Origin of the sequence: Paenibacillus sp. PsM32, assembly GCF_030433815.1 — a bacterium.
GTDB lineage: Bacteria > Bacillota > Bacilli > Paenibacillales > Paenibacillaceae > Saccharibacillus > Saccharibacillus kyungheensis.
In genome coordinates this window covers 230,686-288,356 of the sequence record NZ_JARUWY010000005.1, presented here as the reverse complement: position 1 = coordinate 288,356, position 57,671 = coordinate 230,686, and the positions used below count along the sequence as shown (strand labels likewise).

Sequence of the window (57,671 nt, the reverse complement as noted above, 5' to 3'; positions counted from 1 at the left end):
ATTAAAAATAATTTTGAGCGGATATCGACGTAGATGTTTCCATCCTTTGGGAAATCGCTGCTGAAAATAACGAAAATGATTACTGACCAGCCAGCCCATCCCTGCAAATACAACCCATGCTACTTCTTCCCACATCATGGACGTGGTAAAAGAATCTAAAATAGATAAAGCCGCAATATTCGTACCGACAAACATAATAATTGCTCGGCGTGATGAACCGATTCGTGCAGAGACTTCGATCAATACCCATGCAGATAATATAAACCACAGATACGGGGAAACAGTATCTACAAATGTCTCTACATTGTCTGTTAACGAACCTTCTTGCCAGCTATAAAAGCCGTAATGATCAAGCACATAATAGACTGTACCTAATACAGCAAATAATTTGATAATCAGTCGATATATGATTTTGAGCGGGATTAAAATATCAATAATCGCTACAACCGCCATTGTTGCCAATACCAATGGAGTCGTTTCTTGATACCAGACTCCATCTGCATAATTAATCCATTGCAGTGCAATAATAAAAACCCATACTAAAGATAATGAATAGTACCAAGAGCGACTTATACCATTCCACCATTTTTTCAAATCGCTCCACCTCCCAACGCAGCTGGCAATTGCTCTAATGAAGAAATAGGATAACAGGATACACCGCGTGCATGAGCAGACTGTGACCAGTTAATCACTGCTTCTTTATTTTTTTCTATAGAAGGATGAATTAAAAATTGAAGTGGTGTCATCTGACGAATACGAGCAAATTGAAAAATCTCCCACACTTTCTCATTCATCAAAGGCGTAATCAGAATAAATAGAGTTCCTGCTGGAAACATACGCGCATGATCTTCCAGTTGATCAAGCAAGCGACCTTTGCCATCTGCGACTACATCTACTAGATGCAGACGCATTCGCTGACGTTCTCCTATATGATCTGATGGCAAAAATACACCTTTGTTCTGTCCGGTCGTAAATAACCCCATTCCCATTCGTTCCCGCACCCCATAATCAAGCATAGATGCTGTTGTCGATACTGCTAATTCAAAAGCAGCATCCGATTCATAATGATCAGCTATTGCATCAAGCACTAAGACGGTTTTGGGTAACGATTCATGTTCAAATTCTTTGGATTTCCAGTTGCCTGTACGTGCAGTTGCTGACCAGTGAATACGAGAAATTCGATCTCCATATACATAATCACGTACCCCGTTGATCTGGTTCGTTTCCGGTCGTGACATTAATTGCGAAGTCTGTTGTCCGCCCAGTCTGGAATAACGTGATCCCATTTGCCAGTTCGGGATAAAAGCGATCCGTGGCAATACCAGAAATTCACCGGGCGCTGTGAACTGTCCTTTATTTTCAATCAATCCAAAAATATCTTCACTGATACATTCGGTACCATAAAAGCGATAACGTCCTCGCTCTAGCGGAGGAGTCTGAAATAACAACTCTCCTTTGCCTCGCATACTCGGAATCAGACTTTCTTCAAAAGACCATGATTCTCCATTATGACGCTTGAGCGTTTCGCGAATAATAACATATGGTAATGGTAAAAATCCCGGAATCGTCACATCCAGACGCACCTGTACCTGATCACCAGCAAGAATCATTTCTCCCTGATCTCCTGCTGTCGACAAATGACGCTGACCATGTGCGCGTCCGACTCCTCGAAAGCCACCACCAATTAAATATAGCGATAATAAAGAAACCATAACAAATAACATGACTGATGTTTTGCCACCTTGAAAAAGCACATAAAACAAACATCCAATCCATACCATAAACACCAACCATAATTTGGATGGTTGGCGTTTCCACTGCAAATTCAGACGCAAGTATGAAAATAAGGCTCTCATACTTATTGTCCCATAGATACAGGAGCATGAATCTGCTCCAAAATCTGCGATACAATTCGTTCAGAACTCATACGCTCCATACGAGCTTCTGGACGTGGAAGAATACGGTGTGGAATCACATAAGGTGCTAACTTTTTGACATCATCAGGCAGTACATAATCACGATTCTGTATAAAAGCATAGGCTTTGACAGCCATCATAAAGGACAACGTTGCCCGTGGACTCGCGCCAAGCAACACTGAGGCGTGTTCACGTGTATGACGGATAACACTGACCAGATAGTCGCTAACCGATTCATCTAAATGAACATTGCGAATCTCCTGCTGAATATCAGCGATATGCTGCATATCTGTTACCGGTTCTAAGCGATCTACAGGTTGTCCAGCAGCACCATGACGAAGTAAATTACGCTCTGTCTGCTCATCCGGATAACCTAGTGTAATCTTCATCATAAAGCGATCCAATTGAGCTTCAGGCAACATATACGTTCCTTCAAAATCAATCGGATTCTGTGTTGCACATAACATAAATGGATGTGGCAATGGATGAGTCTCTCCATCGACTGTTACACTGCGCTCTTCCATAACTTCTAATAAAGCAGATTGTGTTTTGGTCGTTGCCCGATTAATTTCATCGGCAAGCAAAATATTCGTCATCACCGGACCTGGACGGAAATAAAACTGCTCATCCCGGGGATGGAAAATAGAAACGCCTGTGATATCACTTGGTAAAATATCTGGATTACACTGAATACGGCGATATTGTCCACTCATTGATTTAGCGAGTGCTTTGATCATTTGCGTTTTACCTGTTCCTGGAACATCCTCAATCAGAACATGTCCTCCAGCAAGCAAAGCGGTAAGTAACAGCTCTATTTCAAATGATTTGCCTAATATACATGATTCTAGATTGGATCTTACAGCTGCAATAACTTGCATCGATTCTTTGCGTGCCGACATATATATAAAACCTCCTGCTTCTGGTTCATATTGTTATATTATGATGTAATGACTCTAACTTTGTGAAAAATGCGTATATAATTATATTGTACATGAACGATAAGTCAGAGTCACTTTAATGGCTGATTACAATTTGAAGTCAAGGCAAATAATTGGACATTTTTCGACATGAAGTTCATACTATAACAAAGAATAACACTGTTAAGGAGTGACCTACGTCAATGGATCAACAGACGCTTCAGATGTTCAAACAATTAACCGAATTCCCCGCAGTATCGGGTTTTGAAAGAGAACTTCGGCATTGGGTTAAAGAGAAAATGGAACCTTATACCGATGAATTTGTACAAGATCGATTAGGTAGTTTATTTGGTGTTATTCGCGGTAATGAAAATGGACCGAAAATGATGGTCGCAGGTCACTTTGATGAAGTTGGATTTATGACAACAGGAATCACCGAGCAAGGGCTGATTCGTTTTCAACCTTTAGGTGGATGGTTCAGTCAGGTGGTACTTGCTCAACGTCTGCATATTATTACCGATAACGGCCCTATTGTTGGAGTGGTCGGTTCTACTCCTACTCATTTACTAAGTCCTGAACAACGCAACAAACCGGTGGATATCAAATCGATGTATATTGATATCGGTGCAGACGATCGTGCCGAAGCTGAACAAATGGGATTGCGTCCCGGACTACAAATTGTACCGATTTGCGAATTTACACCTATGGCTAATCCCAAAAAAATCATGGCAAAAGCCTGGGATAATCGCTATGGAGTCGGTCTTGCTATCGAATTGTTGCAAGCGGTTCATGGTGAAAAGCTTGGCGGTACATTGTATTCAGGAGCGACAGTACAAGAAGAACTAGGGCTTCGTGGTGCACGTACAGCGGCTCAGTTGATTCAGCCGGATCTGTTCTTCGGACTGGATTGTAGTGCTGCTAATGATATGACAGGAGATCGTAATGCATTTGGTCATTTAGGCAAAGGTGCGTTATTACGCATTTATGATCCGACCATGTTTACGCATCGCGGAATGATTGAATATATTCAAGATACAGCAAGTACTCATCAGATTCCAGTACAGTATTTTATTTCTGCGGGTGGAACAGATGCGGGACAAGTGCATGTCAGTGGAACAGGTGTGCCTTCTAGTATTATCGGTATTTGTGGACGGTATATCCATACCTCATCTTCTATTATTCATACCGATGATTACGATGCTGCCAAAGAATTACTGATTAAGCTTGTTAAAAATATGGACGCTTCTACGTATCAAACTATGTTAGATCGCGCTTAATCTACTAGATTAGATGTAGTCATTCTTTCTATTCCTATCTTTTTATTTAATAGTATACGTCCCAAACCGATTATTAGATCTCTTTATAAGAGAAAAGTAATCGGTTTTTTTATCGCCTCATCTTCTATGTCTCTATGATTTTCTAACTAAATATATCATCCATATGCCGACTTTTTCTTGGTTTAATCTACATAACTCGTCATTTGTATTTATTAAAAATAAGACTGTATCCACCAACCGTTTAACCCTATCGGCACATGTAATTCAGTACAATACCCTTTATAATGATGAACAAACTAGACAGATAAAAGGAGAGAACTCATGACTGCAAAGACTGTGCTATACCAAAAATGGTCTAGACATCTGATGTTATTGACTGTATTTTTGATGCCTCTAGGTTCGTTTGTCTACTCTACACCTGCAATTGCAGAAGAAGCTTCTTCTACTTCTGCATCTAACAGCGTATCCACTCTATCTGATGTAACTACAGTTACTCAAAATGTATACGTTTCTCCTAAAGGAAGCGACTATTTGGGTTCAGGAACTGTACAAGCTCCTTATCGCACTCTTCCCAAAGTTCGCTCTGTGTTACGGGATACGTATAGTGAAAGACCTGCTGGTGGTACAACGATCTGGTTACGAGAAGGCGAATATGAACTATCTGCTACATTAGAACTGAATGAATTAGATTCAGGTACTGCTGAGCAACCGATCACGTATCGTAATTATCCTAATGAACAAGCGGTGATTACCACTGCCAAAACGATTGATCCTACTCTCTGGAAACCACTTAATGCGGAAGCAGCAGCTCGTGTTCATCCTGCTGTCTATGCTGATCAATTAGTAGAATTAGATGTCCAATCGTTAGGTCTTAAAAATACGTCGGGCTTTCCCGGAGGAACAACATTTACCAAAGAATGGGGTATTGTCGATCTGATTGTAGATGGGGTACGCGAACCGATCTCTCAATGGCCGAATCCTCAGCAAAAAATAGGCAAAAATCGTGCAGGTTGGGTCACAATGAATGGTTCTGCTGATCCGCAGTCATTTTATTATGGCGAAGGTGGACAACCGAAAGATGGCATTACAACTGACGAAGTGAATGCCGATCAGACTGATCGGACTGCACGCTGGCAACGTTCTATCGAACAAGGTCATGATCTGTATCTCAAAGGATTCTGGCGTACCGATTTTGACCCGGTAACTAGTAAAGTCGAAAGTATTGATACAACACGTCATATCGTTCGGTTGGTCGATATTCCAGAAGGCGGAATCGGTTCGAAATGGAGTAAAGAAGTTCCAGTATTTCCTTCTACTAATCCATCTCCCTCTGGGACAGTTGTTCCATTTACTGTGCCTGATCAATCTCCGGTAACGATTCATGATGATACGTATGTGACAAAAGATGTCTATGTAACTCAAAATGTCTATACCCAGCCAAGTGTTCCCGTCTCTCCTCTAACTGTCACTTCTGTTACGTATCAAGTGTATCGAGTCGGTACAGGTACAGAAGAATGGCAAGCACTGAATCTGTTAGATGAGATTGATATGCCTGGCGAATGGGCTTTGGATTTTAAAGATCAGAAAATCTACTATTATCCTGACGGAGATATTAATAAGCAAAATATTATTATTGCAGATCGTACCGGCCCTATTATCAAATTAACGAATGCTTCTTACCTTAACTTTATCGGTCTGACGATTGAAGGTGGATTGAATAATGGGATCGAAATGCAGAGCTCACATCATATTTCACTGGACAGCAATACCATTCGAAATGTAGGTGGCGGTGGTGTTCTTGATTATTACGGTCATCACAATATTATGCAAAATAATACTATTTATGAAACAGGAAGTTTTGGGATGAGTATCGGTTATGCAGGGAATCGTGACACTTTGACTCCAGCACAGTCTGTGATTACGAATAATCATATTCATAATACAGGCACCCTGATTGCTTTAGAAGGATTAATTATTACACAGTCGATAGGTATGACGATCAGTCACAATCTGATTCATGATGTGCCCAAGCATGGCATTCGATATGTGTATAACAATGATCTGTTATTTGAATATAATGAACTGCATCATATTTCACTGGAAGATGGTGATGCAGGTGCTTTCTATACCGCTCAAGATTGGACTTCCTATGGTAATGTATTGCGATATAACTATGTACATGACAGTCCACGTGCCAATGGCTTTTATGCTGATGATGGAGATAGCGGAGATACATTTACTAACAATATAGTCTCCGGCGTATCCAAAGCTTTTCTTTTTGGCGGAGGTCATCATAACCGCGCAACCGGAAATCTGATTGTCAATGCCACATCCGGTATTCAGATTGATGATCGCGGAATTGCTCGTAAATATACAGCAGATAGCTCTTATGCCGAACAATTAATGGCTAAAAATCCTGGAGCAGAACCCTGGAAAACGTATGGACGAGTTCTCGCAGATACGTATGGATATGACAGCAATCTATGGCAAAATATACTGAATTCCAAGTGGCATCCCGAATATCCGAACGGTACACATTTCAAAGATAATGCAGTTGTTCAGTCAGGCGCTCTCGTTATTCCCAAAAAAGGAGCAGTCATTATTCAAAATAATCCAAGAATTAGCAGTATACAATCAGCTAAGCTAAATCCTAATACGACAACTGGAGTCTATACAGAAAACCCAACTATTCTTGCGATCTTTCCAAATATCAATCAAATTTATCCTCAAATAGGACTGCAAAAAGAAAATACTACTTCTACCTCTTCTTAATTGATATATCTTATTCACGTTCAAACAATATCATTTCAATCTAAATAGCCAAAAGCTTCAGACGCTGATCTGAAACTTTTGGCTATTTTCTTATATAGGAGCTATAGTCATCGGGGCTAATGCTTGCTGACTGAATAGGAAGGACATACTAATATACTTTGATTTTATATCGCATTTGATACCTTTAAGAATGAGACATTAAGGCGGTTATCAGTTGTTGAGACATATACTATACTGAGGGTGGCTAAAGAAACACTAACACTTTCATTTTACTCTTCTATATCTCTTCTACTTCTTCCCATTCCTTATTCTACTATTCATTCTATTTGTTCAAGTGATTTTCACTTCATTACATTTTACTTTTCTTGATCTTCTTTCTAATACGTGTATAACGAAATGATTGATCAAGAATTCATTCCAAACTATAAATGACCTAATAACCCTACTCGATCATAATAAAACAGCTACCGTTAGCCATGTTAGAGTACATCTATTTGTTTATCACCTATTGATAACAATAGCATCAAGGATATTTAGGAGGAAAATATAATGACAACAACTACGAAATGGGTAGCATGGATATTATCTCTCAGTCTTATCATTACTCTTCTACCAACAGGGCAGACCAGTTATGCTGCAACAACTCCTATGCTTAGTAGCGGAAGTACAGTTGCAACTAACGTGAACGTATATGTCGATCCGACTGGAAATGATGTTACAGGTACAGGCACCAAATTAGCACCTTTCAAAACACTGTTCAAAGCTAGATCAACAATACGTGCATATAAAGGCAATTTACCTGCTGGCGGTGTTACCGTTTGGGTGAAAGGTGGAACGTACAATTTAGCAACAACGTTCGATCTCAATGCTCAAGATTCCGGCACACCTGACAAGCCAGTCATTTATCGCACCTATCCTGGAGAAACGGTTACGTTAACGACAGGCAAAGGAATTGATCCAACATCATGGCAACCGCTAAGCGCAGATGCAGCAGCACGTGTGAATCCTGCGGTTCAACCAAGTAAACTACGCGAGCTCGATGTAGCTTCGCTCAATATACAGAATATTGCTGGTTTTTCAGGCGGCACAACATTTACAGAGCAATGGGGTATTGTTGATCTGATCGTGGATGGTATTAGACAACCGATCTCTCAATGGCCTAACGAAGATCAAAGTATTGCAGCAAATCGTGCAGGTTGGGTGACAATGAACGGTTCCGCAGATTCCAAATCTTTTTATTACGGTGAAGGCGGTACACCAGAAAATGGAATCTCAGATGATGAGGTTAACGCAGATGGTACTAATCGTATCCAACGCTGGAAAGCTTCAATGGCTAAAGGGCATGACCTTTATCTTAAAGGATTTTGGAGAACAGCTTGGAGCCCTGTCACTAGTAAAGTAGGCGCTATTTATCCAGATGATAATATTATCTCTCTATACGATATTCCAAGTGGCGGTATGGGCGATAAATTTAGCAAAACAGTCGTACCCAATACGTTAAAAAGTTCAACTGTAAGTATGGATGTCTATCGACCTAATTTAATGGCTTCTTCTGTACAAGCAGATGTGTATGCACCGGTCGTGTCTACTCCGAGTACTCCGATGTTCAATGTAACTTCCAATGTATACGGATTAACTGATGATCCTTTTATTCCAGATACAAGTGTTAGTTATCGAGTCGGTACAGGCAAAGAAGAATGGAAAGCAATTAACTATTTAGACGAAATCGATGTTCCTGGCGAATGGGCACTAGATTTTAAAGATGGCAAAATTTATTACTATCCTACAGGTGATATTACCAAACAAATCATTACTTTATCTGATAACAAAGCATCGATTATCAAAATGAGTGATGCTTCTTATATTCAATGGCTTGGATTTACAGTTGAAGGCGGTATGGGCAACGGAATCGAAATGCAGCGTTCTCATCATATGAAGATTGCTGGAAATACAATCTGTTATGTCACAGGTACAGGGATTGTCGATTACTATGGCAATAACAATCTGATTCAAAGTAATGATGTCTATGAAATTGGAGCCGCAGGAATCTCGGTAGGATACTCTGGCGACCGTACTAATCTAGTATCAGGTAATTCCAGAATCACAAATAACCATATTTTCAATATCGGAACGTTGGTTAGTCTGGAAGGTATCGTTATCCGTGAATCAGTCGGTACTAAGATTGATCATAACTTGATCCATGATACACCGAAAGCGGCAGTTAAGTATACTTCAGATAACAACTTATTGTTTGAGTATAATGAAATCCACAATACGTCTTTAGTGGAAAGCGATTCAGGTGCTTTTTATACACCACAGGACTGGACTTCTTATGGAAATGTTCTTCGCTATAACTTTATTCATCATAACAAACGCTCGCATGGATTTTATTTTGATGATGGAGATAGCGGTGATGTGGTGAGCAAAAATATTATCCAACAATCTCAGATCGCTTTTATTATGGGCGGTGGACACGATAATCTGGCACAAAACAATCTGATTATTGCTTCAAGAGCAGCAGGACAGATTGATGATCGCGGGATTACGCGTGGCTATACGGCTACAGGCGCTTATGCTCAAAATTTGATTAGCAAAAATCCAACTTCTGGTGCATGGCTACAATACGGCAAAGACCTAAAAGCGACGTATGGTTATACAACCAATCTATGGGCAGATATTCTTAACCCTGACTGGCATCCTGAATATCCAAATGGTTCTTCGATCTCAGATAATGTGTTTGTTCAGACAGGTGCAGTGACTACACCCAAAAAAGGATCTTTTACAGTCGCTAATAATGTGATTCTAAATACTATTGCTGATGCTCAATTTTATAATGCTAACACGATGGATTATCGTACCAATAATGCAAGTATTCTTAGCAAATTCACCGATTTAAATACGATTTTCCCACAGATCGGATTATCTCAAGATGAGTACAGAGTGCAAGTAATTTCTAGATCAGCTTCAGGCGGAATGAGTAATCATTAAAATGAATAGGAATTTTCATATTATTGTGAACTTTTTATGAATATAGTAGGTCTTCTCTGCTCTCTCCTGCTACTTGCGATTCATAAAATAAATTGATTTCTGGGGATGATTGGTAACTAACCATCTTAATTATCCCCCTTTTTATCAGAAAAAGTCGATTTTTAACTTAAATTAACCAAATTTATCTATAACCATTACAAAATGGGCAAAAGTATCCGACAAAGTAACTAGTGAACCTAATTCGATAATTATAAAAGCAAATATCCACTTCCAATAGACCTGACCTATAGGTAAACCATATTTCAATATGAAAGGATGTTTTATAATGTTTAGAAAGACGCCGTTAGCGATGTTAATGGTGATAACTACACTACTTGTTAGTACTTTGTTGTCACCTGATTTCGCTTTTGCAGATCGCACAGTCAATGGAAATGTTGTGACCTTGAGTAGTGGAGCCACTACCAATACAGGTCTTAATATCTACGTAGATGGTTCAGTAGCTGCTTCAGGATCAGGTACTAAAGATGCTCCATTCAAAACGATACTTGAAGCTAGAAATGCTATTCGTGCCAAAAAAGGAGTTTTACCCGTTGGAGGAATTACAGTATGGGTCAAGGGCGGCACATACAAATTCACTTCTACACTCGATCTGAATGCTTCCGATTCTGGAGCACCTGGTAAATCGATCGTCTATCGTACGTATCCGGGAGAGAAAGTTATTATTTCTAACGGTACATCTGTTGATCCTACTCTCTGGAAACCATTAAGCAGTGACGCACAATCAAGAGTAAATCCAAAAGTAAGTGCAAGCAAATTAGTTGAGCTTGATGTGAAAGCTATGGGGCTTACGAATATTAACAGCTTCCCTGGTGGCAATTCTTTTTCCGATAAATGGGGCATTATTGATCTGATTGTCGATCATGAACGTCAACCGATCTCACAATGGCCGAACCCGGGTGAAATGGCTGGTTCCAAACGTGCAGGCTGGACAACCGCTAACGGTTCTGCTGACGCTAAATCTTTTTATTACGGTGAAAATGGTATTCCTACAGATGGACAAACTGATGATGAATTAAATGCAGACGGAACCAATCGTTCTGAACGTTGGGCATCTTCAGTCAATGCAGGACATGCTCTTTATCTTCAAGGCTTCTGGAGAACGGTATGGAGCCCGGTAACAAGCAAAGTACAAAGTATTGATAATGGAGAAGGAAGTATCTCTTTACTGGATACACCTTCAGGTGGTATGGGTTCCAAATGGAGTAAAGATATTGCGAACTCTAATCCAGTGTACCGCACAGGAGATGGAACCGAAGAATGGCGTGCAGTTAACTATCTAGATGAAATTGATGTTCCCGGTGAATGGGCGCTTGATTTCAAAGATGGTAAAGTATACTACTATCCAGATGGCGATATCAAAACAAAAGATGTAGAGATTGCTGATAATGCAACACCGATCATCAAAATGTATGCTACTTCTTATCTTCAATTACTAGGCTTCCAATTAGAAGATAGTATGAGCAACGGTATCGAAATGCAAAAAACAAACCATATTACAATAGCTGGTAATACGATTTTGAATGTAAGTGGTGGCGGGATTGTTGATTACTATGGTAGTTATAATCTTATTAAAAGTAATGATATTTATGATACAGGTGAATTTGGAATTAGCTTAGGTTATGCTGGTGACCGAACAACTACATTTACCAAATCCAATACACGTGTTACCAATAACCATATTCATCATACCGGTCTACTCGCGCATCTTGCTGGTATTATCGTACGGGATTCTAACAATGTATGGATAGATCATAATCTAATCCATGATGTTCCCAAAGACGGTATCCGTTATGTAAGCAGTACAAACCTAACGTTTGAATTTAATGAAATTCATAATACCGCATTAGTAGAAAGTGATACAGGTGCTTTCTATACTGCACAAGACTGGACTTCATATGGTAACGATCTTCGTTATAACTTTATTCATAACAATGTACGTGCTAACGGATTTTATGTCGATGGTGGCGATGCAGGCGATAACTTCTATAACAATATTATTCAAGGTTCTGATCGTGCATTCCAATTTAACGGCCATCACAATATCGGTCGTAACAATGTGGTTGTTGCTTCTTCCAAAGTACAGATTGAGAACCGTAGCGATGTGCTTACAACCGATGTAGTGGCTAATGCGATTATGACCAAAAGCTATGGTGTAGGTAGTAGCTTTGCTGATGGATTGCGTTCCAAAAATCCTGCGTCTGGTGCTTGGGCAAGCTTTGCAAATGAACTCAAAACACGTTATGGCTATACCGATAACTTATGGACCGATATGCTCAATGCTAACTGGCATCCAGAATACTCTAACGGTTCTAAATTAGTCGATAATGCACTAGTTCAAGTAAATAGTGTGATCAAACCGAAACTAGGAAATATTACGATTGAAAAAAATAATATTATTCCTAAAGTAACTGATGCTAACTTCTTCAATTACAGTCAAATGGACTTACGTACAAACAACAGACAAATTCTTGATAAATTCCCGAACTTGAATAGCATTTTCCCTCAAATCGGATTGCAACAAGATATGTATCGTATTCGTGTCGTAACTCGTGCTGAGACAGGCGGATTCACCAATCACTAAGCTGTTTTAACTTTTTAGATCATCAGCCGGGCTCTTATGTAGTCCGGCTTTTTGCTGTGTCCAATACCTCCTGTTCTTCCCTCCTCTCTATTGCCCGATTGATTAGTTATCAGACTGAACGGGTAAAAGCAATATGAATCCGAACGACACGAAGACGATACAGACTTATAACAGGAGGAATTCATTATGCTAGGTAAAAAAACAATTTTTATTACAGGTGCAGGTAGCGGACTTGGTAAAGGTGCTGCTCTAGGACTTGCCAAAAAAGGACATAAAGTTATTGCTTCTGTTGAAATTATTCCACAAGTGACTGAACTTCGAGAAGAAGCGAAAGCGCAAGGACTCGATATTGAAGTCATCAAATTAGATGTCAATAAACCACTTGATCGTATTCAATTGGAAAAATATGATTTTGATGTATATGTAGCAAATGCAGGGATTGGTGAAGGTGGCCCATTGGCTGAGATTCCAGTTGATAATATACGCCAAATTTTTGATACCAATGTATTTAATTCGTTAGAAATGGTACAGATTGTCGCACGCCAATTTGTCGCTAAAAAGAAAGGTAAAATTATCTTTGTCAGCTCTATCGCTGGACTTAGCGTAACTCCTTATCTGGGTGCATACTGTGCTTCCAAACATGCTGTAGAAGCTATGGCACAAGCGCTTAAAGAAGAACTGAAAGAATTCGGCATTCAAGTCGCTACGATTAATCCTGGTCCATACAAAACAGGATTTAACGATAATATGTTTGAGCAAAAAGAAAAATGGTATGACGAGAAAACAAACTTTACCAAACGTTCTGATCTGGCAAAAGGCGAAAAAATGCTAGCTCAACAATTCGATCCACAAGACATGATCGACAAAATGGTAGAAGTGATCGATGCGAAGCACCATCCTTTCCGCAACGTATATCCTGAGCCATCTGAACAACAAGTAAAAGAATATCAAGCCAAACTTTGGGAAGAAACAGTCTAACTCTGGTACTGTTTTGACCTTATCCAATACTTTATCCAAAGCACACAGCGCAGGCATAATCACTGCCTCTACTGTGTGCTTTTGTATGTAATTTCAACGGTAATGATTCTATCTTCTTTTATAGACAAAAGATCACTAGAGTACTTTGAAGTACCTATCGCACTTCAAAGTGCGTACTTCTCAACGGTTGCATTATCCTGCAAGCTAATCATGTAACTTATTATGATTAAAGGAGTGCAATAGATGAATACAGTAACCCATTCTTCTCGTAAAGTAGCGTTAGTTGTAGGGGCAAATGGAGTGATTGGTAGTAATCTGATTGATCATTTATCGACATTACCGGATTGGGAGATTATCGGGTTATCCCGTCGTGGCGGTGTATCTACAGATCGTGTTACTTATGTATCGGTAGACCTTTTTCAACGTGATCAAATAGATCAAGCCTTACAATCGTTTCCTACGATCACTCATATTTTTTATGCGGCATATCAAGATCGTCCCACATGGGCAGAATTGGTAGAACCTAATCTGAATATGCTAATCCATATCGTAGAAAGTGTAGAGACTATTTCCCCTACGCTTCAACATGTAAGTCTGATGCAAGGTTACAAAGTCTATGGTGCTCATCTAGGCGCATTCAAAACACCTGCACGTGAATCTGATGCACGTCCGATGCCACCTGAATTTAATATGGCTCAGCAAAACTATCTTATGCAACAACAGCAAGGGAAAAGCTGGACATGGTCTGCGCTCCGTCCTTCTGTCGTGTGTGGATTTGCTGTAGGTAATCCTATGAATCTAGCGATGGTGATTGCGATCTATGCGACTATTTCTAAAGAACTTCAATTGCCTTTGCGATTCCCGGGTAAACGTGGAGCCTATCACAGTATTCTCGAAATGACAGATGCCGGATTACTCGCCAAAGCTACAGTCTGGGCAGCGACTACTCCTGCTTGTGCGAATCAGGCTTTTAATATTAACAATGGTGATTTGTTCCGCTGGGAAGAGTTGTGGCCTACCATCGCTACGTATTTTGAGATGGAGACAGCTCCACCTTTATCCATGAGTCTGGATACGATGATGAAAGACAAAGAAGCTTTGTGGAACGATATCGTTACCAAATATGGATTAACTGCTTATACGTATGCAGATGTATCTTCGTGGGCGTTTGGTGATTTTGTATTTTCGTGGGATTATGACTTTTTTGCTGACGGAAGCAAAGCACGTCGATTCGGATTTCATGAATATGTAGATACAGAAAAGATGTTTATCGCTATTTTTGAAGATTTTCGCAAACGTAAAATTATTGCCTGATCTTATCGTGTACAACTTATAAAAATAATCGTGTATTCCTTTCTTCAAGACAACATTATAAATAAATTACACTATATATGTAAAAATGGATACTTTTCCTCTATATGTATCGTCTATCAAAAGCCGACCTTAGTGATAAGGTTTCGGCTTTTGACGATTTATATCACTTGAGAAGGAGACTCTACAATACGAGCTTGATCACCATACTGTCTATGTAGATGAACTTCTCCCCATTTACACATCATATGAAGTAACTCGGTGAGAGTTGTTCCATACTCGGTTAATTCATACTCTACTTTGGGAGGCACTACATTGTAAGACGTTCGCAATACTATCCCTGCTTCTTCCAGTTCACGTAACTGCTGGGTCAACATTTTTTGAGTAATCGTTGGGATTAACTTTTTCAGTTCACTGGTTCGTTTTTTACCAAACGTCAGATGAAATAAAATCACAGGTTTCCATTTGCCACCGATTACTTCTAATGTGACTTCAACTGCTGTATTATAGACTTTTTCTTCGTCTTTCATAATATAGTCCACCTTTCTGATAAAGTAGGTTGATACCTTAATAAAAACAGCTTCTCTGGGATATGCTATGGTAATCTTACTACATTCGCATAGCAGATACACGATATTTGACAGTTGTTAGTGATTCTACCTATACTAATGCCAACTCATTCTATATCAAATTATATTTACAAGGAGGTGTTCGCTTGAAAGCATCAAGTTCGCGGATCATCCTTTTGGGATTGGTATTATTCGCTTTATTGGCAGGAGTATTATACTACAGTCTTCATACTAAAAAAGAAGCATATCCGTTAAGTAGTGGAGCTGTAAAGGAGTCTGGAGTGAATATCTATATCGCCAAAACAGGTAATGATCAGACTGGAAATGGTAGTAAAACCAAGCCTTATGCTACATTGCAACAAGCTCAGAAAACGATTCGTGCCTACAAAGGTAAACTTCCTCAAGGAGGCATAACGGTCTGGGTGAAGCAAGGGAATTATCTTATGGATTCTAGCTTTCAACTGGATAAAAAAGATTCAGGTACAGCCGCTTCTCCAATTACATATCGTACTTATACAGGAGAACAAGTTACGCTTTCTACAGGCAAGCCAGTAACGGATTGGCAACCACTCAGTCAGGAAGCTCAAGCTAGAGTTTATCCCAAGATTGATCCCAAGCAGCTAGTAGAATTGGATGTACGCAAATTAGGAATGAAGCATATCAATGGCTTTGCAGGCGGCACTTCATTTACAGAACAATGGGGCATTTTGAATTTATTTGCCAACAATCAAATGCAACCTATTTCCCGTTGGCCGAATACAACAGAAGTAGCAGGTGGACAACGAGCTGGCTGGGCAATCGCTCAAAGTGTCTATAATGCTCAATCTTTTTATTATCAAAAACCGGGTTCTTCAAGCACTAATATTTTAGATGAAGATGGAACCAATCGTTCTAAGCGCTGGCAGAATGCGATCCAAAACGGTCATGCTATCTATTTACAAGGTTTCTGGCGTACCCTTTGGAGTCCAGCCAGTATTCAGATCAGTCAAATCGATCCAGCTCAAAAAACGATTAAACTTCTCGATACACCACAAGGTGGAATGGGTTCTAAATTCAGTGCGATGGTTGCTCCTTCTACTCTATCAAGAACAACCAATGAGCAAAATGACAACAGCAGTACACCTTCTACTTATCGTGTTGGTGATGGCTCTGAAGAATTCCGAGCACTTAATCTGCTAGAAGAAATCGATACACCTGGAGAATGGGCTTTGGATTTTAAAGATGGCAAAATCTATTACTATCCTCCTTCGGATATTCATAAATTGCAGACAGTAATCGGTGATCAAGATACACCTATCGTTACTATGGATGGTACCTCTTATGTACAATTTAAAGGATTCACATTGCAGAATAATATGGGCAATGGCTTTGAAATGAAAAGAAGTCATCATATTACGATTGCAGGCAACAATATTCGCAATGTAAATGGTGGAATATTAGATGTAGATGGTCATCATAATATGTTCCGTAGTAACAATATTTATGATACGGCAAGTTTTGGGATTAGTCTGAATAGTGCTGGAGATCGCGCTACATTATCGTCTGCTAATACCAGAATTACCAATAATCATATTCATCATATCGGCAAGCTGATCCATCTAGAAGCGATTATTATTCGTGATTCAGTCGGTGTACGGGTCGATCATAATTTACTGCATGATGTTCCCAAAGATGCAGTTCGCTATGTATTTAGCAATAAGCTATTGCTTGAATACAATGAAGTGCATAATACATCACTGATCGAAGGCGATACTGGGGCTTTCTATACTGCTCAAGACTGGTCTTCGTATGGAAATGTATTACGTTATAACTTTATTCATCATAATAAACGCTCAAATGGTTTTTATGCGGATGGTGGTAGCAGTGGTAATACGTATGAATACAATATTATTCAAGATACATCACGCGCCTTTTTATTCGAAAATGGACATCATAATCTAGCGATGAACAATTTATTAATTAATGTACAATCTCTTGAAATTAACGATCGTTCTAATCAGTTAAATTATGGATTGGGTAGCGATAATGCCAATCGTCTGCGAGAGCTTCAACCATTGACAGGCACCTGGAAAAAATACGGTGAACAACTTGCTAAAAAATACGGCTTAAAAGGCAATCTATGGAGCAGTGTATTAAATGATAAATGGAATCCTCAATATCCGAATGGCAGTAAGCTCAATCATAATGTGATTGTAGGCGCTGGCGGACAAATCAAATTGCCGAAAAAAGGTGATGTCGCAGCAGTAGGTAATACGACACTAAGTAGTACCTCGGATGCAGGATTTTATAATCTAGCTACCCTTGATTTGCGCACCAAAAATGCCAAAATATTAGAGAAGTTTCCTGACTTGAATACTATTTTCCCAACGATTGGTTTGTACAAAGATGAATACCGTACCAAAGCCTTTAATCGTGCAGATTCAGACGGTCTTTCTGATCATCAATCTACTTCTTAATTAAGAATATGGTTCATATTACTGACTGATCAGTTGTGCTCTAAGGCAATTGATCAGTCCCCTTTTTATTTTCAGACATTATACTACCTGCACTTGACAAGCAATCTATCGGTATGCTCAAATGGTTACAAAAAAGAAACTAATTTATGAACAAATTGAAATTTTATTAAAAAAGTATGAAATTATGCTTTGCTATATTTGCATCTGTATTTTATTATATAAAAGCATCCGCTGATTTTACCAATTTATATGTATTTTAGGAGGTGATTAACTAATTAAATCAAAATACCCATCACAGCAGGGATAAACCATCATCCCAACAACATCAATGGATTTTGAAATGGAGGGAATTTATATTTATGAAGAAGTTCCAGAAAATCATATCGCTCACAGCTATGCTTGCTTTGAGTAGTGCGATGGCGGTTCCATACGCATCGGCTGACAAAGTAGGAAGTCAAGAAGTTATCAATCTTGATAGCGGTGCTGTGACAAAAACTGGTTGGAATCTGTACGTTGATACAGCCGGAAGCGATACGGATGGGAATGGCACTAAAGAGAAACCATACGCCACCCTGGAAAGAGCACGTGATGCTATCCGCAGTCTAAAAGGCGACCTACCCGATTATGGAGTGACGGTATGGGTCAAAGGTGGAGAATATGAATTTTCCAACTTGCAATTTACAGCTGAAGATTCAGGTACACCGGATAAACCTATTATTTACCGTACGTATTCAGGTGAACAAGTGACATTAACCAACGGGATTCGTATTGATGCTTCCGATTGGAAACCGCTCAGTGCCGCAGCCAAAGCACGTGTTCATCCTGATGTAGATGCCAATGCCCTTTATCAGTTAGATGTGAAGTCACTGGGACTGAAGCATATTAAGCATTTTGAAGGTGGCACTTCGTTTACCGAAAAATGGGGTATTATTGATCTGATCTCTAACGGTATTCGTCAACCTATTTCTCAATGGCCTAATGTTACCGAATCTGTAGATGGACATCGCAAAGGTTGGACAACAGCGAATGGTTCAGCAGATGCCAAATCTTTTTATTATGGTGATGGTGGTATTCCTGAAAATGGAGACACAACAGATACGTTAGATCTGGACGGAAGCAATCGTGCAGCACGCTGGCAGAAGTCTTTATCTCAAGGACATGCTCTTTATCTTAAAGGCTTTTGGAGAACGGTCTGGAGCCCTTTGACCAGTTCTGTACAATCGATCGATACCAAACACAATGTCATCACACTTAAAGATATTCCTGATGGCGGTATGGGTTCCAAATGGAGTGCGGCAGTAACAGATTATGCTTCTGCTACCTCTGCCACAGCCAACACATACGGTGAAGATTCTCAGGCGGCATCCAGTATTGCTCCTTCTGCTTCTGCAACAAGCGAGCCAGCAGCAGACGATGCATTACATGATACAGACTCTACCCCACAATCATACAAATTGTTTAATGCACAGGGTGAATCTGGGTCTGTCCGCTTGAAAGAACAACTCACTGAAGATTCTCAATTAACGACAGAAGCGACTGATGCGGATCATAATCTATCGTTACCTTCTGAAGTTACTGAACATACAGGTAATGATGCAACCGTAACTGAACACAGTACCGATTCAGTGAAAGTCCCTTCATCCGTCAACAAAGATGTATATCAATCAGCAACTGCAAGTACGTACCTTACGCCTAGCTCTTATTCATCCAAAATCAAAGCTCCTTATCGGATCGGTTCCGGTACAGAAGAATGGAAATTGATTAATTATCTGGATGAAATCGATGTTCCTGGTGAATGGTCACTTGACTTCAAAGATGGTCAAATTTATTACTATCCTAAAGGCAATCTGAAAAGCCAAAACATTATTGTAGCTGACCAAGAAAATCCAGTGATTTCTGTCGATGGAGCTTCTAATCTAAAAATGCTAGGATTCACGGTTGAAGGTGGTATGGGTAACGGCATTGAACTTAAAAATACCGACCATATTACGATTGCAGGTAATACGCTTCGTAATCTAGGAAATGGTGGTATTCTCGATGTAGATGGGACGAATAACCTTTTCCAAAGTAATGATATTTATGAAACAGGTGGATTCGGTATCAGTATTAACGATGCAGGAGATCGTAAAACGTTAGAAGCTGCCAATAGTCGTGTCACCAACAATCATATTCACAATGTAGGGGATCTGACTCATCTGGAAGCAATTCTGGTGCGTAATTCAGTTGGCGTCAAATTCGATCATAATTTACTGCATGATGTGCCTAAAGATGCTGTTCGTTATGTGTACAGTAACAATTTGACATTCGAGTACAATGAAGTGCATAATACGTCCTTGATCGAAGGCGATACAGGCGCATTCTATACTGCTCAAGATTGGGCTTCGTATGGCAATGTACTTCAATACAATTTTGTTCATCATAACAAACGTTCTAATGGATTTTATTCAGATGGTGCAGATAGTGGCGATAATTATCGTTATAATATTGTGCAAGGTTCAACCAAAGGCATTTTGCTCAATGGACATGACAATATCGCTAACAACAATCTAGTGGTCGATTCCAATATGATCCAAGTCGATCAACGGGGCGACAGTAATTCTCATGGTGTGAATAGTATCTATGCCGATCAACTTCGTGAAATGAATCCAACAAGCGGCGTATGGAAAGAATATGGAGCCAAATTGCAAAAGATGTATGGTTATGATCATCCATTATGGAGCAGTATTCTTGATCCGAACTGGCATCCTGAATATCCGAATGGTACAAAAATGAATAACAATGTAATGGTCAATACACCGAATATTGTTGTTCCCAAATTAGGCGATGTTGCAGTAGAAGGTAATCAATTTATCTCTAGTGTTAGCGGTGCAGGATTCTACGATTATAGCAAAATGGATTTGCGTACAGACAACAAAACCATTTTAGCGAAATTCCCGGATCTGAATGAAGTTATGCCTAAGATTGGACTAAGCCAAGACGACTATCGTACCAATGTAGTAACACGCGCTGAATCTGGTGGATTAACGAATCACTAATTCAATATTCCTTATCTATATTCTTTATCTATTTATCTATACAAGCAGAGCCTTTAGATCAATGAGATGATTCTCTGATCTAAAGGTTCTTTTTTAGTTTTTTTTCGTAGTTTTTTCTTTTTTACATAGTTACTATATTTTTTTCATGGAAAAGACTTGTAATTAATTTTCTCCATGTTATAATTATCTTAATATTAAGATTTCAAATGTAAGCACATTTATAAATAGATGGTTTGACTTTGAGGAGGATATTCATTATGGAATTATTAGGTATTCATCACGTTTCGATTATGACAGGTAAAGCGGAAAAAAATTACGATTTTTATACTAAAGTTATGGGTATGCGTTTAGTGAAAAAAGGAGTTAATCAAGACGATACTACTTCGTATCATCTATTTTACGGTGATGCTGTTGCTTCTCCTGGTACAGAATTGACTTTCTTTGATTTACCGGGTATCGGACCTAGCTATCAAGGGGTATCTAGTATTTCAGCAACATCTTTACGAGTAGCGACAACAGAAGCTTTGCAATACTGGTCTGATCGATTTGACCAATTGAATGTGACTCATGAAGAAATCAAAAAACGTGCTGGACGAGATACATTGGCTTTTCAAGACTTTGAAGGTACACGCCTTATTCTTGTAGCCGACAACGGCGAACAAGGTGTCGCGGCTGGAACAGCTTGGGATCAATCTGAAGTACCTGTAGAATACGGGATTCTTGGACTTGGACCAACTACACTAACACTAGCTCAACCTGCTTCGACCATTATGATTTTGACTGAAGTGATGGGATTCCGTCATACAGGCTCATATCCTTCGCTTGCAGGCGATTTTGCAGATATTGAAGTCTATTCTACTGGACAAGGTGGCGCAGGCGCAGAAGTCCATATCGAGACACGTCCTGATCTTCCACATGCACGTCTAGGTCGCGGTGGTGTCCATCATGTAGCTTTCCGCGTACCGAATGAATCCGAATATGATCTATGGTCAGACAAATTATCCAAATTAGGTATTCCTAATTCAGGTAAAGTAGATCGTCACTACTTCCGTGCTCTTTATTTCCGTGAACCGAATGGTATCTTATTCGAATTATCCACAGACACACCAGGATTCGATATTGATGAATCGATGGATTCGTTAGGTGAAACCCTTTCTCTGCCTCCTTTCCTTGAAGGCAAACGTGCACAGATCGAAGCTAATCTTCGTCCGCTTGTACTGGATGAAGTATAAGATAAGCAACAGAATAAAAAATAATCTGACCATCTTCAAATAATAGAATATACACAAAAAGAGCAACTCTTAAATGAGCTGCTCTTTTTGCACTTCTTTTTCCCATATCGTACTGGGAATTTCTTTTTTTAACACAGGTGCAACTTCTGTTGCAAATCGTTCAAGTTGTTCTAACTGTTCTGTTTCGGTTAATCCATCTACGCTGATACTTAATACCTGATGTCCAAATGCTTGGTAATAATCTAGAATTTTCTCAATAACTTGATCAGGGCTTCCGATCAGAGCCGGGCCATTTGCAATATTATCTTCTAAATCTACAAAAGGCGATTGATTGTGCTTCGCAGCATCCGTAGATTGAAAATGATCATAATAGGGACGATAACGACGAATAGCTTCTTCACTCGTATTCGCTAGATACAGGCTTCCTGCTCCTGCGCCCACAATAGCTTGAGATGGATCATGACCATAATAAGCTAACCGTTCCCGATAATGATCAATTAATGCTTTATATTTGTCCTGTCGATGAAAAGAATTGGATGAGAAAATCGGTTCTCCATACTTGGCTGCCAATTCTGTAGAACGTGTACTTGAGGCACTTCCATGCCAGATTGGAATCGGCGATTGAAATGGACGCGGTTGACTTGTAAACTCATTCAATGCCGGACGATATTTCCCCTGCCAATTCACCTTTTCTTGACTCCATAATTGTCGTAACAATTCATATCTTTCTGCTAATGAATCCCATTGTTCTTCTTCAGTGATTCCGAATAATCCATAATGGCGCGGATCGTTCCCTTTACCAATAATCAATTCTAAGCGTCCATTAGATAAATGATCAAGAGTAGCATAATCTTCTGCTACTCTTACCGGATCAAGCACACTTAATACCGTTACAGTCGTCAACAGACGGATACGTGATGTGCGTGCTGCGATTGCAGTCAGTACAATAGCAGGTGAAGAAGACAAAAAAGGTTCTCCATGTCGCTCACCTACACCATAAGCATCATACCCTAGACGCTCTGTTAACTCTGCTTGTTTTAATATATTTTGGAATTTCTGTTGTGCTGTTAAGGTCTCACCTGTTAGCGCATGAGGAAGGTTCGCAATAAGACTGAATACGACAAATTTCATATGTTAATTACCTTGAGAAGAGGTTTGTTGAATTTGTTCTGCTTGCTTACGTTCTTGCAAATAAGCTTCAAAACGCTCGGGATGAACCACTTTACGCATTAAATGCATCGGTCCTTCTCCTTTGCCTGCATCTCTAGCTCGTATACTTTCATATCCTCTACGCTCATACATCGGCAATAACCATGGGTGTTTTTCCGCTGTACCGAGTGTCACCGCAGGTGCTCCTACTTCATCACGGATAATATGTTGTTCGACCCAGTTTAACAATTTGCTACCTGCGCCGGTTCCTTGTACATTCGGATCAACCGCAAACCACATAATAAACGGTAATCCTGTCTCAGCTGTTAATTCTTTGACCCGTTCAGGATCAGCCAAAGTTACAGTCGCTACAATCAATCCATCTTGTTCTAACACATAACATTTATTATGCGTAATATTATCTTGAATCAATGCTAGATCAGCATGAGCTGCTGGCCATGTTAATCCTAATTCACGAATAGTTACATAGGCTTCATATGTGATATGAAGTACACGCTCTGCATCTTCCAATGTTGCCAAACGATAAATGTCACTCAATTCTGTCACCTCTTTATTCCGACTATGTTCATCAGATTATTATATTATAATCTAACATTGATTATACCACTTTTCTAATTGATTTTTTCTATAGGTACTTATGGAGCCTATCAATTCATAAGCTACAGCGTTGGGGAATCGATAATCGTTAAACGATTCCAGATCTGTTGCCAATTTTTCTGTTGAACACGTTGCTGATAAATATGAATATCTCCTCGACTCTGAAGAAAGCGTGGATTGACACGTATCTTCATTTCAAAAACATCCCTTAGTCCACATGGAGCGACCAGAATCAATTGATCCTGTTCATCTAATCTAATCCCTAATGCTGTAGCTGTTTCTGGAAAACATGATATCGCATCAACGGTAGAATGATAGGGCGCAATCCGATTAGCAATATGCATGCGTGCTTCATTTTTCACTGACCATGGTAATTGGGGTTGCATCCGGCAAAGCTGTTGTTCCCATAGTTTTTCTGTTTCTTCATCTAGATCAGTAGCATCATAATAAACCACATCAATATCTGCTAATGGTGTACGAGGTTCTATCTGATGAAGTTGATCCCAGATTTTCGAACGCACAAATCCAGCACATACCCAACTATCTGGCAATCCTAAATCCCGTACATTTCGCAAAATCTCCATCATCCAGCAATCAGCAGTGATCCATTCTATAATGATTTGGTGTATCGTCTGTTCGTGATCGCTATGAGGTACAGGCATATCTATTATCTCCTTTATAAAAAAGATTTGAGATCGTCTATCTTTTCATTTGAACTATTCATTTGCTTTTGAATTGCATCTTTCATGTATACCCACTATTCTCTACTCCTTTGTTCGATATCTGATGCAATATCTTCTATTTTGCGCTATCTCTATTATGTATTCCTTCTACAATAATATACCAAAAAGGCATCCCTAACTTTCCAGGAATGCCTTGGGTATGATGTTCTACTGATAATCCACTTCTTCGGTAAAATGAATCTGTTGCAATCGCTCTTGAATCCGTTGAATTTCAGCGGACGTTAGCGGTGCGTTGGGCGCAATTTTGTAATTACGTCCGGTCACATAACTCACTTCTGTATGACTATCAAAAGCATACGGCGTCTGCGGAACAGGCGTTTTCGTATAATCGGTAAAATCGATCACTGACCATGCTTGATCTCCATCTTGTTTACGCAAAATAAGACGTTGGTACGCATTTTCAGTCCATAAATAACGAGTATCGGCTGGTGAATTATTGCCATCTAAAGCTGTCGTATATCCGGAACCCCGGAACATCAGTGTAAATTGGGCTTGATGATTAGTCGCTCCTGATTGGGTGCGATACGTTTGACCAAGCTCATTAATCCCTACAATACTCACATCACGTCCTGCTGGAAAATGATCGACAAAGTCTTTCCATCCATTGAACAAATTATCATGACGTAACACCCAGTTCGTATCAATCACTATAGATAAATAGTTAACTGTGTTCATCATTTGATACGGATTATCCACATATTGCTGGGCGGTATATAGTTGAGGCTCAGCATTCGAATCTTTCACATACGGATCACCCGGATGAATCGTCCAACGGGAGGACTTTTCCACATACCTTGAACCAATCGGGTCGATCGTGACAGGATTCATAAATACAGCTCCGCTATTGTCTACATCTCCTTGCGCGGGCACCAATGGATTATATTGATTCGACCAGTAAGGCATTAATGGCGAACCTTCTCCAAATAATTGATTCACATTATACTGTGTCGCTGCCCAGCCCATATACGAGGTGATCTCAAAATGATCTTTGAGCCATGTCACCTGCTCTGGATTGACGGCAAAGCTGGACAATGAAGTAGGACGATATGCTACCGGAATACTGGTAAATACTGAAGGTTGCCCTACTGTACCTGATTCATGTAACGCATTCATAGCATTATAGCGATACATATACAACCACTCATTCATTTCATTGCCCCATTGCGCTAATGTATAGTGATTGTTCGGATAACCTGACAAAATACCTACTTCATCTCCATACAGATCCACATACTGTAACACTTGTTGTAATTGCGGACGATTGCTTTCTTGGAAAACAAAATTGTTATCAATTGCCCATGTAATGTGTAAATGCGGATCAATCTGTGCCAGCATACTACGCATCTGTTGCATTTCAGCTAGTGTCGTCGAAGAACCTGATCCTCCTTCTAACATCACAGATACAGCAAAATATTGCTTTCTACGTTCACCTGCTACGACTTTCAGCTCAAATTCTTTATTCAGATATACGCTGGTCGAAGGTGAGGTTACACTGATTCGAACCGGAATTGTGCTGCCTACAGGCGGAATATTATGCACATTGATAATACGTCCCTGTTCATCAATAATCCCTGTATCATTTTCAAATCGAATATGCAGGTCGGCTGGTAAATACTCAGGCGCAATCGGCTGACCGTACACATCTTGAAGCACATAACGAATACGCCATGAATCTAACTTGAGTGATACCGATTGATCTAACGTATACGTATCCATATAAACAGAGCGAATGACACGATCTGGCTCCGCTTCCGGCTGTTCTACAGGTGGAGTTACTGGCGGTGGTGATTTGATAGTGACCATCACCATCGTCGTGACATGAAGATCAAGCTTCGCTTGTGGTGATACAAGATGAAGTGTGACCGGAATCAATCCACCTGTTGCGGGAATATGTTCAGGATGAATAATTTTGCCACGGGTATCAAATATATTTAATTTATCTTCAAATTGATACGTAAGATCGGATAATATTTTCTCAGGCCAAGCAATCTTCTGACCTTGATACCAGAAATAAAATGATAGTTGATAATCATTATATGTTGCTGGATCATTCCACAATACAGGAGCGTCTATACTCACACGATCAAATACAAATATAGGCTCAACTGGAGGTGAAGTTACTGGTGGAACAACAGGTACTTCAGGATCGGGTCTAGGATTATTTTGATTACGGTCCTTGTCTTTAGCATTTGCTCGTTTTCCTGTGATCTCAGGTGTTGTTTCTACTTTATCTATGGTTGTAGCAGGTGATTTACCGCCTATCGTCAGTACAGGTTGAAGGTCTGGCTCTGCCTCACTAGCTGGCTTAGATACAGGCTTAGTCCCTTGCGCTAACAATTGCTTTGCACGCTGATGTAACTCGTCTCCAGATTGTAGTACCCGATAAGCGACCAGTATAGCTGCCTGACGTTGAACAGGCTGTTTTGGTGCAAACAGATGTTGCTCATTTCCTTGCATTAAGCCTAACTGCTCCATCAGCCATACGCTGGACTTGGCATAATCTGAAATATCTGCTTGATCGGCAAATGTAGCTATGCCTTCTTTTTGCAAGGTATCGGTTAAGCCTAGATAACGAGCATACCAGACCGCTATGTCTTGACGGGTAATCGATTGCTTTACACCAAATGTGGTTGCATTGATCCCATTCGTAATCTGATGTTGATACAATGCACTGACATAAGGAACAGCCCAGGGAGATACATCTGTAAAAGGTAATACTGTTCCTGGTTCGGATGTCCAATTTAAGCTTTTAACAAAAACACTCGCCCATTCCTGTCTAGAAATCGAGCGTTGCGGTTGAAAGCTTCCATCCTCATAACCTGTAATGACTCCTTGCGCGGATAATGACGTAATTGCATCAAAAGCATACGATTGTTTGATATCGGTAAATGCTTCTGTGCTAGTGGCTGAAACGCTTGTCGCATTCGTACATAATAGTAATATAATCAGCAAGCAAGCTACATACTGCCTCATGTGTGTTGACCCCACTTTGAATATCATAAGATTATTTAAAGCTTGTTGACATAACGAACAAGCTATAACGTTGTATTCACCTCCAAACACATCGTATGAACCTTTATTTCAAAATAAATACAATACTTTAGACCCATACATACTAGTATGTACCCTTTAAATTAGGGTAAAAGTTGAATAACTATACTACTAATTTATTTGTGTATATATCGAATTATACAACAATTTATCGGAATATTAAGGAAAGGTTTGAAGAAAAATCGAAAAAAGCCGCTTTATTATAAACGGCTTTTCGGTATTATGCATATAAATGGATATTTTGTTAGTTAATTCTTATTCTCTTGTCTACGGCGTCTTAATTCTTCCGTAATTTTACGTCCTGTTGGTGTTTGAGCGAGTCCACCCCGAGCTGTTTCACGATGTTCACTTGGCATCGAACGTCCGACTTGTAACATGACATCGACCACTTCATCTGAAGGAATAGCACTACGTACTCCAGCTAGCCCCATATCTGCCGCTGCTAACGCATTTACTGCACCTAATCCATTACGAACAATACAAGGAATCTCTACCAATCCTGCTACTGGATCACAGATTAATCCAAGTGTATTTTTTAGAGCAAGCCCTACAGCATGCATCGCTTGTTCCGGTGTACCACCACGCATCTCAACCACTGCTCCAGCGGCCATACCTATTGCTGAACCGACTTCTGCCTGACATCCACCTTCTGCGCCTGAGATCGAAGAGTTGTTAGCAATGACATAACCGATAGCACCGGCTGCAAACAATCCTTGTACCATCTGTGTATCATCCCAACCAAAACGCTCTTGCGAACTGACAAATACTCCCGGAATAATACCACATGAGCCTGCAGTAGGCGTAGCGATAATCCGTCCCATTGAAGCATTCACTTCTGATACGGCTAATGCATAAGCCATCGCACGCGTCGCATCACTGCCTGACGATGTATCTCCGCTTAACATATAGTCATGTACACGACGTGCATCTCCACCGGTCAGTCCACTTCGTGAAACGGTATCTTCTGTGATTCCGCGCTCAACCGCTTCTTTCATCACCTGATAATAATCGGTCATTTGTTGAATAACGTCTTGCTCGCTTACTCCTGTTTCTTTCACTTGCTCTTCAATCATCAGTTCCGCTATCGTTAGTGAACGTTCTTCACATAACCGAACAATATCTTTTAATGTGCGAAATTGCATATCACACTCTCCTTTAAACTTCGTTTACTTCAAATCAATCACAGCTGCCCGGGTAACATAAGGCAATTGCAAAATCTGGTTAAGCACAGACTGGTCAGGTACAGTATCAAGTTCTATCACAGTCATCGCTTCTCCGCTACGTGCTTTGCGATCGACATCCATAAATCCGATATTCAGTTCAGCATCGCTCAGTGTACGTGTAATATCAGCAAGTACTCCTTTACTATCCATATGTTCAACTGCCAACATCGGATATTGACCCGACCCGCGCACATCGAATCCATTTAACTCATGAATCTCAATATTACCTCCACCAATCGAAGCACCTGCGACTTCGGCACGTTCTTCTCCATTCTGTACAATAATACGCACAAAGTTAGGATGAGGATAATTGCCTGTTCCTTTATCAAAAGAAATCGTAATGCCTTGACGATCCGCTTCTTCAGCTGCATCCGGTAAGCGATCATCATCGGTATCATAATCAAGCAAACCGCCTACTAGAGCAAGGTCTGTTCCATGTCCCCAATACGTCTCTGCAAAAGAACCATACAAAATAATCTGTACATGCTCAGGACATTTGCCCAAAAAGTGTCGCGCTGCTCTACCCAGACGTGCTGCTCCTGCTGTATGTGAACTAGACGGTCCTACCATTGCAGGTCCAATAATATTAAATACATTTTTAAATCGCATCATTTTTCTTCTCCCTTATCACCAAAATATGCGCGCACAAAAAAAGACAGTGAATAGCCTGCGCGTGGCCTATTCCTCTGTCCTCGTTACCTGAGAGTTTAGACCGAACACAACTGTCGGTGGTACTCCTTGGGTGGCTCATATGCTCTCTCCAGAGTTGCATCCAATAGCGGTTCGGGTACCTGAGAGATTAATTAACCATCGCCAAATGGTTAGCTTGCTCCTTCGGTGGTGGATCACATACATCCACAGACTCTCCCTCTATCTTCATGTGCAGTTATTTATTTACGTGATTGACCTGATCTTATTAACGTGAATACGTTCAATATCTTTAGCTTAATTCAGCACACCTGACACTGTCAATTGATTGATTTGAAAAAGAACTAATAAGTGGTAGACATAACAAAATCCTTTCCCGATATGCTCGGAAAAGGATTTTGCTAGTGAATCGATAGAACATTTTATCTTATATACTTGTAGATACAACTATCCTCTTAATAACGATTCAGCGCCATCTACAAATATCTCTGTACCTGTTACATGAGAAGCTTCACTAGATGCTAAAAATAGCACAAGGTTAGCTACTTCTTCGATTTTGCCTGGTTCACCTTTAAGCGGATGATCACCTTCAGGGAATTCCATAGGAATCTCTACTTCTTTTAGATCATCACTTGGATACGTATTATCATCGATTTCAGTATCGATCGCTCCCGGACAGATAGCATTGACTCGAATTTTGTAACGAGCCAGTTCCAATGCCGCCATTTTCATAAAAGCAACTTGCGCTGCTTTGGTAGAGGCATATGCAGAGAATCCTACATTAGAGAACACACGATTACCATTGATAGAACTTGTAATAATAATACTACCACCATTTTCTTTCAAATGAGGGATAGCATATTTTACAGTTGCAAATGTACCGCGCAAATTGATCTCCACCGTTTGATTCCAATCATCTATTTCCAAAGTTTCAATAGGAGCTTTGCTACCGTTGATTCCTGCATTAGCAAATACAATATCCAATTGACCTGCTTCAGACGCTACTTGTTTCATTGCACTTTCAATCATTTCTGGCTTGGAAATATCGCATTCGATTACATATGCTTTACCGCCAGCTTCTTCAATTTCAGCTTTGGTTTTTTCTGCATTTTCAGGCGTACGATCTAACATATATACAACAGCACCTTCTGCTGCAAATCGTATCGCTGATGCTTTACCTATTCCTGATCCGCCACCTGTTACTGCTGCTACTTTACCGGTTAATTTTGTTTCTGCCATGGGGATAAGCCTCCATATTTCAGAATTTGTCTTTTAAAGATAAACGTTGTAGCTCTATGATAACGTTATCTCGTTTCCTATTGTAAGTACCCTAGCAGACAGAGCAGTGAATCAGATGATTGCATATTATTCAGTGTGCTGAATAGAATCGTTCTTTTTCGGTTTGGGTAGAATCACAGAAAAGGTAGAACCTTTATTGGGTCTGGATACAAAATTCAATTCACCCTGATGATCTTTGACGATCCGCTCTGTAATATATAATCCAAGCCCTGTTCCTCTGATATTGTGCTTGGAAGCAGAACTTGCCCGGAAAAATTTCTGGAATATGCGACCATGATCTTCCGGTGGAATCCCGATTCCTGAATCTTTGATCGACACCGAAATATGATCCTGTAATTCGTTGATAACAATATGAACCATCGAATCATCTGAAGAGTATTTAAGAGCATTACTAATCAAATTTCGAAAAACTTGAATCAAGCGTTGCTGATCGCCGTTAATAAATACTTCATGCAATCCTTCGTGATGAAGCAGGATACGGTCTCTTGATTCTGGATTCCATTGATCACAAATACCTTGCAACATTTCATATAGCGGAATATAGGTCATATGATACTCAGCATAATCAGCTTCGATTCGCTGAATATCTAGAAAATCATCTATTAAATGAGACAACCGCTGTCCTTCTTGATGAATCGTTTCTATAAAAGCATGCCTTTTTTCAATCGACATGTCTTCATAGATCATTAACATTTCGATATAACCCATCATTGCAGATAATGGTGTGCGCAATTCATGAGAGACTACGCTCATCAATTCATTTTGCATCTGCTTCATATGCTCTTCTTCAGTGCGATCTCGAAAAACAAGAATCACACCATGTTCAATCTGTTGCACCGTATCTGTTACTGGAGTGACATAGAGCGATAGAATCTTTTCATTTTGTAACAACACCATTTCGCCTTGATTCCATGTGTGTTCTCCTTGCAAAAATCGCTCTAACTTTTCAATCCATAAAGACGTTTCGGTGACCAGTTGACTTTCTATATCACGTAACAATTGCTGGATAGGATAACCGGTATAATCTTTGATTGAAAATAGTGATAACATCGTCGGATTAATAAATGAAATAATCCCTTGAGAGTCACACATTACAATGCCTTCTTGTACCGATTCCAGTAAATTGCCGGTAATACTTTTTTGTTTTTCTGCTGCGCCTTGTTCTTCTCGTAATCGATCGGTCAGCACTTCCAATTGACGTTCATGTTCATAACGCTCGGCTTGCGCTCTTTCTTGTTGCGTCAAATCATGTACAAAAAATGTCTGGAACGAAGATTCTTCGGCTAGAATCTCACTGCGTGTTAATCCCACTTGAAAAGCTGTACGGTCTGCATGAATAGCTGTGACCGGGCAGTTGTTGTCTCCTGCTGGAATCGTATCTAGTAGCAATAATTCCGATAATGGTCTACCCATCACTTGTTCACGTGTATAGCCAAACATCTTTTCAGCGGCAGGATTAAACTCTGTTATTTTTTTCTGATGATCTGTTGAAATGATGCCATCAATAGCGTATTTGAGAATAGCACTTTTTTGAGCTTCACTTTCTGCCAGATCAAATGTACGTTCAACTACACGAATTTCTAAATTCTCTTTATCATGTTGAATTTGCAAAAACTGCTCTTCTAATACCAGTGATACTAATTTGAAGTTATCAATTAATGCGTGAAATTCAACAATATTACTATCCGGCCAATCTATCGGCTTATTTTTACTCAATTTATCAGGAATATTGTTAGACGCTTTGGCTAACTCCAGTAAAGACTTAGTAATTTTACGGCTAATCGGGCCTGCCAACAAAATCGCTATCCCGATAACAATCAAAATCGTTGTAATACTTTGAATATAAAATATATAAATACGTTCTAAATAAAACGCCGCTGTCAATTTTAAAATTAATCGATAATTATGATCTAGTGGAATATCCATAACAAAGTACGACTCCTGCCATCGCTCGATCAGCGTTAACCGATTTATAGGGAAATGATGAAAAATAGTAGCTCCATCTTTGGTAGTAGAAATAATCAAAGATTCATCATTTCTAGACTCTACAAGTTGTTGTGTCGTCTCGCTATTGAGCGTGCTATACATAGATGTACCTAACGGGCTTACGACAACTGAATCGATATAAAAGTTCTTTTTATATATGTTCATTAACGGTTTGGTTTTGCGCATATCTGACAAACTAATCTGTATATCTTGCTTATACACTTGTGAAGAACGTTCCATATATGAAGAATACAACCCTTGAATATCATAAAATTGTTGATGACTGATAACCACTAATAATAACAACGCTGTAAAGATAACGAAGGCAATTAAATATTTAAAAATAATACGTCCCAGCGAAATCGAATAGATAGGCTGATTGCCTATCGCTACACGACTCATAATACTTTCTAACAAAATCGAAGCAATCAATAAATTAATAATGCTATTAAAACTTTGCTCAAGAAGAATCAAGGCGATCATTTGAATATCAATAGGATGAAGACGATATTCATACATACCATATATCAGAGGTAGACCTATGCATAACCAAAAGATCAGATCTGCTTTGAATAAAACTCCTCTGCTAAATCGCTTGAAGTACAAATGCAAAAATAAAATCTCCAAACCAAACAAGCCGGTCATAAAAAGATAAGACCCGCCAAATCCAAAAGGTATATTTATAGCGAGTAAAGCAGGCACAGCAAATCGTAATCCATATAACCGGAAAATAATCAGAAGTGCTGCGCTGCCCAGTGCAAAACGTAAATTTAAAGATAAGTCCAATTTAAAATAATTGCCTGCTATGCCAAAGATCGTTAAGATGATTGTTCCTATCAAAGGAGATCGGAACCAAAGAAGTATTCTGTATTTCATGACTAACGGTCCTTTCTACCACGGACAGCAGGTTAACCCGAAAGACCTTCTGATAACAAACCATCTGGAGTCACTCCAGGATATTCGTATCTTATAATGTCAGTCTCCGATACAGCTTTGCCTATCTGTGACTCAATAAATTCCAGTTCACCTTCAGAAGCACCAATACAATGCTTCATCCCCGGTTCTACAACGATAACATCACCTGGAGAGATCATCGTGATAACTCCATCAAGGCAGATATATCCTATACCTGATATAATCGTCCATACTTCTTTACGTAATTTATGTTCATGATAACTGATAAAGCGACCTGATGTAATCACGACTCGTTTGGTCACTGTCTCCAGCCCGCCTTCATCTTGCCGATGAGAAATAATCGTTTGTTTGCCCCAAAAGCGTTCTTCAAACCGCGGAGCAATTTCTATCTGTCCCACCATCTCTTTAATGCCTGTAGCATCTTCACGATTGGTCACTAAAATACCGTCAGGCCCTGCCACTACAATCACATTAGGAACATTCCATACACTTACCGGTATATCGAGTTCGTTAATAATACGAGTATCTTGAGATAAAGGAGAGATATATCCTGAGCCGGTCACATCAAAATCCATTTCACGAATTAATGAATCCCATGTTCCCAAATCTCTCCATTCTCCATGAAACGGTAATACAGATATATGCTTTGTTTTTTCTACAACCGCTAGATCAAAACTTGTTTTGGGTAATGCTAAATAGTGCTTTAACAATTCATTATAGTTAGAGTTCCAACCTTGATTTTCAATATGGTCTAGCAAAAATCCTAAGCGGAATGCAAATACACCGCAATTCCACAATGCCCCTTTATGTATTAACGATTGGGCAGTGATTATATCTGGTTTTTCTAAAAAGGAGCAAACCCCAAAATATTCCTTATCCACCAGTTCAGACATCAATGGTACAATATATCCGTATTTGTCTGAAGGCTCCGTTGGAGAAGCACCCATTAAGACCATCTCATCACCAGACTTCTCCAATATAGATGGAAGCTTACGCAAATGCTCAAAAAACTCGTCACCGGCATAACCGTCTACCGGCATGACTCCTATCATTTCATCACGTGTAGCACCAGCATGATGATATAAATATGAAGCTGCTAAAGCGATTGCCGGAAACGTGTCTCTTTGCGCAGGTTCTTCAATAATCGTAGCATCGATACCAATTTGCCCACGAATCAGATCAGCTTGATACCCGCTAGCTGAAAAATAAGCTTGCTCTGACAAACCTGCATCTTGCAATTGTCTCCAGATTCGCTGTAGCATACTTTCAGGCTGACCTTGATGACGAAGAACAGGAAGAAATTGTTTGGGACGATTAACGTTCGATAAAGGCCATAAACGTTTACCTGACCCACCGGACAACAATATCATGCGCATATATGAAACCCTCTTCCGAAAAATGTAGTAAGAACTTAAAAAAACTGTTCATTTTAGCTGTTTCTGCCGAAAATAAATATAGGGAGTCGAATGATACTATAGTCCTATTCCATTTTCTCATGTATATTTTAAGAAAGTTCTCTTTTCCGTATAAAATTTCATGCTAATTGATTCGCATTTTTTTAACATTTGGATTACTTTCATTGTTTTAAAGCTGAAATTGCTATGTTTACTTGAAATTCTATTCTTGATCTTTCTATATATTTCGCTTAAATATCGTTGTATTAAGCATGTTATAGAATAGTAAAGGGAGATATTCAACAAGCCTATTATTTTTCATACAGGAGAGTGACAGCGATGTCTATCAAAGTTCTTCTTATTGAAGATGAGAAAAGTCTGGCAGATATGATTGCATTTTTTCTTCAAGAAGAAGGTTACCTTACCGAAATGATTCATGATTCCAAAGACGCTATTCAAAAACTGTTTCATTTCAAACCGGATATTATCGTAACCGATCTTATGCTTCCTGATATGGATGGAAGTGAATTAGTCAGTCAGATCCGCAAACAATCTACCGTACCTGTATTGATGATATCTGCCAATACGATGCTGAATGAGCGGATCAAGGCACTGGATAACGGTGCTGATGACTTTTTGTGTAAACCATTTAGTCTCAAAGAATTGGATGCTCGCATCAAAGCATTACTACGTCGTAGTGGCCCGACTATTATTACCGAGCCCAAAGTCAATGTATCTAAAGACAAAAAAGGACGAATTTCTGTGAATGATTATCGTCATAGTCTGTTTGTCGAAGAACAAGAAGTTGAAGTCACTCACATCGAATTTGCGATTATGAAAGAACTGTATAATTACCCTGGCAAAGTCTTTACCCGCAATGAACTGATGGATCGTATTAAAGGAGGAGATCGCGCTTATCTGGATCGTACCATCGATGTACATATTTCCAGCTTGCGTAAAAAGATAGAGCGCGATCCCAAAAATCCTCAGCATATTCGTACAGTCTGGGGTACAGGATATAAATATGTGATGTAATATCAGCTCATCATTGGATTGTTTTACATTCGCCTTCGCTTTTTCCAGCGTTTATAAGGAAGAATACAAGCGATACCAGCTAATATCCCTATACCGAACAGTATCCAGCCTATACGATAAGCAGAAGCTAGAATAATAACAACAGTGCCACTTCCACTGTCTTCGGTCATAAACCCAGTGGTCACGCCATTCACAGCCAATCTTGCTCGCTGAGTCTCTCCATTCAGGCGGAATTCCCAGAGCGGATTCGGCGATTCTGTTTCACGAATCAGCACTTGCTCATGATTCGGATTGCTGAGTATAAAACTTCGTTCCATCGAATTTTCACGATTGGCTTTGATTGTAGCTTTATGTGAAGGAACTGTAAAAAACTGATCGATATCTTGACCTTCAAATAACATGAATTGATCGACCATGATCATCGCTTTATACGGAATAATAGAGTAATTTTTAATTTGAAAAGAACCTTTTACTTTCTGATCTGCATGCGCTAGCATTTGGAACTGCATCATCGCGGTTCCGGCTGGCGCTTTTATAATTTGATCGTAATGGTTCCACTTCGTTTTATCCTCTTCTTCTACTTCATTAATATAAGAAGTCTGCAATATCTGAGAATCAGCATTCAAAAATACTAATTTCATATGACGCTGTTTGACATGTTGTGAGATCGCATCCAGAGTGACTGAATATTCTTCTAATGGACTAGCTTTCATTTTTTGAGAAGCATAGATATTCCAATCACAAGAATAACTAGGTGCATATTCAATCGACATGCCTTGAGCAGATACTATTTTGCGTGTATGACCGGGCTGAATATCTGTCATACATTCGGCTGAACTGTTTTGAAGCAAGCTCTCGCTCGTCTCTTCACTTGGCAGTACATTCACTTCATTCGCTTTCATCAAATGAATATCTTGATCGGTCGTTAGAGAAGGCACCTGACTATCCAATACCAATTTCAATTGATATGTGCCTTTCGTTAGCAATAGATCCTTGAACTCTATTCGCCCGTAATTACGCAGTAATCCTGGAATACTTAATTTTTGCTTGGCGAATCCATCTTGATCAGGCAATGTCTCGATAACTGTATTTTTGGTCGTAGTATTTTCTGTCGATCGGGTATACGCTTGATCACTTGTTATCTGGCGGGAAATGACTTCGCCTGTTTTTTGATTGATCCATTTCATCGTTAAGTTGCCTTGATATCCGGAAGGAATATTTGCCAAAATCGAGGCAGAATAGTTGGCTGTTTTGAGAATATCTACTTTTTTCTGCAATGTTCCTTGTTGATAACTGATCCCTCGTCCCATACTTAACAAAGGAAAAGCACGTTCTGTCTGCGTATTCCCTTGTCCGGAGAAATCATTTTCAGCTTCTAATGTGAAAAATAATTTACCTCGCTTCACTGCTTGCTCTACCGGAAATGATAACTTCTCTGCTTGATCGGTAGGTACAATCGCCAGTAAGTTGATCGCATTAAATCCTTTTACATTATTGACTGTAATCGCTGAATCTCCTGCGGGAAAATGATGTTCTCCCAGATCAATCCATTCAAACTGATTGCTTCCTTCGTGTTGAGTAGTGATCTTCACCTGTTTGTCAGGCAATCCAAATACCAGTTCTCCACCTTGCTTGTTCATAAATACTCTCGCATACACATGGGATGTCTGCTCTTGCTCTAACTTTTTATGCATTGTAAATGTATTCGGCTTACGATATTTCCCCAGATCTAACAACTGAATATCATGAATCCACCAGTAATTTTTTTGTTCAGGACGTTGCTGGGTTAACAGATCAATTCGCATCCATTTACTGCCCGGTGGAGATACATATTCCCCGTAGAAATTCACCCCATTGAAGTTATTTTCTTCCGAAGGAGCCACAACATAACTCACTCCAAGTTCATCCATATGCTCATCATAAAATCTCATTTTGACATGCATTTTATTGGTACCTCTACCTGAAGCAGTAATATTGAATTGATACGGATTATTTTCTTTGGCTTCGATCATGCCTGATTTGGCAACTTGCCAGATATTGTTGGCATCGCCTTTAATAATTTCTCCATGCAAAGTAGGAACATCATTCAATCCCTCCAGAGGATTCGCCTGTACACTGAACATTTGCGGATTATCAGGTGTAAAGAACTTTTCAGTTCGTAATAATGAATCAAAATCGACAACAGTTCGTCCTTCAAGCTTGCTCATCTGATAAGGCTGTACGTCTAATTTTTCACTGGCAAAAGTGACTGCGATTCCTGCATCCATCTCCATATCGAATGAGAAATTTTTAATATTTTGCGAAGAAAGATACCAGAGCCAATCGTTGGTAGAAGCAAATGTTTTAGACCATTTTAAAAACGCATTTCCATCTTCAATCGCATCAAATGGACGTAAATAATCTTCTTCTGGCAATTGCGATAAAAATAAATCATTATACGAAGAAGCTTCAACATAATCACCTTTACGTACGGTCTGGATCGTATTCAGCTTCGGATTCAGCGTGCTGAACAACACACCGAATTGATTGAAATTAAAACCAGGTTGATGGCTATAACTTTCCAAGCGGCTATATCCGTATGGTGTAACCACTTTGGCAGGTAAAATATTCATATAATCAGGCGCCTGATCCAATTGAAAGATTGAAAAGATCGAATTTTGATACGTTCGCTTCAATCCCGCCTGATCTTCTAGCATCGATAATTGAAATTGTTGCCGCTTTTCCTGTCCTTCATATTCGTTATGATAGACAAGCTGATTAATGCCAAACGTAGAGAACAATGAACCCATTTTTGAGCTCAACCCATTGTCCAACATATACTCTAAAAAATTTATATAATACGTAATACTTGGATCGTTACCTTCATGATGAAAAATCGTGTTTTTGGGCGAAGAATAGACTTGAAAATCACCGGTCGCTTTTTGCATCGATGTCTCGCCTTTGTTCCAGTAAGGTGTAGCTACCCCGTTAAAACTCTGAATCATATTATCTGCTATCGGAAAATATAACGCTTTGCTATCATAACGATCAGGATCTGTTAATTTATTTGCCATTTCAGTATATTCTTTAGGCACTGTCACTGGCTTATAGTACCCTGCTACAAATTGCGTACGTAAAGGTGTTACATAAATAATCAGACACGCAATCACCGCTACAAAAGCAGTATGTTTGATTATTCGCTGTATTCTGGAACTTCCGAACCATTCAAGTAACTGTATAATCCCAAACGTCAACAGCACTCCAAAATTCAAAGCTATCAACCCAATAAATTTATTTGGATCACGAAAAACAGAACCGATCACAGGTGTCTTGGTTACCAAAATCACAAAAAATCCAGCAATCGAAGGAAAAGTAGTTCCAGTAGCTGCAATCAAAAAGAATAATGTTAATAAAGTGAAAATCAAAATAATTGGATTTTTGTGTGAACGAGTGACCATCGCATATCCGATAAGCAGTAATAACACCCCACCACCGATATAAAATACGATCGGTAGACTGGATAATGGAAACATAGGCCACCAGTAACTTAGCAAATAAGCAACATTTTTCAGTGTACTGTTACGGCTAAATAACGATAACGTATCGACCACATTGATATTGTGCTGTGACGCCTGTGCATCCATAAGAATACTTCCCATATACAAAGACAACCAGTAAAAACTTAATAAGCCGAAAAAACAGCCAAAAATGAGCCATTTACGAGCAAAATTAATATATAAAGGTTTTAAAAAAGCCCAACCATTTTGTCTATACGTCCATGTTAATTTGATTAATAAAAGAGCTGTAAAAAATGCTAAATAGATCATGCCAAAAAAGAAATAGTGAATCGCGGCTGCGCTAATGGTAAATACCGCTGCCAACATAAAAAGATCGATCCAATTCCGCTGATATAATTTATGTAGATGATAATGATGAATCTGTTGCTTCTGAAACTTCGGATCAAAGCTACTAAAGAAAAATCGCAACACTAACGGAAACAGACTGTACCCGCACAATAAATAAATATGCTGAATACGAAAAACAACCCATGGATTCAGCGCATAAAATAAAGCTCCGACCACTATCGCAAAAATACGTGTTTTGGTAAAACTAGGCGAGTAATACACACTAACTAATCGCTTAGCAAAAGCATACATCGAAAAAGCAGAAATAAATAATAACCCTGTAATAAATGATTTGAGCAACACCGGGCCACTTTCCCCGAATGCTAATGATAATAAATAGAAAGGCAGAATATACAAAATACGTGGTGCATTAAATAAAGTAGACGTCGACCAGCGCTCATTCCATACCCCTGCAATTTCTTCTAAATAGCGATGAGAAGTTGCTCCAAAAGCGATATCGCTAAAAACAATTTGTCCAGGGCTATAAATAGGGAGTAAAAACAACAGGATGGCTGCCAGCATAATCATGACAGCTACCAGATCATAGCGATACATTTCGATCCATTTTTTCATACGACAGCCTCCTTTCTACTCCTATGTCTTATCTACTTGTTGAGCGTGTTAGCTAAAGATCACTTAATATCATCACTTCAGGCTACATCGTAATTAACGTCGTAATTGAATAATCGCTTGTAATCCGCGATCAGTATTACGCAATTTGAGTCGTCCACCAATCGTTTTGAGAAAAGCATCCATATGATACAGACTGATTGTATCTGCATTGTTATTTTGAGAATAATCCGACTGAAAATAATTCCAGCGCATCTTATCATCAATGCCTCCACCTGTATCTTCTATCGTAATTACAATCTCTTCTTCTTCCATACGTGAACTGATTTTAAGTGTTTTGTTCGCTCGCTTGGATCTGGGTGCAAATGCACCTTGTTCATTCATATCTGCTGGTGCTTCATAATGATGTGCCATCGCTGTTACTGCATTTTCGACCAATCCTTGAATCGTGCGATACAACATAGCAGATTGAGCAGCGATCGGAGATACAGGCTCCTGCTTCACGATCACTTCAATCCCTTTCATATCCAGCGCACGATTCGCCCATTTCAACGACTCTGTAATCACTTCATTCATATCGGCAAAATGAATACCTGCTGCACCATGCATCTTCTGCTCTAATTCTTCACGCAATTCTTGTACAGATAGAGCCAGTTCAGCAATATAAGACTCCTGCTTCAATCGTCCTTGTGTGAAATTCTGATTCAGCTCGCGGAAAAATTCAAGTTCAGCGCGTGATGCAGAATCTCCTCGACTGGCAGAAGCTTCTAAATTGTCTGCTAAATTATTATAAAAACCAAGCAACTTCAGATCATCTCCACCTGTTAAGCGTGTTGTTCGATTCTGTAGTTGTTGTAACTGTTCTTCCATTGATTGCAACATCGGCAAATAGTACGTATCTTGTTGCTGTTTTAAATCTTCTTCACGACGTTGATCCCGTACTTGAGTATTGATGGTATTGTCTTTGATCACCCGTCTACGATAAAAGACCATTACAATAGCCGCTATAAACAAAATCGGTATATAGATTAACAACATCCGATTTCGGAACTGATTTACATTTTTGACAGTATCGTTATCCATTTCATGAACAGCGATATACAGCGCATGATCATCATCAATACGACTGAATCCAATGCCGTATTTGATATTATTGTCTTCGACTATTCCTGTGTTACCGTCTAGTAATTTTTTGGTAACTGTTGTAATATCGACTCTACCGATATCTGTTGATGTCCGTGATCCTACTACTTTGAATTCTTCATTATAGATTAATGTCTCATAATGAGTAGGATCAGCTATAATGCGTTGGGTTAACATAGCGGTATCAATCGTACGCACTGCAAATCCATTTTGGCTTGTACCTTTGATCCGACAGATCATATATTGTACAGGTTGATTATTTTCTGTCGTAAATCCTGTAATTCCACAGCCATTTTGCAACGTTTGGATCTGTTTGACAGCGGCTTGCATTAACGGGTTATCATGTCCGCCGATCAATTCATATTGATTGTTCAGCACATAGAATTCACCTGGATTGCGTGTAATTCCATTGGTATAAGATCGTTTGGCATTATCCAATATATTTTTGCCAATCGTCGCTGCCAATTCATTAAGTTCTACTTGCCACGTCTGATACTGGCTATTGATATTGGTAGAAGTAGCTTGCACAATATCTTGCAGACGTGTTTCACTAATCTCGGTAATCTGTGTCTGATATTCACGAACAGCAAACCATTGGATTGCAAATAGCAACACCGCTGAAATGCCCATAACAACTGCATACAAAATCAGCCGTTGCCATATGGGTCTAATAAAAGCCCAACCTTTCATGACGATTTCTCTCCTTTGCGTTGCTCCAAACGATACAGTATCGCTTGCATAAGACATTCCAGTTCAAATGTAACCAATGGCAATCGTGCACACCATAAGTGCGGTGTTCGGCGTTGCAGTGCTGCAAATCGCACAGCATCTTCGGGTTCTCCGTAGCTAAGGAGCAACAGTTCGCAATGCTTCGCGATATACAGAAGGTCTAATTCTTCTTCCGTATACTCGCGAAGATTCACGATATAAATGTCGTAAGTTTCATCCATATGTTTGAGTCCATGAGATACAGTTAATGTCAGATTGGCATGCTGATTTCCTTGATATTGGTGAAATAAACGCATTCCTTTTTCCCATAGTGCATGCTCGGCTGAACTGAATCGTTCGCAAAATAAGCGCAGTTCGCAAGCTACACTCGTATCTTTTAAAAATGCCAAAATATTGATATTATACATGTAGTTCCTCATTTCTGAACCTATGATTGGAGTTATCCAGAGCTTATGAAAACCCAAAGTATTCTGTTTGTTGATGATAATAAGATGGTATTAACGATTCTTGAACGCTGGTTAGAAGAGGAAAATTTTCACATTCATATGGCTAATAATCCCAAAGAAGCTTTACGGATTATTGAGCAACACCACATCGATGTTGTTGTATCTGATTTGCTAATGCCAGGTATCGATGGGCTTGCTTTTTTAACAATGATGAAAGCAGATTATCCCCATGTCGTCCGCATTATTTTATCCGGTCATTTACATACACAATCGATGCTAGCTGCGATTAATCAAGTGGGAATTTTCAAATTTCTTACCAAACCGTTAGAACTCACTGACTCGTTGAAGCAGATATTTTATGAAGCATTACAACAAGCCGAACGAAATCAATTGGCTCACCATGCTGAGCAACAGTTCGCCAATCATTTATCGGCATTTATTATCGATATGATGAAGGTAACCGATCAACCGTATATATTGCTCAATCATGATCATCTGGTTATTGCTCATCATCACTCGCTTGCTCACCTGTATGCAGTTGGACAATCTCTGCTTCATCCGAGCTATGACGGTATTCAGTTAGATTCACATTCGTTGTATATTCCTCGTCACGAACTTGAAAATTATCAATCATCGATTTGCAATATCCGCCAGTTAACTTTTGGAGATACTTTATTACGATTTATTTATTTTCATTAATAGGTAACGATTGGGCAGAACGGGAACTGCTTTGCAAAAGTGCAGTTACCCCGAGCACGCTAAGGCAGATATACATCCATACCATTCCGACTGTTAACAACGGATGACGTAGATAACAAATCAGATTGTCACGTGAATACAATACTGGACGGAAAAAATACCATCGCTCTAACGCTTTGCGTAATCCTCCTTCTTCTGTAGAAAGAGTACGATCCATTACGGAGAAATAATACGCTTTTTTACGTAATACATCATTCAGATATACTTGCTTTTCATCATGGTAAATACGCGTAAAAGTAGCACGCCGAATCTCTCCGCCTTCTTCTACATAACGTAATGTCGGTTGAATTTCTTCAAATGCGATTTGATCGGCATTAAATCCACCTGTTGATTCATAAGCATCTATACGCCAGAATCTTGCTGCTTCTATCGAACGCTTACCCAGTTGCTCTCCTGCATTATTAATTACATTACGCTCAAACACTTTCACTTTAGAAAAGAAGTTAGTTGCTGTTGAATAGGCTTCTTCCGGTACAACCAGTGCCCCCACTTCAGGATGTTCATTCAAAAATGAAGTACACTGACTTACTAGCTGATTCGCCAAAATCATATCAGAATCAATCACAAATATATACTTTGCATTCAATCGCTGTGCTTCCTCAATCGCTGTAACTCGCGCTACCCCACGTTCTCCATGAGGCAATGCCAATACGGTGATCGGAACAATACTCTCTTCGGACAACTGCTGAATCGTCTGAACGGTATGATCGCTAGAACCATCGTCTGCAACAACGATATGAAGAGATTGATAATCATGCTGATTCATACAGCTACGTAGACAATCCACTACCGTTTGTTCATTATTGTACGTGGAGAAGAGGATGACGACTTTGTCCATGCTCTTGTGCCTCCTTTACCAGATGATCAACAAATGTATCGAATGCTGCTCCGGTATGATTAAAATGGAATTTAAGCGCATATTCATATGCACGCTTACGCATACCTGCATAATCTTCTCCACCCATTGCGGCACGCTCCATTTGCTCAGATAATCCTTTTACATCGCCATGAAAGCAGAGATAGCCTGCTTTGCCAAAATCAGTCGCATCAACAAGCCCTGGAGAGTTACTAACAATACTTGGTGTGCCTACAGCCGCCGCTTCGGTTACCGTCAATCCCCATCCTTCACGTAAGGATGGAAATACCAATGCTTGCGCCCGACTCATCAATTCGAGCTTGCGTTCTTCAGAGACAAATCCATGAAAAATCACATCTACTTCTGGATCATTTTCTTTGCCATACGTTAATCCATATTGATTCATAATCGGCAACAATGCACACTGTACATACTCTTCATTTGTGCGACCAGCAATCCATAATTTAGCCTGCGGGAATTTCTTTTTCAATTCGCCAAAAGCTTGAAATACCAGATCAATTCCTTTGTATTTAACAAATCGACCGACATACATAAAAGTAGGTTGCTCTTCTTTCGGTAAAAATTGCTCTGGCTGCCAGTGCTCAAATTCAATTCCTTCCGGCAATAAATGAACACGCTTGGCATCAAATCCCAGTTGCAACAAATCATAACGAGTCGATGGTGATACAGTGATCGTCTGATCTTTTTGCGCTAACTTCAGCATCCATGGCTCTAATGCATGACCGATATGATTCAGTGGAAAGCTAGCATTTTCATACCAAATCTCACGAGTTAATTGATGGATAAAAAAGATGCGTTTGGCTGGTTCTACCCAGAATGAAGTGAAGAATTGATGTGTATTGGATTGATTAACCACATAATCAATTTCGTTACGATGCTGACGATAATACCGAATCGCATGACCGATCACACTATAGATATTACCTTGACGAATATAGGTCACTCCATCGATCTCTTCTTCAGCCGGTAATCCTGCAAATTGAGGAGCAAAATGGATAAAACGATAGCGATTTTGCTGGGAACGTTTTAACATTTCATGAGTAAAAATTTCCGCGCCTCCACTTTTGGGAGAACGAATATCACGCCATGATAATAGTAGAATAGTGATTTGATCTTTTTTTACATTGATAGAATCCATAATCTTGCTCCTTCAATTCAAAATAGTAGGGTCATGCGGCTGAACAGAATTGGATCGGATCGTCTGATGTGAATATAAATACCTCCACGCATCGATAATAAAATAAATAGCTAACACGCTATATAAGCAAAGTTCAGCATACAAAAAGCTTTGCGGGCTTGTATGCCATGAGCCAAATGAAATCAACAACAATATAGCTCCAGCAAGCATTCCCCACATAAATGTACGTCGTCCCATCAGTACGTGAACATGTACGAAAAAGAGCACAATCGAAAATAACCAGTATACCCAACCACCCAGTATTAAATATTGCTCTGCGGATTGATAAGCGGTGCCAAATAGTAATGGAATCGACATCGGAAAAATAAATGTAGTTCCGATATAGACACAGATCGCCGCGCAAAACATCAATCCACTGTAAATACCGATCAATTGACGTAATCCTTTTTTATTGTCACCGTTAGCTCCCAACTTGGGGATAAAAGCTGCGATCAGACTATACGAGACATAATAGACAAGTTGACTATATTTCAGTGCAATAGCATACCCACTGCTTTGTACAGGGAAATAATGCTGTACTACAATCATGTCGATAGAAATAAAAAACAATACAAACAGATTGGTAATCAGACTATCTGTAAAATCCTGACCAAGTGATTTCCAAATACCTGATAACTGCTGGGTCTGTGCAGTCGTAGAAGATACTCTATGCTGACGAATACTGAATATCCATCCATGTATCAATGACAATAACATTCCTGCGCAACTGCCAATCAATACAGCTTTTAATGTAAATCCTGAAGCTGCCAGTATAAAAAAGACCGTCAATTTACCAAGTACTTCGATATAATAATTAATGTTGAGCGCTAACATACGTTCTTTGCCTTGCATATCACCACGGGTCATACTCACAATCGTATGCAGGAAAACAAGTATGTAAAGGAGTAGTAATGAACTAGCATCAACGCCAAGCATCGAACGTAATACAGGTAAAAGCATCAATAGGATAATACATGAAGCCAGACTCAATATTATGGGTGTTTTGATCAACAATGCACCTAAAGGCAATTGCTTGAGCGCTAATGTTCGATCTTCTTTTGAGACCACTTTGGCTGTTAACAGTTGAACCGATAAGCCCAGAACTGACAATAAAGCGAACAAAGCCAGTAATGCATTTGCTTGTCCATAAGCAGCCCCTGTTAAATACCAACTAGCCGCAATATGAAAGAAAAAATTAAACCCGTTTAGTAACACATTAAACAAAGGAAAAAAGATAGCACGTACCCGACTGATCATTTTAACGCACCCGCCGATCCAGTCGCCAGATATCGATTAAAGATCGCAAAAAGCGAGCTGAATCTTTCCACACTTCAATATGCGAACCTTCGCGGTCAATACATTTGACAGGAATCTGTAACACACGTAATTGTAATCGTTTGGCGATAAACATCATTTCCAAATCAACTGCCAGTCCAAGCTCTTGTTTTAGATGAGGAAACATTCGCTTTACGGCTACAGAACTCATAATTTTGAGACCGGTCTGCGAATCAATCACACCTGTTGGCAAAAATGGCCTACAAATCTGCCGTTTGCAAAAGCTGACTATTGAACGTACCAGTGACCGATTTTCGGCAGTCATGTCTTTGGTGCCAATCACTACATCGTAATATCCTTGCCTGACCACATTGATCATTTTGGCAATATCTTCAATAAAAAAGGAATCATCTGCATCGACAAATACATAATAATCAGCTTCTATCGTACGCATCCCTTCCAAGTATGTGCCTGCTTTGCGTGTATTACGCTCTAATTGCTGGGCTTTGAAAAGAGGGCTAGCATTACGATTAATTCGATTGATCACCATACTTGTTGAATGTTCTAACGATTCTAAAAGATGCTGCGTTCTATCCAAGCTTCCATCGTCTATGACATAGATAGAACCTTCTACCAGATGACTGCGTATAAACGTTTGCAATCGTTCTGCAAATTTTTTCACATGAATAAACCGCTCTTCTTCGTTGTACACCGACAAAATAAAAGCAATATGCGGGCTTTTAGCTGGATATTCGGGATACAATAAACTTTGAATTTCAGAGAGCATTTCTTCGCTATGATTATCTTTCCAGTACAATAATCGCAATCGACCTACTCCTGTAATGCGCACGAGATGTTGATCACTAACAGGCTGAGCAACATCAGTAATTAACAATAGTGCCATTTGTGGAAAATACAGTCTGATCTGATTAGCCGTTTGTACAGTTCGTTCAGGATCTGTATACGCGATAATGCAACAACGTGCAGTCTCATACATTTCCAGTTCATCCGGTTGATCACAAAACGATGTTTCGTAAAAATAAATAACATTTTCGTAGTCAATATTTCGGATATGATCCGTAAAAATGGTTATATGTCCATGCATGAAAGTACCCTCCGTTTAGTGCGGATACCTTATTTTGTCTAAAAAGGATTAAAAATGTTTTTACTTTAGTATAAAAGTACTACTTCTATTTTTAATACTTTATTAACAAAATAACATATAATCATTGATATAAAAGCATTTTTTATAAATAAAAACTAAAAAGCAAGATGTTAAGAGTTTTATCTTTAGACCTATTTTTCTTAAAAATTAGAAATAAATGGTTCTTTTTTACTAGTACTAAAGATTTTTATTGTGTCAATAGGAAGATTTTCGAGTAATCGTTTCCAGCTTGTAAGGGATAGAGTATAATCATAAAGGCATAATTCTTCAAAAATAAACCAATATTATACTTATATTTAGGAGCACACCTATGAATCCACATGCACCCTCTAAGAGTCCTGCTATTCCTTTAGAAATTCTTTATGTGATTGGTATTCTGGCTATTTCGTTTTCTTCTATTTTTATTCGCTGGTCAGATGCAGAAGTATCGGTGATCGGTATGTACCGATTATATTTCACCAATTTACTATTATTACCGCTTGCGATTCGCTATCGCAAAGAACTATTTCGGATTCAGCCCAAAACATGGTTGATGTTAGGAATTTCAGGCTTGATGCTTGCTCTGCATTTCCTGCTCTGGATGGGTTCGCTACGCTTAACTACTGTAGCTAGCTCCACTGTGATCTTGACACTGGAACCGATTATGGTCGTTATTGGCTCCTATTTTCTATTCCGCACCCATACAAATCGATTTATGATTATCGGAATGGGTATGGCTGTTATCGGATCGGTGGCGATTGGTTGGGGAGATTTTGCCCTCTCAGGAACAGCATTACAAGGCGATATTTTATCATTTCTTGGTACGATTGCAGTGGCTATACATATGCTGATCAGCAAACATATTCGTTCTCATATGGAAGCTTTGATTTATAATTTCTGGGTGTTCTTTATTGCAGGTAGTGTAATGGCACTTTACAATCTGTTCAATGATATTCCGTTTACCGGTTATGCTGCTAAAGATTGGGGCGTATTCTGGTTACTCGCTATTGTACCTACTCTATTTGGACATTATTTGTTTAACTGGCTGTTGAAATATATGAATGCTGGTGCTGTTTCTATGGCGGTATTGGGTGAACCTGTTTTTGCTTCATTGCTTGCTTTCTGGTTACTGGGCGAATCGTTAACAGGTATTCAATTAGGTGCTGGTGTATTGATTTTACTCGGAGTATGGGTATTTATTCGATTCGGTAAAGACAAAACTGAAGCGTTGGTGCCTCCTGATCTGATGGCGACAGAAGAAGAAATGGTGGAGCGGGAGAAATAAAATGCAATACGATGCATAAATGATGTGCAATGAATTGGGAGTTCAACACTGCGGAGAAATAATCGTTCTTGTCGTCGCTGTTAAGGACAGATATCTTGATAGATTGCTGAGCAGTCGATATCTATCCTTAAAGGCGAGCGCTTCGCTCTTTCAGTACGATTATGTCCCATCCGTTTCGAGTGAGATGATCATTTTATATACCTTAAAAAATCTACAACAAGTATAGAAAATTACGGCTTGTATCATAGTATTTCAAGTTATTTCTTTTAATGAAATTTAAGTATTTAATATGTTTACTTTTACATCAAATCATTCTACTTGATTATTGTTAAAGTGAATCAACACGAATCAAAAAAAGGCTACTTCCGGATTAGGGAAGATAGCCTTTTTATCTGCTTTTACGTGTACGATAAGTTGATCTTCGATTTGTTTGTTGTTGCCAGGGGGAAGAAAGAATAACAGGTTCACTTTCGATAATATCCATAGCTTCTTCATGATCATTCGATTTGAAATCTTCGATCAATTGAATAAGATCATTGCGATCCAGTAATTTTACAGCATTGACTCCGGCAAGTGTCTCACAAGCTTTGGTAAAATAAGAGGATGTGAGTACGATACATTTGTCAGCTTCATAATAACGCATCGACGAATAAATTTCTTGTACAGCACTCAGTCCGATTTTGTTATGTTCAGCATAGCATTTGGCTTGCAGTACGTTGCGTATTCCTTCTCGATCGGTAAATACCAGATCTGCTCCGAAGTCTCCACTCCCCTGCGTTTTGTATGTATCTTCATATCCTAATTCGGTAAAAAAGTGGTATAAATAGCGTTCAAATTCTGATCCTTCCATTTGATCGATATCCTGCATCGTAATACGGTAAGGGTCAAGCTGTTGTCGGCGTGTTCTGGCTCTTCGGCGCGATATACTTTTGATTACAAGTATAATGATCAATATCGCAATTATCGCTATTCCCACATAAATCCATAGCGAATACTGCGCAAACATGTCGTTGATATTCATGATGATGTTCTCCTCTAATTTATCGTTACCCTGAGTGTAACAAAAAAAGACTTGAACCGAAATACAAACGTTATACTGGAACGCTACTGGCTCAAGCCTTTTTCTAAAAGAGAGAGATGTATAAGTACAAGCAATAGAGAAAAAGAGTACTACAAGAATTACTAACAGGAATTACAAAAGGAAATATGTCGTATAGTGAACTCGCTTTTCATTAAGCTTATTTCCGGTCTAATGTAGATTCATTTTATTTCTTAACATAAACCATCTCTACTGGCATAAAGTACTTTTTATCCACTATATTATTTGCGATCAACTTCACTCTGATGCTCTATAATGTAGTTGATATAGTCTTTTGCACTTTGATTAATTTGTTGTTCTGTTGCTTGAAAAGATGCGCCAAACATAGCGAAGTGTGGCAACGCTATAGCTCCTATATGTTGCATACTGGCTTGAAATGGACTCAGTAATTGTTCGACTGTAAATGTGACTGAACCTTCTGGACGATAATTTTCCTGCTTGTTTCCAATCGCTATCGCTAAGCCTATCTTTTTCCCGTTCAGCTTATTACCAGACGATCCATACGCCCATCCATATAAAAATACATCATCTAACCACTTTTTGAGTAACGGTGGATAACTATACCAGTAAAATGGAAATTGTAAAATAATATGGTCATGGGCTTCCAGTAATTGTTGTTCTTGAGCTACATTAATATTCCAATCAGGATACGCTTGATATAACTCATGAATAGTGACTTGATCCGGGTACTGAAGTAACTCTTGGTGCCAGCGTTTATTGACTTTGGACGTTGCAAGATTAGGATGTGCTAATATAATCAAAGTTTTCATCAGATCTGATTTCCTTTCGTTATGGGAGAATATTGCCATTATGATATAGCTTGACGGAAAAGAAAATACACACAATAAAGTCATGTACTTACTTTAAAGTGTGTATAGACTTTACCTTCGATCTGGTGTAACAATAAAGAATCAAGCTTGTTATCAACGGTGATCCCAACTCAATCTGAACAGCAAAATAGCTTAAACGGAGGAATGTAGAATGAAGCAATATCATTTAGGTATAGAAGCGACCCTTGAAATAATCGGTGGGAAATGGAAAGCTTTGATCATCTGTTTATTAATGTTATCTGATAAGATGCGTACCAGTGAATTACAACGCAATATTCAAGGCATTTCGCAAAAAGTACTCATTCAGCAATTACGTGAGCTTGAACAAGATGGGCTAGTCAGTCGTTATGTCTATCAGCAAATGCCTCCCAAAGTCGAATACTCTTTAACTGAATACGGCAGAACTGCCAATACTATTATAGAAATGATGTGTGCTTGGGGCACAGAAAATATTCATATCCGCCAGCAACAAGGGGAAGACATTGAACTATTAGACCATGAATTAACGCAAGATTTTAAATACACTATATAAAGATCGCTTGCTATATAAGACAAAAATCGCAAACAAAAAGCCATCTATAAGATGGCTTTAACGATATCTGTGACTACGGCAATATACAATTATTTTTTGCTAACTTTTAATTTCACACTAGTATTAGTATAGATCGCTTTGACACTATAACCTTTAGGTAATCCTGTTGTTGTGATGGAAGAGAATTGTCCATGTTGCACAGATTTCTTGCTGATCACAATTTTCATACCATTTGCTGGCACAAAGTTATTAGTAAAGTTCAATTGTAGCTTACCGTTATAACTAGCTTTTCCTTTGATTTTCAAAAGATCTGCTTTGCTTCCGATATTCAGTTCCAGTGTACCTTTAGCATTTTGTTTGAAATCACCATCAATCATCCACATGCCAGCAGTCTGCTCTGCAAGTGTACCGCCCTGGTTCGTAACATTTCCACGTCCAAACGCTGTCGCTGTGGTTCCTTCGAGTGTACCTTGCATCACCACTGTATTTCCACTAAATGTGTTTTTACCTTCTAGATAAAGCGTTCCTGTTCCCTTTTTAATTAGACCGCCTTTGCCGGCGATAGCATTACGCCAGTGATCTTCCTGATTGAATCCACCTTTGTAAGCATCCATCGTCACTGTAACATTACTCATAAATGCACCATATCCATCGGCTGCGGCAAATAAATTCAAACGTCCCCACCCTTCGGCATCATCCAATACGGGATAACCGGAAGGAATTCCTGTTGTTGCCAACACAGCACGACGCTGTTGGTCGTTCAAGTATGGCTGACGGGTTTCTAACAATACTTCTGCCCCTTTAGGTACAGCTACAGGTTGGTCTTTAGCAGATATTTGCGGGAAATGGTATGTTAAGCGTTCGGTATACATTTTTTTATTTGCTTGGTAATCGCTAAAGCGATCTGGCGCTGTTCCTGTTTGCGTCATTAATATTTTTTGAGCTTGTTGGTATGCTTGCTTTTTCAATTCTTTGTTCGCTGGATCATTCAAAATCGCCGCAGATAGAGCGGTCGCCATCACACGTCCACCCATCACATCAAATGGAGAATGCATGCCTGCAACTATTCGATTATTTCCAAGTTCAGAAGCACGTGTTAATAACTCCTGATAACGTTCTGGAACAGCATAAGCCATTGCAAAAGCACTTAAATATGCCGCATTCGTATGACCACTTGGGAATCCACCATCAGATGTAGGATCAGACTTAATCTGTGGAACTAATGTTGGAATAACCAGTGCTGGCGAATCCCAACGGAAAGGACGTTTGTAATTGAAAAAGCTTTTGGCTGGATTACTCGATGAATAATCCCCACGTAACTTGTTCACCAGACTGACAACACTTCCCAGACTGGAGTTAGGATCACCTGCATTATTCCCTTCATCATCATACTTCTTCGTTGTTGCATCTGCCGGAACGTCTGTAATCGTTGTCGTTGCTCCTGCATCTTTGCGATACACATCTGTCAGTGAACCCAGACCGTCCATGACACTGTAACTCTGGTTACGGCGATCATCCAAATAAGCCGCTTGAGCTTGACTGGCTGTACGCTTTTTGGCGATATCTATAACCATTTGAATATTCTGGTCTAAAATTTTATGATTCACTGCTGTCCCAGAATCCCATGTCGTACCCGGTGTCCATAACTTTTCAAATCCAGATAATACACCAATCACAGGATTCGACGACACAGACAGATGGTCTTTCGTATTGTTTTTATAATTTTCTACAAAATAACCCCATGCTGGCTTAACAGGAGTCAAAGCATCTTTGGCTTCTGCCGCATGCGAATAATGTCCACCAACCGTACCTGCGAATACAGATAACGTCAGGGATAGTCCTAGCATTTTAAACTTGGATAATTTCATAATAATGTAAATCCTCCTCAACATTGCGTATCTATGTACTTTCCACATCTTACGGTACTTTTGTTAACGCTATATCTGCTATTTATATGAAGTTTGTTAAACGTCTTTACTTATTCTAAATAGATACCTGTTGAAATATCATGTACACTATACAAAAAGACATTACAGTATAGAAGGAGCTACATATTATGCAAAATATAGTATCAATGAAATGGCTACTTGCTCGCTTATATGAACCGGATATGGTTATTGTAGATTGTCGGTTCTGGCTTAATGACAAACCTGCTGGGGCTGCCGCTTATCAGGCAGAACATATTCCGGGTGCGGTCTATCTCGATTTGGAAACAGATTTGTCAGCTCCTGTTACAGCACATGGTGGTCGCCATCCGTTACCTGATGTAGATCAACTGGCACTCACTCTTGGCAAAGCTGGAATTCATTCAAATAGTCGTGTCGTGGTATATGACGATAACAAAGGTCTTAATGCTGCTAGATTGTGGTGGATGCTTCATTATGTAGGACATGAGCAAGTGTATGTATTGAACGAAGGATTTACCACTTGGAAAAATGCGAACTTCCCTGTCACTAGCGATCAGCCTGTTGTGATTCCAACGACTTTTGTCGCCAATGCACAGCCTAATATGCTAGCCAACGTAGAAGACGTTCGTCAGGTGTCTCAAGCTTATATTTCGGCAGAGACTACTCCTTCTGCTCAGACGCAGGATAAAGCTTCTTTGCCTGTACTGATTGATTCTCGTGAACACAAACGTTACTTGGGACTGGAAGAACCGATTGATTCCAAAGCTGGACATATTCCTGGAGCAGTTAATTATTTCTGGCTAGATACTCGACATGATGACGAAGATCGTTATGATGATGTGGAGCAGTTGGAGAAGCATTTTGCAGGATTAGATAAAGAGCAGTCGATTATTGTGTATTGCGGTTCTGGCGTGTCGGCTTGTCCGAATGTGTTGGCGCTGAACGAAGCTGGGTATAAGAATGTGAAGTTGTATAGTGGAAGTTGGAGTGACTGGGTTAGTTATGAGGAGCATGCGATTGCGACTGATGAGGAAAAGTAGCATTCTAAGATAGTTAACAAAAAAGCGAATCCAAGTCGTAATTAAGACCTGAATTCGCTTCTTTGCTGTTCTCTCTTTTATTCCCAGAAATGCTTCATCTCTCGATATCCCACATCCCATGCCTTTTCGTTTCCTTCTATCGTAATGGTAATTTCGTTCGCTTGTTCGAAATACCAATCAAATACTTGTGGCGTACGCAATGGATCATCTTTTTCGAAATTAGATAAAAAGATTTGTCGCCCGTCTACAGAAACACTTACACTTCCTTTCAAATCTTTTGGGTCTGGAATTCCATAATTTAAATAAAAATAAAAATCTTTGCCACCAAACTTGTAAGTATACGTTTCGGATTTCTTATTGTTTGCATCGTATACGTTAAATTGAGGAGTGATTTTTTGACCCTCTATTTTGAAAGGAAGCAATGCAGTTTTTTTCGATATGACTCCACTGCTGTTTTCCCACTCGTTTAAAGCAACAAACGATCCCGGATTTTTAGCAACAGCTTTATCGATTCCAGCACCGATTCCCCATGAGACGAATAATAGTAAAATAATACAAATGCCCATAGTGACAACACGTCGCCAAGTACCTTTCATACGAATGCCAACGCTATAAGCTACGAACCCGATCACGGCGCCGGATGAATTTTTCAACACATCGCCTATATCGAAGCTTCCACGTAAGGTCAAAGCCTGTATAGTTTCAAGCACAAGGATAGACAACATAAACAAGATAATGAATCGAATAAATTTCATAGGATACAACAGTGGAATTAAAATGCCAAAAGGAATAAAAGCCGCCGTATTTCCCAGACTCACAATATCCATTATCGTTGGGTGTAAAAATTCTAACGGATTAGGCAATTTAAAAAAATTATCGGGTACAAAGATAAACGTGTAACTGTCAACTTCAGAATCGCCTCTACCAAAAGCAAAAAACATAAAATAAAGAATGAAGAGCGTATACAGCAGTGTTGTAGTGAGAATAAGTTTGCGTCTTGTTAACATTATTAGCTCCTTTGGAAAGAAATTGTTCAATACTCTGTATAAAAGACAGACTTTCGCTTTCTTTTGTATCCATTTCTTAGGAGCCTAGTATTGAACAAGTCATCAAAACTATAAAAAATCTCGTAAAATAGCAAAAAAGATTGATCCTGTACCGCGACCAATCCTTTATATATTTACTTTTCTATTATTGTTGTTATCGCTGCAGTTAAGTATAGATACGAAGCTAAGAGTTTATTCAGTTACTCCACTGTTTGTATCCCAAAACCGCAAAATTAAGATTCATACTTGACTTGCATTTCTAAACGTATCTCCTTATGTATACTATTATCCTAAAGCTACACTGGCTTCTGTTAATCGATCTTGAGCTTCTAAATATCGTAATGTTTGTTCAATAACTTCATGATTTATTTCTTTCAATATAAGTAAATGCCTGATATTAAAACCTGAAAGATGCGATTGCTCTTCAAAATAATGTATCAGTTTAGAAGGAGTTGTGATTAGACACCATCGCTTACTTCCATCTGAAAAAATAAGATCAACCTCCATCAAATCATAGTCCATTAGATCATCTTCTGACTTCCATTCTTTCAAATACGGTAATGTGATATTCCCATCAATAAAATGGGCTTTAGATATCCAAACTAATCTGCCATGGTTACCAGATATTCTATACTTATCGTCACGCTCGTTGTTTACGATATATTGATTGCCTCTTTTAAGCGCATGCTCATATACACCTACACTACAGCAAGTTACAATCTGTTGATCCATAAATAGATTTACTCCTATCTTTGATTCAGTATTTTTGATGTCTATCGATACTTTAGTCCATTATACAACCATTTGTTTAATTGATAAGAGAACGGTATACTTCAATAAATTCAAGAATATTTGCTAATCATTTGATAACAAAACAATCGAAATATCTGCTCCACAGTTTCAATTTCTAATCACAGCGGGTAAGGAACATCTAACTGCATCTCTCCACTTTTCACTAAGGGTGAGTTGTGGTTTTTTATGATTGACTTTAATTATGCTAACGTATTCATAATGGCGTATCTACACGTCGAGAGGAGCAACATCATGACGGTTCAAAAAGCGCTGATTTCAGGTGCAAGTATTGCCGGGCTTAGTACGGCATTCTGGTTGAGCAAAGCAGGTTGGGAAGTTACGGTTATCGAACGTGCAAGTGCTTTTCGTGATGGTGGACAAAATGTCGATGTGCGTGGCATTGCGCGTGAAGTTCTTCAAATGATGGGCTTGGAAGATCAAGTTCGCAATCAGACGACAACAGAAGAAGGAACTGCATTTGTAAATGAAAAAGGACAAATCGTCGGTGCATTTCCAGTCGAAGATTCGGATGGACTGACGGCTGAACTGGAAATTCTGCGTGGAGACTTGGCACGTATTATTTTAGATACGTTACCAGAGCAAGTTCAGGTTCGTTACGGTGACTGGATCGAAAACATTGTAAATCACAAAGAACATGTTGAGATTGACCTGCATTCTGGCAAAACCGAAATATACGATTTGCTTATTATCGCAGAAGGTGTGCGCTCTAGAACACGGGATAAAGTGTTTGGAGATCGTGTATCCAGACGTGAACTGGGTCTGAATATCGCCTATGGTACGATTGAACGACAAGCTGGAGATGATCGATGGTGGCGTTGGTATACGGCTACCGGTAGTCGCCAAATTTCACTTCGTCCTGATAATCAAGGAACGATACGTGCGATGCTCGCATTTAAAGATCGCGATCGTAACCTTGCATCTATCCCTTCAGAACAGGCTCGTACAGAATTGCGTACTATTTT

General features: G+C 39.3%; 40 protein-coding genes and 1 riboswitch (2 of these 41 only partly in view). Of the genes, 15 read left to right on the top strand and 25 right to left on the bottom strand.

Features of this window, described 5'->3' with window-relative positions; translation table 11 throughout:
* The 3 genes in view from QCD85_RS12815 to QCD85_RS12805 are tightly spaced (at most 2 nt apart) and all read right to left on the bottom strand, a layout consistent with a single transcriptional unit that may run on beyond the window.
* Positions 1–594, bottom strand: partial view of a DUF4129 domain-containing transglutaminase family protein gene (locus QCD85_RS12815; protein WP_273613153.1) — the 5' end (the start) only. The gene continues 1,623 nt to the left of window position 1, outside the view; only the first 594 of its 2,217 coding nucleotides appear in the window; it begins with the start codon at positions 592–594; the stop codon falls past the left edge of the window.
* Complete coding sequence (locus QCD85_RS12810) at positions 591–1,856, bottom strand: DUF58 domain-containing protein (RefSeq protein ID WP_274172208.1); 1,266 nt, start codon at positions 1,854–1,856, stop codon at positions 591–593. Before QCD85_RS12810 ends, QCD85_RS12815 begins: the two co-directional genes overlap by 4 nt.
* 2 nt (positions 1,857–1,858) lie before the next feature.
* Complete coding sequence (locus QCD85_RS12805) at positions 1,859–2,815, bottom strand: AAA family ATPase (RefSeq protein ID WP_301262853.1); 957 nt, start codon at positions 2,813–2,815, stop codon at positions 1,859–1,861.
* 221 nt (positions 2,816–3,036) lie between these two features.
* On the opposite strand from QCD85_RS12805, the gene QCD85_RS12800 reads away from it, so the two are divergent.
* The 6 genes from QCD85_RS12800 to QCD85_RS12775 all read left to right on the top strand — a co-directional run bounded on the left by QCD85_RS12800 (position 3,037) and on the right by QCD85_RS12775 (position 14,803).
* A complete protein-coding gene (locus QCD85_RS12800; RefSeq protein WP_273613156.1) occupies positions 3,037–4,110 on the top strand; it encodes a M42 family metallopeptidase in 1,074 nt (357 codons plus the stop codon).
* Between the two features lie 321 nt (positions 4,111–4,431).
* Positions 4,432–6,882: a right-handed parallel beta-helix repeat-containing protein gene (locus QCD85_RS12795; protein ID WP_301262852.1), complete on the top strand. Its 2,451-nt coding sequence runs from the start codon at positions 4,432–4,434 to the stop codon at positions 6,880–6,882.
* A 549-nt stretch (positions 6,883–7,431) separates the two neighbouring features.
* On the top strand, positions 7,432–9,870 hold the full coding sequence (locus QCD85_RS12790; RefSeq protein WP_301262851.1) for a right-handed parallel beta-helix repeat-containing protein: 2,439 nt from the start codon (positions 7,432–7,434) through the stop codon (positions 9,868–9,870).
* A gap of 325 nt (positions 9,871–10,195) precedes the next feature.
* On the top strand, positions 10,196–12,511 hold the full coding sequence (locus QCD85_RS12785; RefSeq protein WP_273613159.1) for a right-handed parallel beta-helix repeat-containing protein: 2,316 nt from the start codon (positions 10,196–10,198) through the stop codon (positions 12,509–12,511).
* A gap of 186 nt (positions 12,512–12,697) precedes the next feature.
* Positions 12,698–13,489: an SDR family oxidoreductase gene (locus QCD85_RS12780; protein WP_273613160.1), complete on the top strand. Its 792-nt coding sequence runs from the start codon at positions 12,698–12,700 to the stop codon at positions 13,487–13,489.
* 243 nt (positions 13,490–13,732) lie between these two features.
* A complete protein-coding gene (locus QCD85_RS12775) occupies positions 13,733–14,803 on the top strand; it encodes an SDR family oxidoreductase (RefSeq protein WP_301262850.1) in 1,071 nt (356 codons plus the stop codon).
* Positions 14,804–14,961: 158 nt separating this feature from the next.
* On the opposite strand, the gene QCD85_RS12770 is transcribed toward QCD85_RS12775, so the two are convergent.
* Positions 14,962–15,330: a winged helix-turn-helix transcriptional regulator gene (locus QCD85_RS12770; RefSeq protein WP_301262849.1), complete on the bottom strand. Its 369-nt coding sequence runs from the start codon at positions 15,328–15,330 to the stop codon at positions 14,962–14,964.
* 185 nt (positions 15,331–15,515) lie between these two features.
* On the opposite strand from QCD85_RS12770, the gene QCD85_RS12765 reads away from it, so the two are divergent.
* From QCD85_RS12765 to QCD85_RS12755, 3 genes are all read left to right on the top strand, one after another.
* Positions 15,516–17,825 carry a right-handed parallel beta-helix repeat-containing protein gene (locus QCD85_RS12765; protein ID WP_301262848.1) on the top strand — a complete coding sequence of 770 codons (2,310 nt, stop codon included), beginning with the start codon at positions 15,516–15,518 and terminating at the stop codon, positions 17,823–17,825.
* A 359-nt stretch (positions 17,826–18,184) separates the two neighbouring features.
* Positions 18,185–20,860, top strand: a complete 2,676-nt coding sequence (locus tag QCD85_RS12760) for a right-handed parallel beta-helix repeat-containing protein (protein WP_301262847.1) — start codon at positions 18,185–18,187, stop codon at positions 20,858–20,860.
* A gap of 257 nt (positions 20,861–21,117) precedes the next feature.
* Complete coding sequence (locus QCD85_RS12755) at positions 21,118–22,092, top strand: ring-cleaving dioxygenase (protein ID WP_301262846.1); 975 nt, start codon at positions 21,118–21,120, stop codon at positions 22,090–22,092.
* A gap of 69 nt (positions 22,093–22,161) precedes the next feature.
* Here QCD85_RS12755 and QCD85_RS12750 read toward each other — a convergent pair whose 3' ends face one another.
* The 9 genes from QCD85_RS12750 to QCD85_RS12710 form a co-directional block, all read right to left on the bottom strand.
* Positions 22,162–23,223 (bottom strand): LLM class flavin-dependent oxidoreductase, encoded by a 1,062-nt coding sequence (locus QCD85_RS12750; RefSeq protein ID WP_301262845.1) that lies wholly within the window; start codon positions 23,221–23,223, stop codon positions 22,162–22,164.
* A 3-nt stretch (positions 23,224–23,226) separates the two neighbouring features.
* Entirely contained in the window at positions 23,227–23,799 is a 573-nt protein-coding gene (locus QCD85_RS12745; RefSeq protein WP_204823179.1) for a GNAT family N-acetyltransferase, read from the bottom strand.
* A gap of 122 nt (positions 23,800–23,921) precedes the next feature.
* The gene (locus tag QCD85_RS12740; RefSeq protein WP_301262844.1) at positions 23,922–24,521 is read right to left on the bottom strand and encodes a nucleotidyltransferase family protein; all 600 of its coding nucleotides are present in this window, start codon (positions 24,519–24,521) and stop codon (positions 23,922–23,924) included.
* A 228-nt stretch (positions 24,522–24,749) separates the two neighbouring features.
* Positions 24,750–27,575, bottom strand: a complete 2,826-nt coding sequence (locus QCD85_RS12735) for an S-layer homology domain-containing protein (RefSeq protein ID WP_301262843.1) — start codon at positions 27,573–27,575, stop codon at positions 24,750–24,752.
* Positions 27,576–27,901: 326 nt separating this feature from the next.
* Complete coding sequence (gene sdaAA / locus QCD85_RS12730) at positions 27,902–28,795, bottom strand: L-serine ammonia-lyase, iron-sulfur-dependent, subunit alpha (RefSeq protein WP_273613170.1); 894 nt, start codon at positions 28,793–28,795, stop codon at positions 27,902–27,904.
* Positions 28,796–28,819: 24 nt separating this feature from the next.
* Positions 28,820–29,485 carry an L-serine ammonia-lyase, iron-sulfur-dependent subunit beta gene (gene sdaAB / locus QCD85_RS12725; RefSeq protein ID WP_301262873.1) on the bottom strand — a complete coding sequence of 222 codons (666 nt, stop codon included), beginning with the start codon at positions 29,483–29,485 and terminating at the stop codon, positions 28,820–28,822.
* A gap of 160 nt (positions 29,486–29,645) precedes the next feature.
* A riboswitch (glycine riboswitch) is annotated at positions 29,646–29,756 on the bottom strand.
* 215 nt (positions 29,757–29,971) lie between these two features.
* The gene (locus tag QCD85_RS12720; RefSeq protein WP_301262842.1) at positions 29,972–30,763 is read right to left on the bottom strand and encodes an SDR family oxidoreductase; all 792 of its coding nucleotides are present in this window, start codon (positions 30,761–30,763) and stop codon (positions 29,972–29,974) included.
* A gap of 126 nt (positions 30,764–30,889) precedes the next feature.
* Entirely contained in the window at positions 30,890–33,685 is a 2,796-nt protein-coding gene (locus tag QCD85_RS12715) for a PAS domain-containing sensor histidine kinase (RefSeq protein ID WP_301262841.1), read from the bottom strand.
* 32 nt (positions 33,686–33,717) lie between these two features.
* Entirely contained in the window at positions 33,718–35,100 is a 1,383-nt protein-coding gene (locus tag QCD85_RS12710) for a sugar phosphate nucleotidyltransferase (protein ID WP_274172193.1), read from the bottom strand.
* 357 nt (positions 35,101–35,457) lie between these two features.
* Between QCD85_RS12710 and QCD85_RS12705 the strand changes: the two genes are divergently transcribed.
* Positions 35,458–36,153, top strand: a complete 696-nt coding sequence (locus tag QCD85_RS12705) for a response regulator transcription factor (RefSeq protein ID WP_204823172.1) — start codon at positions 35,458–35,460, stop codon at positions 36,151–36,153.
* Positions 36,154–36,176: 23 nt separating this feature from the next.
* On the opposite strand, the gene QCD85_RS12700 is transcribed toward QCD85_RS12705, so the two are convergent.
* From QCD85_RS12700 to QCD85_RS12690, 3 genes are all read right to left on the bottom strand, one after another.
* Positions 36,177–40,610, bottom strand: a complete 4,434-nt coding sequence (locus QCD85_RS12700) for a hypothetical protein (RefSeq protein WP_301262840.1) — start codon at positions 40,608–40,610, stop codon at positions 36,177–36,179.
* Between the two features lie 93 nt (positions 40,611–40,703).
* Positions 40,704–42,440 (bottom strand): ATP-binding protein, encoded by a 1,737-nt coding sequence (locus tag QCD85_RS12695; protein WP_301262839.1) that lies wholly within the window; start codon positions 42,438–42,440, stop codon positions 40,704–40,706.
* Complete coding sequence (locus tag QCD85_RS12690) at positions 42,437–42,886, bottom strand: hypothetical protein (RefSeq protein ID WP_273613176.1); 450 nt, start codon at positions 42,884–42,886, stop codon at positions 42,437–42,439. The genes QCD85_RS12695 and QCD85_RS12690 overlap by 4 nt, the downstream gene beginning before the upstream one ends.
* Positions 42,887–42,931: 45 nt before the next feature.
* Between QCD85_RS12690 and QCD85_RS12685 the strand changes: the two genes are divergently transcribed.
* Positions 42,932–43,624 carry a response regulator gene (locus QCD85_RS12685; protein WP_301262838.1) on the top strand — a complete coding sequence of 231 codons (693 nt, stop codon included), beginning with the start codon at positions 42,932–42,934 and terminating at the stop codon, positions 43,622–43,624.
* Here QCD85_RS12685 and QCD85_RS12680 read toward each other — a convergent pair.
* From QCD85_RS12680 to QCD85_RS12665, 4 genes are read right to left on the bottom strand one after another with little or no spacing between them, the layout of a single operon-like run.
* A complete protein-coding gene (locus QCD85_RS12680) occupies positions 43,608–44,522 on the bottom strand; it encodes a glycosyltransferase family A protein (RefSeq protein WP_301262837.1) in 915 nt (304 codons plus the stop codon). The genes QCD85_RS12685 and QCD85_RS12680 overlap by 17 nt on opposite strands.
* Positions 44,485–45,699, bottom strand: a complete 1,215-nt coding sequence (locus QCD85_RS12675) for a glycosyltransferase family 4 protein (RefSeq protein WP_273613179.1) — start codon at positions 45,697–45,699, stop codon at positions 44,485–44,487. The genes QCD85_RS12680 and QCD85_RS12675 overlap by 38 nt, the downstream gene beginning before the upstream one ends.
* A gap of 12 nt (positions 45,700–45,711) precedes the next feature.
* Positions 45,712–46,995, bottom strand: a complete 1,284-nt coding sequence (locus QCD85_RS12670) for a transporter (RefSeq protein WP_301262836.1) — start codon at positions 46,993–46,995, stop codon at positions 45,712–45,714.
* Position 46,996: 1 nt separating this feature from the next.
* Positions 46,997–48,118, bottom strand: coding sequence for a glycosyltransferase family 2 protein (locus QCD85_RS12665; RefSeq protein WP_273613181.1), 1,122 nt, complete (start codon positions 48,116–48,118; stop codon positions 46,997–46,999).
* 370 nt (positions 48,119–48,488) lie between these two features.
* On the opposite strand from QCD85_RS12665, the gene QCD85_RS12660 reads away from it, so the two are divergent.
* The gene (locus QCD85_RS12660) at positions 48,489–49,442 is read left to right on the top strand and encodes a DMT family transporter (RefSeq protein WP_274172187.1); all 954 of its coding nucleotides are present in this window, start codon (positions 48,489–48,491) and stop codon (positions 49,440–49,442) included.
* A 388-nt stretch (positions 49,443–49,830) separates the two neighbouring features.
* Here QCD85_RS12660 and QCD85_RS12655 read toward each other — a convergent pair whose 3' ends face one another.
* Together QCD85_RS12655 and QCD85_RS12650 are read right to left on the bottom strand one after the other, a co-directional pair.
* A complete protein-coding gene (locus QCD85_RS12655; protein ID WP_301262835.1) occupies positions 49,831–50,463 on the bottom strand; it encodes a restriction endonuclease in 633 nt (210 codons plus the stop codon).
* A 299-nt stretch (positions 50,464–50,762) separates the two neighbouring features.
* The gene (locus tag QCD85_RS12650) at positions 50,763–51,311 is read right to left on the bottom strand and encodes an NAD(P)H-dependent oxidoreductase (RefSeq protein WP_301262834.1); all 549 of its coding nucleotides are present in this window, start codon (positions 51,309–51,311) and stop codon (positions 50,763–50,765) included.
* A 211-nt stretch (positions 51,312–51,522) separates the two neighbouring features.
* Here QCD85_RS12650 and QCD85_RS12645 point away from each other — a divergent pair, with 211 nt between their 5' ends.
* Positions 51,523–51,903 carry a winged helix-turn-helix transcriptional regulator gene (locus QCD85_RS12645; protein WP_301262833.1) on the top strand — a complete coding sequence of 127 codons (381 nt, stop codon included), beginning with the start codon at positions 51,523–51,525 and terminating at the stop codon, positions 51,901–51,903.
* An 89-nt stretch (positions 51,904–51,992) separates the two neighbouring features.
* Here the strand turns inward: QCD85_RS12645 and QCD85_RS12640 are convergent, their stop codons facing one another.
* Positions 51,993–53,771 (bottom strand): acid phosphatase, encoded by a 1,779-nt coding sequence (locus tag QCD85_RS12640; protein WP_301262832.1) that lies wholly within the window; start codon positions 53,769–53,771, stop codon positions 51,993–51,995.
* Positions 53,772–53,959: 188 nt separating this feature from the next.
* Between QCD85_RS12640 and QCD85_RS12635 the strand changes: the two genes are divergently transcribed.
* On the top strand, positions 53,960–54,850 hold the full coding sequence (locus QCD85_RS12635; protein ID WP_301262831.1) for a sulfurtransferase: 891 nt from the start codon (positions 53,960–53,962) through the stop codon (positions 54,848–54,850).
* A 77-nt stretch (positions 54,851–54,927) separates the two neighbouring features.
* Here QCD85_RS12635 and QCD85_RS12630 read toward each other — a convergent pair whose 3' ends face one another.
* Both QCD85_RS12630 and QCD85_RS12625 read right to left on the bottom strand, forming a co-directional pair.
* A complete protein-coding gene (locus QCD85_RS12630; RefSeq protein ID WP_301262830.1) occupies positions 54,928–55,857 on the bottom strand; it encodes a VanZ family protein in 930 nt (309 codons plus the stop codon).
* Positions 55,858–56,181: 324 nt separating this feature from the next.
* Positions 56,182–56,628, bottom strand: coding sequence for a hypothetical protein (locus tag QCD85_RS12625; protein WP_301262829.1), 447 nt, complete (start codon positions 56,626–56,628; stop codon positions 56,182–56,184).
* 312 nt (positions 56,629–56,940) lie between these two features.
* Here QCD85_RS12625 and QCD85_RS12620 point away from each other — a divergent pair, with 312 nt between their 5' ends.
* On the top strand, positions 56,941–57,671 hold the 5' portion of the coding sequence (locus QCD85_RS12620; RefSeq protein WP_301262828.1) for an FAD-dependent monooxygenase. Its footprint extends 484 nt past the window's final position; 731 of the gene's 1,215 nt are visible here — the first part of the coding sequence; it begins with the start codon at positions 56,941–56,943; its stop codon lies off the right edge, out of view.

Coding starts and splice junctions, on each gene's coding strand:
- QCD85_RS12790 (WP_301262851.1), top strand. CDS start 7,432: ATGACAACAACTACGAAATGGGTAGCATGGATATTATCTCTCAGTCTT.
- QCD85_RS12670 (WP_301262836.1), bottom strand. CDS start 46,995: ATGATCAGTCGGGTACGTGCTATCTTTTTTCCTTTGTTTAATGTGTTA.
- QCD85_RS12680 (WP_301262837.1), bottom strand. CDS start 44,522: ATGGACAAAGTCGTCATCCTCTTCTCCACGTACAATAATGAACAAACG.
- QCD85_RS12795 (WP_301262852.1), top strand. CDS start 4,432: ATGACTGCAAAGACTGTGCTATACCAAAAATGGTCTAGACATCTGATG.
- QCD85_RS12645 (WP_301262833.1), top strand. CDS start 51,523: ATGAAGCAATATCATTTAGGTATAGAAGCGACCCTTGAAATAATCGGT.
- QCD85_RS12635 (WP_301262831.1), top strand. CDS start 53,960: ATGCAAAATATAGTATCAATGAAATGGCTACTTGCTCGCTTATATGAA.
- QCD85_RS12755 (WP_301262846.1), top strand. CDS start 21,118: ATGGAATTATTAGGTATTCATCACGTTTCGATTATGACAGGTAAAGCG.
- QCD85_RS12700 (WP_301262840.1), bottom strand. CDS start 40,610: ATGAAAAAATGGATCGAAATGTATCGCTATGATCTGGTAGCTGTCATG.
- QCD85_RS12660 (WP_274172187.1), top strand. CDS start 48,489: ATGAATCCACATGCACCCTCTAAGAGTCCTGCTATTCCTTTAGAAATT.
- sdaAA (WP_273613170.1), bottom strand. CDS start 28,795: ATGCAATTTCGCACATTAAAAGATATTGTTCGGTTATGTGAAGAACGT.
- QCD85_RS12710 (WP_274172193.1), bottom strand. CDS start 35,100: ATGCGCATGATATTGTTGTCCGGTGGGTCAGGTAAACGTTTATGGCCT.
- QCD85_RS12705 (WP_204823172.1), top strand. CDS start 35,458: ATGTCTATCAAAGTTCTTCTTATTGAAGATGAGAAAAGTCTGGCAGAT.
- QCD85_RS12740 (WP_301262844.1), bottom strand. CDS start 24,521: ATGCCTGTACCTCATAGCGATCACGAACAGACGATACACCAAATCATT.
- QCD85_RS12625 (WP_301262829.1), bottom strand. CDS start 56,628: ATGGATCAACAGATTGTAACTTGCTGTAGTGTAGGTGTATATGAGCAT.
- QCD85_RS12640 (WP_301262832.1), bottom strand. CDS start 53,771: ATGAAATTATCCAAGTTTAAAATGCTAGGACTATCCCTGACGTTATCT.
- QCD85_RS12685 (WP_301262838.1), top strand. CDS start 42,932: ATGAAAACCCAAAGTATTCTGTTTGTTGATGATAATAAGATGGTATTA.
- QCD85_RS12735 (WP_301262843.1), bottom strand. CDS start 27,575: ATGAGGCAGTATGTAGCTTGCTTGCTGATTATATTACTATTATGTACG.
- sdaAB (WP_301262873.1), bottom strand. CDS start 29,485: ATGCGATTTAAAAATGTATTTAATATTATTGGACCTGCAATGGTAGGA.
- QCD85_RS12780 (WP_273613160.1), top strand. CDS start 12,698: ATGCTAGGTAAAAAAACAATTTTTATTACAGGTGCAGGTAGCGGACTT.
- QCD85_RS12770 (WP_301262849.1), bottom strand. CDS start 15,330: ATGAAAGACGAAGAAAAAGTCTATAATACAGCAGTTGAAGTCACATTA.
- QCD85_RS12665 (WP_273613181.1), bottom strand. CDS start 48,118: ATGCATGGACATATAACCATTTTTACGGATCATATCCGAAATATTGAC.
- QCD85_RS12690 (WP_273613176.1), bottom strand. CDS start 42,886: ATGTATAATATCAATATTTTGGCATTTTTAAAAGATACGAGTGTAGCT.
- QCD85_RS12630 (WP_301262830.1), bottom strand. CDS start 55,857: ATGTTAACAAGACGCAAACTTATTCTCACTACAACACTGCTGTATACG.
- QCD85_RS12695 (WP_301262839.1), bottom strand. CDS start 42,440: ATGAAAGGTTGGGCTTTTATTAGACCCATATGGCAACGGCTGATTTTG.
- QCD85_RS12800 (WP_273613156.1), top strand. CDS start 3,037: ATGGATCAACAGACGCTTCAGATGTTCAAACAATTAACCGAATTCCCC.
- QCD85_RS12650 (WP_301262834.1), bottom strand. CDS start 51,311: ATGAAAACTTTGATTATATTAGCACATCCTAATCTTGCAACGTCCAAA.
- QCD85_RS12715 (WP_301262841.1), bottom strand. CDS start 33,685: ATGAAATACAGAATACTTCTTTGGTTCCGATCTCCTTTGATAGGAACA.
- QCD85_RS12655 (WP_301262835.1), bottom strand. CDS start 50,463: ATGAATATCAACGACATGTTTGCGCAGTATTCGCTATGGATTTATGTG.
- QCD85_RS12675 (WP_273613179.1), bottom strand. CDS start 45,699: ATGGATTCTATCAATGTAAAAAAAGATCAAATCACTATTCTACTATTA.
- QCD85_RS12750 (WP_301262845.1), bottom strand. CDS start 23,223: ATGAAATTTGTCGTATTCAGTCTTATTGCGAACCTTCCTCATGCGCTA.
- QCD85_RS12805 (WP_301262853.1), bottom strand. CDS start 2,815: ATGTCGGCACGCAAAGAATCGATGCAAGTTATTGCAGCTGTAAGATCC.
- QCD85_RS12775 (WP_301262850.1), top strand. CDS start 13,733: ATGAATACAGTAACCCATTCTTCTCGTAAAGTAGCGTTAGTTGTAGGG.
- QCD85_RS12810 (WP_274172208.1), bottom strand. CDS start 1,856: ATGAGAGCCTTATTTTCATACTTGCGTCTGAATTTGCAGTGGAAACGC.
- QCD85_RS12720 (WP_301262842.1), bottom strand. CDS start 30,763: ATGGCAGAAACAAAATTAACCGGTAAAGTAGCAGCAGTAACAGGTGGC.
- QCD85_RS12785 (WP_273613159.1), top strand. CDS start 10,196: ATGTTTAGAAAGACGCCGTTAGCGATGTTAATGGTGATAACTACACTA.
- QCD85_RS12760 (WP_301262847.1), top strand. CDS start 18,185: ATGAAGAAGTTCCAGAAAATCATATCGCTCACAGCTATGCTTGCTTTG.